The sequence below is a fragment of the Serratia sp. CY29653 genome (genome assembly GCF_052169255.1).
Lineage (GTDB): Bacteria > Pseudomonadota > Gammaproteobacteria > Enterobacterales > Enterobacteriaceae > Serratia > Serratia sarumanii.
In genome coordinates, this window is record NZ_JBJNLC010000007.1 from 1 (window position 1) to 56,946 (window position 56,946).

The 56,946-nt window shown below is 61.6% G+C and carries 47 protein-coding genes and 2 tRNA genes (1 of these 49 only partly in view); 28 read left to right on the forward strand and 21 right to left on the reverse strand.

Features of this window, described 5'->3' with window-relative positions; genetic code table 11:
- Positions 1-38 precede the first annotated feature (38 nt).
- Positions 39-115, forward strand: a tRNA-Asp gene (locus ACJ8HN_RS22160).
- Between the two features lie 51 nt (positions 116-166).
- Positions 167-242, forward strand: a tRNA-Trp gene (locus ACJ8HN_RS22165).
- A gap of 261 nt (positions 243-503) precedes the next feature.
- Here ACJ8HN_RS22165 and hdfR read toward each other — a convergent pair.
- Positions 504-1,331, reverse strand: coding sequence for an HTH-type transcriptional regulator HdfR (gene hdfR / locus ACJ8HN_RS22170; RefSeq protein WP_033636417.1), 828 nt, complete (start codon positions 1,329-1,331; stop codon positions 504-506).
- Positions 1,332-1,450: 119 nt separating this feature from the next.
- Here hdfR and ACJ8HN_RS22175 point away from each other — a divergent pair, with 119 nt between their 5' ends.
- Complete coding sequence (locus ACJ8HN_RS22175; protein WP_004929946.1) at positions 1,451-1,789, forward strand: DUF413 domain-containing protein; 339 nt, start codon at positions 1,451-1,453, stop codon at positions 1,787-1,789.
- A gap of 27 nt (positions 1,790-1,816) precedes the next feature.
- On the opposite strand, the gene ACJ8HN_RS22180 is transcribed toward ACJ8HN_RS22175, so the two are convergent.
- Positions 1,817-3,340 carry a YifB family Mg chelatase-like AAA ATPase gene (locus ACJ8HN_RS22180; RefSeq protein ID WP_442523963.1) on the reverse strand — a complete coding sequence of 508 codons (1,524 nt, stop codon included), beginning with the start codon at positions 3,338-3,340 and terminating at the stop codon, positions 1,817-1,819.
- A 341-nt stretch (positions 3,341-3,681) separates the two neighbouring features.
- On the opposite strand from ACJ8HN_RS22180, the gene ACJ8HN_RS22185 reads away from it, so the two are divergent.
- From ACJ8HN_RS22185 to ACJ8HN_RS22230, 10 genes are all read left to right on the forward strand, one after another.
- Positions 3,682-4,914: an MFS transporter gene (locus ACJ8HN_RS22185; protein WP_033636415.1), complete on the forward strand. Its 1,233-nt coding sequence runs from the start codon at positions 3,682-3,684 to the stop codon at positions 4,912-4,914.
- Between the two features lie 133 nt (positions 4,915-5,047).
- Positions 5,048-5,146 (forward strand): ilv operon leader peptide, encoded by a 99-nt coding sequence (gene ilvL / locus ACJ8HN_RS22190; RefSeq protein WP_013814970.1) that lies wholly within the window; start codon positions 5,048-5,050, stop codon positions 5,144-5,146.
- A gap of 142 nt (positions 5,147-5,288) precedes the next feature.
- Positions 5,289-6,935, forward strand: coding sequence for an acetolactate synthase 2 catalytic subunit (gene ilvG, locus ACJ8HN_RS22195; protein WP_442523964.1), 1,647 nt, complete (start codon positions 5,289-5,291; stop codon positions 6,933-6,935).
- Positions 6,932-7,189, forward strand: a complete 258-nt coding sequence (ilvM, locus tag ACJ8HN_RS22200) for an acetolactate synthase 2 small subunit (RefSeq protein ID WP_004929955.1) — start codon at positions 6,932-6,934, stop codon at positions 7,187-7,189. The genes ilvG and ilvM overlap by 4 nt, the downstream gene beginning before the upstream one ends.
- 23 nt (positions 7,190-7,212) lie before the next feature.
- Positions 7,213-8,139 (forward strand): branched-chain amino acid transaminase, encoded by a 927-nt coding sequence (locus ACJ8HN_RS22205; protein WP_442523965.1) that lies wholly within the window; start codon positions 7,213-7,215, stop codon positions 8,137-8,139.
- Between the two features lie 76 nt (positions 8,140-8,215).
- Positions 8,216-10,066, forward strand: a complete 1,851-nt coding sequence (gene ilvD, locus ACJ8HN_RS22210; protein ID WP_033649965.1) for a dihydroxy-acid dehydratase — start codon at positions 8,216-8,218, stop codon at positions 10,064-10,066.
- 5 nt (positions 10,067-10,071) lie between these two features.
- Positions 10,072-11,616: a threonine ammonia-lyase, biosynthetic gene (gene ilvA / locus ACJ8HN_RS22215; RefSeq protein WP_033649966.1), complete on the forward strand. Its 1,545-nt coding sequence runs from the start codon at positions 10,072-10,074 to the stop codon at positions 11,614-11,616.
- 112 nt (positions 11,617-11,728) lie between these two features.
- Complete coding sequence (locus ACJ8HN_RS22220) at positions 11,729-12,724, forward strand: hypothetical protein (RefSeq protein WP_033654501.1); 996 nt, start codon at positions 11,729-11,731, stop codon at positions 12,722-12,724.
- Entirely contained in the window at positions 12,724-13,302 is a 579-nt protein-coding gene (locus tag ACJ8HN_RS22225; protein ID WP_047570079.1) for a hypothetical protein, read from the forward strand. Before ACJ8HN_RS22220 ends, ACJ8HN_RS22225 begins: the two co-directional genes overlap by 1 nt.
- Positions 13,303-13,323: 21 nt before the next feature.
- A complete protein-coding gene (locus ACJ8HN_RS22230) occupies positions 13,324-14,025 on the forward strand; it encodes a DUF2461 domain-containing protein (protein WP_038874696.1) in 702 nt (233 codons plus the stop codon).
- An 8-nt stretch (positions 14,026-14,033) separates the two neighbouring features.
- Here the strand turns inward: ACJ8HN_RS22230 and ilvY are convergent, their stop codons facing one another.
- Positions 14,034-14,924: an HTH-type transcriptional activator IlvY gene (gene ilvY, locus ACJ8HN_RS22235; protein ID WP_033636409.1), complete on the reverse strand. Its 891-nt coding sequence runs from the start codon at positions 14,922-14,924 to the stop codon at positions 14,034-14,036.
- A 168-nt stretch (positions 14,925-15,092) separates the two neighbouring features.
- Between ilvY and ilvC the strand changes: the two genes are divergently transcribed.
- Positions 15,093-16,568: a ketol-acid reductoisomerase gene (ilvC, locus tag ACJ8HN_RS22240; RefSeq protein WP_004929973.1), complete on the forward strand. Its 1,476-nt coding sequence runs from the start codon at positions 15,093-15,095 to the stop codon at positions 16,566-16,568.
- A 53-nt stretch (positions 16,569-16,621) separates the two neighbouring features.
- Here the strand turns inward: ilvC and ACJ8HN_RS22245 are convergent, their stop codons facing one another.
- The 3 genes from ACJ8HN_RS22245 to ACJ8HN_RS22255 all read right to left on the reverse strand — a co-directional run bounded on the left by ACJ8HN_RS22245 (position 16,622) and on the right by ACJ8HN_RS22255 (position 18,492).
- Positions 16,622-17,317 (reverse strand): LuxR family transcriptional regulator, encoded by a 696-nt coding sequence (locus ACJ8HN_RS22245; RefSeq protein ID WP_442523967.1) that lies wholly within the window; start codon positions 17,315-17,317, stop codon positions 16,622-16,624.
- Positions 17,314-17,493 carry a hypothetical protein gene (locus tag ACJ8HN_RS22250; protein ID WP_033649970.1) on the reverse strand — a complete coding sequence of 60 codons (180 nt, stop codon included), beginning with the start codon at positions 17,491-17,493 and terminating at the stop codon, positions 17,314-17,316. Before ACJ8HN_RS22250 ends, ACJ8HN_RS22245 begins: the two co-directional genes overlap by 4 nt.
- 66 nt (positions 17,494-17,559) lie before the next feature.
- The gene (locus ACJ8HN_RS22255; protein WP_442523968.1) at positions 17,560-18,492 is read right to left on the reverse strand and encodes a sugar kinase; all 933 of its coding nucleotides are present in this window, start codon (positions 18,490-18,492) and stop codon (positions 17,560-17,562) included.
- Between the two features lie 240 nt (positions 18,493-18,732).
- Here ACJ8HN_RS22255 and pdeH point away from each other — a divergent pair, with 240 nt between their 5' ends.
- Positions 18,733-19,524 carry a cyclic-guanylate-specific phosphodiesterase gene (gene pdeH / locus ACJ8HN_RS22260; protein WP_041037122.1) on the forward strand — a complete coding sequence of 264 codons (792 nt, stop codon included), beginning with the start codon at positions 18,733-18,735 and terminating at the stop codon, positions 19,522-19,524.
- A 90-nt stretch (positions 19,525-19,614) separates the two neighbouring features.
- A complete protein-coding gene (locus ACJ8HN_RS22265) occupies positions 19,615-21,654 on the forward strand; it encodes an AsmA family protein (protein ID WP_442523969.1) in 2,040 nt (679 codons plus the stop codon).
- On the opposite strand, the gene ACJ8HN_RS22270 is transcribed toward ACJ8HN_RS22265, so the two are convergent.
- The 3 genes from ACJ8HN_RS22270 to yhjD all read right to left on the reverse strand — a co-directional run bounded on the left by ACJ8HN_RS22270 (position 21,655) and on the right by yhjD (position 25,192).
- Complete coding sequence (locus ACJ8HN_RS22270; RefSeq protein ID WP_060706898.1) at positions 21,655-22,422, reverse strand: CDP-diacylglycerol diphosphatase; 768 nt, start codon at positions 22,420-22,422, stop codon at positions 21,655-21,657.
- 100 nt (positions 22,423-22,522) lie between these two features.
- Entirely contained in the window at positions 22,523-23,845 is a 1,323-nt protein-coding gene (locus tag ACJ8HN_RS22275; protein ID WP_103773161.1) for an MFS transporter, read from the reverse strand.
- Positions 23,846-24,172: 327 nt separating this feature from the next.
- Positions 24,173-25,192: an inner membrane protein YhjD gene (gene yhjD / locus ACJ8HN_RS22280; protein WP_060427059.1), complete on the reverse strand. Its 1,020-nt coding sequence runs from the start codon at positions 25,190-25,192 to the stop codon at positions 24,173-24,175.
- 341 nt (positions 25,193-25,533) lie between these two features.
- On the opposite strand from yhjD, the gene ACJ8HN_RS22285 reads away from it, so the two are divergent.
- Positions 25,534-26,400, forward strand: a complete 867-nt coding sequence (locus ACJ8HN_RS22285; RefSeq protein WP_033636400.1) for a crotonase/enoyl-CoA hydratase family protein — start codon at positions 25,534-25,536, stop codon at positions 26,398-26,400.
- 16 nt (positions 26,401-26,416) lie between these two features.
- Here the strand turns inward: ACJ8HN_RS22285 and pdeR are convergent, their stop codons facing one another.
- Positions 26,417-28,411, reverse strand: a complete 1,995-nt coding sequence (pdeR, locus tag ACJ8HN_RS22290) for a cyclic di-GMP phosphodiesterase (protein ID WP_442523970.1) — start codon at positions 28,409-28,411, stop codon at positions 26,417-26,419.
- A gap of 535 nt (positions 28,412-28,946) precedes the next feature.
- On the opposite strand from pdeR, the gene spy reads away from it, so the two are divergent.
- Complete coding sequence (spy, locus tag ACJ8HN_RS22295) at positions 28,947-29,435, forward strand: ATP-independent periplasmic protein-refolding chaperone Spy (protein ID WP_033636398.1); 489 nt, start codon at positions 28,947-28,949, stop codon at positions 29,433-29,435.
- Between the two features lie 94 nt (positions 29,436-29,529).
- On the opposite strand, the gene ACJ8HN_RS22300 is transcribed toward spy, so the two are convergent.
- The gene (locus tag ACJ8HN_RS22300; protein WP_049212973.1) at positions 29,530-30,747 is read right to left on the reverse strand and encodes a Tm-1-like ATP-binding domain-containing protein; all 1,218 of its coding nucleotides are present in this window, start codon (positions 30,745-30,747) and stop codon (positions 29,530-29,532) included.
- Positions 30,748-31,010: 263 nt separating this feature from the next.
- Here ACJ8HN_RS22300 and ACJ8HN_RS22305 point away from each other — a divergent pair, with 263 nt between their 5' ends.
- The 4 genes from ACJ8HN_RS22305 (at position 31,011) to ACJ8HN_RS22320 (ending at position 39,687) form a co-directional block, all read left to right on the forward strand.
- Entirely contained in the window at positions 31,011-31,649 is a 639-nt protein-coding gene (locus ACJ8HN_RS22305; RefSeq protein WP_033636396.1) for a TetR/AcrR family transcriptional regulator, read from the forward strand.
- Between the two features lie 478 nt (positions 31,650-32,127).
- Positions 32,128-35,151 (forward strand): autotransporter outer membrane beta-barrel domain-containing protein, encoded by a 3,024-nt coding sequence (locus ACJ8HN_RS22310; RefSeq protein WP_442523971.1) that lies wholly within the window; start codon positions 32,128-32,130, stop codon positions 35,149-35,151.
- Positions 35,152-35,353: 202 nt separating this feature from the next.
- Entirely contained in the window at positions 35,354-38,380 is a 3,027-nt protein-coding gene (locus ACJ8HN_RS22315) for an autotransporter outer membrane beta-barrel domain-containing protein (RefSeq protein ID WP_442524017.1), read from the forward strand.
- Positions 38,381-38,835: 455 nt separating this feature from the next.
- Complete coding sequence (locus tag ACJ8HN_RS22320) at positions 38,836-39,687, forward strand: helix-turn-helix domain-containing protein (protein WP_033636393.1); 852 nt, start codon at positions 38,836-38,838, stop codon at positions 39,685-39,687.
- Here the strand turns inward: ACJ8HN_RS22320 and ACJ8HN_RS22325 are convergent.
- The 3 genes from ACJ8HN_RS22325 to ACJ8HN_RS22335 form a co-directional block, all read right to left on the reverse strand.
- A complete protein-coding gene (locus tag ACJ8HN_RS22325; protein ID WP_033636392.1) occupies positions 39,677-41,461 on the reverse strand; it encodes an ATP-binding response regulator in 1,785 nt (594 codons plus the stop codon). The genes ACJ8HN_RS22320 and ACJ8HN_RS22325 overlap by 11 nt on opposite strands.
- Positions 41,458-41,952: a molybdopterin-dependent oxidoreductase gene (locus tag ACJ8HN_RS22330; protein ID WP_033636391.1), complete on the reverse strand. Its 495-nt coding sequence runs from the start codon at positions 41,950-41,952 to the stop codon at positions 41,458-41,460. The genes ACJ8HN_RS22325 and ACJ8HN_RS22330 overlap by 4 nt, the downstream gene beginning before the upstream one ends.
- A 161-nt stretch (positions 41,953-42,113) precedes the next feature.
- Positions 42,114-43,463, reverse strand: coding sequence for an aminotransferase-like domain-containing protein (locus tag ACJ8HN_RS22335; RefSeq protein WP_049195607.1), 1,350 nt, complete (start codon positions 43,461-43,463; stop codon positions 42,114-42,116).
- Positions 43,464-43,600: 137 nt separating this feature from the next.
- On the opposite strand from ACJ8HN_RS22335, the gene ACJ8HN_RS22340 reads away from it, so the two are divergent.
- The 3 genes from ACJ8HN_RS22340 to ACJ8HN_RS22350 all read left to right on the forward strand — a co-directional run bounded on the left by ACJ8HN_RS22340 (position 43,601) and on the right by ACJ8HN_RS22350 (position 45,754).
- A complete protein-coding gene (locus ACJ8HN_RS22340) occupies positions 43,601-44,230 on the forward strand; it encodes a LysE family translocator (RefSeq protein WP_033636389.1) in 630 nt (209 codons plus the stop codon).
- Between the two features lie 36 nt (positions 44,231-44,266).
- A complete protein-coding gene (locus tag ACJ8HN_RS22345; RefSeq protein ID WP_033654484.1) occupies positions 44,267-45,118 on the forward strand; it encodes a PhzF family phenazine biosynthesis protein in 852 nt (283 codons plus the stop codon).
- Positions 45,119-45,187: 69 nt separating this feature from the next.
- Positions 45,188-45,754, forward strand: coding sequence for a DinB family protein (locus tag ACJ8HN_RS22350; RefSeq protein ID WP_072269791.1), 567 nt, complete (start codon positions 45,188-45,190; stop codon positions 45,752-45,754).
- Between the two features lie 77 nt (positions 45,755-45,831).
- On the opposite strand, the gene gorA is transcribed toward ACJ8HN_RS22350, so the two are convergent.
- Positions 45,832-47,184 carry a glutathione-disulfide reductase gene (gene gorA, locus ACJ8HN_RS22355; RefSeq protein WP_442523972.1) on the reverse strand — a complete coding sequence of 451 codons (1,353 nt, stop codon included), beginning with the start codon at positions 47,182-47,184 and terminating at the stop codon, positions 45,832-45,834.
- Positions 47,185-47,314: 130 nt separating this feature from the next.
- Positions 47,315-48,157, reverse strand: coding sequence for a 23S rRNA (adenine(2030)-N(6))-methyltransferase RlmJ (locus ACJ8HN_RS22360; protein ID WP_004931012.1), 843 nt, complete (start codon positions 48,155-48,157; stop codon positions 47,315-47,317).
- 214 nt (positions 48,158-48,371) lie between these two features.
- On the opposite strand from ACJ8HN_RS22360, the gene ACJ8HN_RS22365 reads away from it, so the two are divergent.
- The 3 genes from ACJ8HN_RS22365 to rsmJ all read left to right on the forward strand — a co-directional run bounded on the left by ACJ8HN_RS22365 (position 48,372) and on the right by rsmJ (position 51,748).
- Entirely contained in the window at positions 48,372-48,833 is a 462-nt protein-coding gene (locus ACJ8HN_RS22365) for an HIT family protein (RefSeq protein WP_033654482.1), read from the forward strand.
- A gap of 117 nt (positions 48,834-48,950) precedes the next feature.
- On the forward strand, positions 48,951-50,993 hold the full coding sequence (gene prlC, locus ACJ8HN_RS22370) for an oligopeptidase A (protein WP_033649387.1): 2,043 nt from the start codon (positions 48,951-48,953) through the stop codon (positions 50,991-50,993).
- Between the two features lie 8 nt (positions 50,994-51,001).
- On the forward strand, positions 51,002-51,748 hold the full coding sequence (gene rsmJ, locus ACJ8HN_RS22375; RefSeq protein WP_033654480.1) for a 16S rRNA (guanine(1516)-N(2))-methyltransferase RsmJ: 747 nt from the start codon (positions 51,002-51,004) through the stop codon (positions 51,746-51,748).
- Positions 51,749-51,776: 28 nt separating this feature from the next.
- Here rsmJ and ACJ8HN_RS22380 read toward each other — a convergent pair whose 3' ends face one another.
- The 5 genes in view from ACJ8HN_RS22380 to ACJ8HN_RS22400 are tightly spaced (at most 10 nt apart) and all read right to left on the reverse strand, a layout consistent with a single transcriptional unit that may run on beyond the window.
- On the reverse strand, positions 51,777-52,376 hold the full coding sequence (locus ACJ8HN_RS22380; RefSeq protein WP_033636383.1) for a KpsF/GutQ family sugar-phosphate isomerase: 600 nt from the start codon (positions 52,374-52,376) through the stop codon (positions 51,777-51,779).
- On the reverse strand, positions 52,376-54,013 hold the full coding sequence (locus ACJ8HN_RS22385; RefSeq protein ID WP_442523973.1) for an FGGY-family carbohydrate kinase: 1,638 nt from the start codon (positions 54,011-54,013) through the stop codon (positions 52,376-52,378). Before ACJ8HN_RS22385 ends, ACJ8HN_RS22380 begins: the two co-directional genes overlap by 1 nt.
- 10 nt (positions 54,014-54,023) lie before the next feature.
- Positions 54,024-54,977, reverse strand: coding sequence for an ABC transporter permease (locus ACJ8HN_RS22390; protein ID WP_033649382.1), 954 nt, complete (start codon positions 54,975-54,977; stop codon positions 54,024-54,026).
- Position 54,978: 1 nt separating this feature from the next.
- Positions 54,979-55,968: an ABC transporter permease gene (locus ACJ8HN_RS22395; RefSeq protein WP_015379367.1), complete on the reverse strand. Its 990-nt coding sequence runs from the start codon at positions 55,966-55,968 to the stop codon at positions 54,979-54,981.
- Positions 55,961-56,946: the 3' portion of a sugar ABC transporter ATP-binding protein gene (locus tag ACJ8HN_RS22400; protein ID WP_442523974.1), read on the reverse strand. The gene runs 514 nt beyond the window's last position; 986 of the gene's 1,500 nt are visible here — the last part of the coding sequence; the start codon falls outside the window, past its right edge; it ends in the stop codon at positions 55,961-55,963. The genes ACJ8HN_RS22395 and ACJ8HN_RS22400 overlap by 8 nt, the downstream gene beginning before the upstream one ends.

Here is a 56,946-nt window from a genome sequence, read left to right on the forward strand (position 1 = left end):
ATTGCCGGCATCGAAAGATGCAACGTAAAAGAATCGGTGGAGCGGTAGTTCAGTTGGTTAGAATACCTGCCTGTCACGCAGGGGGTCGCGGGTTCGAGCCCCGTCCGTTCCGCCACTTATTTAATTATGCCTGCTTTATTAGCAGGCATAATGTTAAGCGAGATTTAGGGGCGTAGCTCAGTTGGTAGAGCACCGGTCTCCAAAACCGGGTGTCGCGAGTTCGAGTCTCTCCGCCCCTGCCATATTAAGAACCCTTTGCGAAAGCAAAGGGTTTTTTTTTGCCTATCATTTTTCTTCCTTACCGCTTTGGAATAGAGCGCTTTTGACGCTATATGCCGATGTTTGCCCGATCCTGGTTGCTTCATGTTCCTCCGAACTCTATCCTGCCGGCCTCCTGATTCTTATCTCGTTTTGCATTATCTTCTCTCAGAAGGCGATGAGCGCGTTTTGGTGTGATAGACAGGCATGACCACGATGACGGCGTTTAAGACCGCCATAACGCTTTAGGCTGCGGTATTTAAAGGTATTTTAAGTAATTGCCGAATCAAAGGCTGTTGATCGCTGTTTTGCAACCAGACGGCATACAGTGGGCGGATAATCGGCGGGATCTCGGTGGCGGCCACCAACTGTGGATACTCTTTTTCCCACTGGCTGGGCAGGAAAGCACATCCACCCGTGGTTTCCAACAGCTGACGCGTCAGGTGAGCGGAGGTAGTGGTGAGCACCGGCACGTTATCACCTTCCAGCATGCGGCTTTCCTGTTGGTGGAAGTCGGCTCCCCATTCCAGCTTGATGTAGGGCATGGGGGCCTGTTTGTCACGATGCGCGGATGAGAACAGGCGTAATGAGAAATTGCTCAGTTGCTGGCTGGCCAATTCATCCATCTTAGGCGGTTCAGTGGTGATCAGTAAATCGAGCTGCCTTTCATGCAGTTGTTTTACCAAAGAGTGCCTTAATGCCACCCTGGCTTCTAGCTGCAGCGCTTCGCGTTGTTGATAGAGCGCCTGTAGCCAAGGGGTCAGATAGGCTTCCCACAGCGAAGCGGTAGCGCCGATCGACAACTCGGTGTGTTGCAGCGAACGCACGACCTCCTTTTTCGCCAGCTGCCAGGTGTTCATCAGGCTCTCGGCATAGGGCAGAAGCCGCTCGCCGGCAGGCGTCAGGCGGATATTATTGCGATGACGGGTAAATAAATTGGCGCCCAGCTGGTTTTCTAACTGACGGATGCGGAAACTGACCGCGGACTGCGTTAAGTACAAAGATTCTGCGGCTCTGCCAAAGTGACGCGTTCTACTGACCTCCAAAAAGGTTTTCAGTAATTCGGTATCCACACCTATCTCCAAAAAAATTTGTCGTTAAGATTTAAATGTTTTGTTTTACACGCTGTCAAGCCTATCTAATACTCCGCGCCATAAACAGCACGGCCATAAGAGAATTAGGAGCGTGTCAGATGGCGGATAGCTTCACCACGACCAATCGTTTTTTTGATAATAAACATTACCCTCGCGGGTTCTCCCGTCACGGCGATTTCACCATTAAAGAGGCGCAATTGCTAGAGCGCTTCGGCTACGCGTTTAACGAGCTGGACTCGGGCAAACGCCAGCCGGCCACTGAAGAAGAACAACTGTTCGTCGCAGTGTGCCGCGGTGAGCGCGAAGCGGCTACCGAGCAGGAAAAAGTATGGGCTAAATATCTGGCGCGCACACGTCGCCCGAAGAAATTCCATACTCTGTCCGGCGGTAAACCGCAGGCTGACGCAGTAGAAGATTACAGCGACAGCGAAGACTAAAGACGATGGGGCCTGCGGGCCCCATTTTCATTCCAGACTACGATGCAGTTGTAACAGCAGGCGGTCCATGCTGCGATAGCCCAGCGCTTCGCTGAGGTGGCGCCTGTCGAGCTCAGCATCTCCCGCCAAATCCGCCAGCGTGCGCGCCACTTTCAAGATGCGCTGCCAGGCGCGAACCGATAACCCCAGCGCGTTTAATGTCGCCTCCAAAAACTCGGCGTCTGCCGCCTGCAGAACGCAATCCCGTTCCACTTCGCGGTTGCTCAGCAGCGCGTTGACTTTACCGGCGCGTTCAAGTTGCCGGGCGCGTGCCAGCAGCACTCTTTTCCGCACTTGTTCGCTGCTTTCTCCGTGTGTTTTCCGATGACTGAGTGTTCCCGGCGGCAACAGCGGCACTTCGATAGACAGATCGAAACGGTCGAGAAAAGGCCCTGACAGCCGGGCCAGATAGCGCAACACCTGCTGCGGTGAGGCGCGATTGTGCAGCCCCTGATAGTGCCCCGTCGGGCTGGGGTTCATTGCCGCGATCAGCTGCACTCTGGCGGGGAAACAGACCTTGGCGTTGGCGCGTGAAATCACGATCTCGCCGGATTCCAACGGCTCACGCAGCGCATCCAGTACCTTACGCTCGAATTCCGGCAGTTCATCCAGAAACAGCACGCCGTTATGCGCCATCGAGATCTCGCCCGGTCGCGGCAGTGAGCCGCCGCCGACCAATGCCGCCATCGAGGCGCTGTGGTGCGGTGCGCGAAACGGCCTCTGGCGCCATGGTAGGGCAGCGGGAATGTGATGCTGCAAGCTGGCGACCGCCAGACTTTCCAGCGCCTCAGGCTCCGTGAGCGGTGGCAGTAGGCCCGTGAGGCGGCTGGCCAGCATGGTTTTACCGGTGCCCGGCGGCCCAATCAGCAATAGGTTATGCCCGCCGGCGGCGGCGATCTCCAGTGCCCGCTTGGCCTGTTCCTGGCCGATGATGTCGCGCAGATCGGCGTTGTTGCAGGCGGTATCCGCAGCGGGAGGCGTGGTCGCCACCGGCAGTTCTCCCTGGCCGAGCAGAAAGGCGCAGACTTCCAACAGGTGCCGGGCGGTATGGGAGTGCGACTGCGCGATCAGGCCGACTTCAGCGGCGTTGTCCATCGAGAGGATCAGTTGTCGCCCGGCGTCAGCCGCCGCCAGTGCCGCCGGGATCGCGCCTCTGACCGCCCGCAGTGCACCGGACAGCGCGAGCTCGCCAAGAAACTCGTAGCGTGCCAACGGTGCGAGGGGCAGTTGCTCGGAGGCGGCGAGGATCGCCAGCGCTATCGGCAGATCGTAACGCCCGCCTTCTTTCGGCAGATCGGCGGGCGCCAAATTGACGGTGATGCGCCGGGCGGGAAAGGTGAAACCGTTGTTGATCAGGGCGCTGCGCACCCGATCGCGCGCCTCTTTCACCGTGGTTTCCGGCAGACCGACCAGCGTCAGGCCGGGCAGGCCATTGCTGATATGCACCTCCACCGTCACGGAAGGGGCCTGAACGCCGATGATGGCGCGGCTATAGATTACCGCCAATGACATATCGCTCTCCTTGCTGATGGCGACATGATGCGCGATTCATCCTGGTGGCGCGCGGCGTTATTGGTGTTTTTTCGATGGTTTTCTCAGCTTAATCACCGATTTTTATCTCATTGAATGAGATTGTGCGATCCGCCTCGCAGCCTGCGGCAATACCCATTAACAATTCGCTGAAGGCTGCAACACATTAGCGGCCCAGACGCATTGCAACCATAGGCTTGATGGGTGTATTTAACAATTGATTAAAAGAAAAATCACTTATTTAACAAACCCCGACCGCCGCCGCATTCTGCCCGGCAGCCGCTAAACCTCCTGACTTCGTACTCTACGGTAGGGATAACACTATGTTTGGTTGGACCCCGCTGCAACGCAACGCGGCAATCGCCAGCTTTTCAAGCTGGACGCTCGACGCTTTCGATTTTTTCGTGCTGGTATTCTTACTCAGTGACATCGCGCAATCCTTTCACGTCGGTCTGGAACAGGTGACGTTGGCGATTCTGCTCACGCTGGCGGTGCGCCCGATTGGCGCGCTGATCTTCGGGCGTGCGGCGGAAAAATATGGCCGCAAGCCGATCCTGATGCTGAATATCGTCTTCTTCTCGGTGTTTGAGCTGCTCTCCGCCGCCGCGCCCTCGCTGACGGTCTTCTTACTGTTGCGGGTGTTGTACGGCGTTGCGATGGGCGGCATCTGGGGCGTGGCGTCGTCGTTGGCGATGGAAACCATACCGGACCGCTCGCGCGGCCTGATGTCGGGCATTTTCCAGGCCGGCTATCCGTTCGGTTATCTGCTGGCGGCGGTGGTGTACGGCCTGCTGTTCGAAACGGTCGGCTGGCGCGGCATGTTTGTCATCGGTGCGGCGCCGATCCTGCTGCTGCCGTTTATTTATTATTGCGTGCAGGAGTCGCCGGTGTGGCTGGCGGCGCGTGAACGCAAGGAAAGCTCTGCCTTGCTGCCGGTGTTGAAGAGCCACTGGAAGCTGTGCTGCTATCTGGTGCTGCTGATGGCGGCGTTCAATTTCTTCTCCCACGGCACGCAGGATCTGTATCCGGTGTTTCTGAAAGTTCAGCATGGTTTCGATCCAAAAACCGTCAGTATCATCGCCATTAGCTACAATATCGCGTCAATTATCGGCGGCGTTTTCTTCGGTTCGTTGTCGGAAAAGATCGGCCGCAAAAAAGCGATCATCATCGCCGCGCTGCTGGCGCTGCCGGTGATCCCGCTGTGGGCATTTTCCAGCGGTTCGCTGATGTTGGGGATCGGCGCTTTCCTGATGCAGTTCATGGTGCAGGGCGCCTGGGGCGTGGTGCCGACCTACCTGACTGAGCTGGTGCCGGCCAACACCCGCGCGGTGCTGCCGGGGTTCGTGTACCAGCTGGGTAACCTGATCGCTTCGGTCAACGCCACGCTGCAGGCGACCATCGCCGAACATCATGGGCATAATTACGGCCTGGCGATGGCGATCGTCGCCGGTACGGTGGCGCTGGCGATCGCCCTGTTGGTGTTCTTCGGCAAGGATACGCGCGGTAAGGCGATAACAGACGCGGTGAAAAATCCGGGCGTGCGCGCCAACGTGTGAAATCCGGGCGATTCGCGTGAGGTATGACCAGATTGCGCCGAATAATAACGCAAAAAAAGTGTTGTCATGCCGCGCGCGACTATGGTACCTCTGTAAGCATTAGTTCTGAATGAGCACAGTGAACAAACCCATTATGAAAGCCTTTGCCCAAGTGATTAGCCTAGTCGTGATTAGCGTGGTGGTGATTATTATCCCACCGTGCGGGGCTGCACTTGGACGAAGAAAGGCTTAGCAAACAAGCCGGAATCGCAAGAGAACCCCCGCACCGTCAGGTCCGGGGGTTTTTTATTGGCAAGAGAAAAGTGGAGCAAGGGGCAGAGCATGAAAAACAGAACAAAATCCTGCGATTGTCGAAGTAAGGCGGGGAAATAACTATGAATGGCGCTCAGTGGGTAGTTCAAGCGTTGCGTGCGCAGGGGGTGGATACCGTATTCGGCTATCCGGGCGGGGCAATCATGCCGGTGTACGATGCGCTGTACGACGGCGGCGTGGAACACCTGCTGTGCCGACATGAACAGGGCGCCGCGATGGCCGCCATCGGCTACGCCCGCGCCACCGGCAAAGTCGGCGTTTGCATCGCCACTTCCGGCCCTGGCGCCACCAACCTGATCACCGGCCTGGCTGATGCGCTGCTCGATTCCGTTCCCGTTGTCGCCATCACCGGTCAGGTGGGTTCCGCACTGATCGGCACCGATGCCTTTCAGGAGATCGATGTTCTCGGCCTATCTCTGGCCTGCACCAAACACAGCTTCTTGGTGGAATCGCTGGACGCGCTGCCGGGCATTATGGCGGAAGCCTTCGCCATCGCCGCCGGTGGCCGCCCTGGCCCGGTGCTGATCGATATCCCGAAAGACATCCAGCTGGCGCAGGGCGACTTGCACCCGCATCTGATACCGGTCGATGAAGCGCCGGCATTCCCGGCGGCGGCGTTGGCAGAGGCGGCCGAGCTGCTGGCGCAGGCGCACAAACCGATGCTGTACGTCGGCGGCGGCGTGGGCATGGCGCAGGCGGTGCCGGCGCTGCGCGAGTTCATCGCCGTGACCCGCATGCCGAACGTCGCCACCCTGAAGGGGCTGGGCGCGCCGGATGCGCAAGATCCGCTGTACCTCGGCATGTTGGGCATGCACGGCACCAAGGCCGCCAACCTGGCGGTGCAGGAGTGCGATCTGCTGATTGCCGTCGGCGCGCGTTTCGATGACCGCGTGACCGGCAAACTGAACGCCTTCGCGCCGCACGCCACAGTGATCCACATGGATATCGACCCGGCGGAAATGAGCAAGCTGCGCCAGGCGCATGTGGCCCTGCAGGGCGATCTGAAAGCGTTGCTGCCGGCGTTGCAGCGCCCGCTGAACATCGCCCCCTGGCAGCAGCAGGTGACGGCGCTGAAAGCCGACCACGCCTGCCGCTACGATCACCCCGGCCAGCCGATCTACGCGCCGTTGTTCTTGCGCCAGCTGTCCGCCCGCAAGCCGGCCAACAGCGTAGTGACCACCGACGTGGGCCAGCACCAGATGTGGAGCGCGCAGCACATGACGTTCGAACGCCCGGAGAATTTCATCACCTCCAGCGGCCTCGGCACCATGGGGTTCGGCGTACCGGCGGCAGTAGGGGCCCAGATCGCGCGCCCGCAAGATACGGTGATCTGCGTCTCGGGCGACGGCTCCTTCATGATGAACGTGCAGGAACTGGGCACCATCAAGCGCAAACAGCTGCCGCTGAAGATCGTACTGCTGGACAACCAGCGCCTCGGAATGGTGCGTCAATGGCAGCAGCTGTTCTTCGACGGCCGCTACAGTGAAACCAACCTGTCCGATAACCCCGACTTCCTGATGCTGGCCGCCGCCTTTAGCATTCCCGGCCAGCGCATCAGCCGCAAGGATCAGGTGGAGGGCGCGCTCGAGGCGCTGTTCAACACCGAAGGCCCTTATCTGCTGCAGGTCTCTATCGACGAACTCGAAAACGTCTGGCCGCTGGTACCGCCGGGCGCCGGCAACGAAACCATGTTGGAGGAAATATCATGATGCAGCATCAACTCTCGATCCAGGCGCGTTTTCGCCCCGAAATGTTAGAGCGCGTATTGCGGGTCGTGCGTCATCGCGGCTTTCAGGTTTGTGCTATGAATATGGTTTCCCCGGCCAATGCCGACAGCATCAATATCGAATTGACCGTTGCCAGCCCGCGTCCGGTTGCCCTGTTGTCATCTCAATTAAGCAAACTGATGGACGTCTCCTGCGTCGAGATCCAGCAGCCAACATCACAACAAATACGCGCCTGAGGCGCCGAGAAGGATAAATAACAATGACAAAGAAAGCCGATTACATTTGGTTCAATGGTGAAATGATTCCCTGGGCCGAGGCCAAAGTGCACGTGATGTCGCACGCGCTGCATTACGGCACGTCGGTATTTGAGGGGGTGCGCTGCTACGACTCGCACTTGGGGCCGGTAGTGTTCCGTCATCGCGAGCATATGCAGCGCCTGCACGATTCGGCGAAAATCTACCGCATGCCGGTTTCGCAAAGCGTTGACGAACTGATGGAAGCCTGCCGCGCTACGCTGCGCAAGAACAACCTGGTCAGCGCGTACATTCGCCCGCTGGTGTTCGTCGGCGATGTCGGCATGGGCGTCAACCCGCCGGCCGGTTACAAAACGGACGTGATTATCGCGACGTTTCCTTGGGGCGCTTATCTGGGTGAAGAAGCGCTGGATCAAGGCATCGATGCGATGGTCTCCTCCTGGCACCGCGTCGCACCAAATACGATCCCTACTGCGGCCAAGGCCGGCGGCAATTATCTTTCCTCCCTGCTGGTGGGCAGCGAAGCGCGTCGCCACGGCTATCAGGAAGGCATCGCGCTCGACGTGCACGGCTACATTTCCGAAGGGGCGGGCGAGAACCTGTTTGAAGTGAAAGACGGCGTGATTTACACCCCGCCGTTCACCTCTTCGGCGCTGCCGGGCATCACCCGCGACGCGATCATCAAGCTGGCGAAAGACATGGGCTTCGAAGTGCGCGAGCAGGTGCTGTCGCGCGAATCGCTGTACCTGGCCGACGAAGTGTTCATGTCCGGCACCGCGGCGGAAATCACGCCGGTGCGCAGCGTGGACGGCATTCAGGTCGGCATCGGCAAATGCGGCCCGGTGACCAAACAGATCCAACAGGCGTTCTTCGGCCTGTTCAGCGGCAAGACAGAAGACAAATACGGCTGGCTGGATCCGATCAATCCGTAACGACAAGACAGACAGATAAGAATATCCAGGCGGTTCGTTCGCCGCCTGTCATAAATACATTTGGAGTGAAAAGAGCATGCCTAAGTACCGTTCCGCCACCACCACCCACGGCCGCAACATGGCGGGTGCCCGCGCATTGTGGCGCGCGACCGGGATGACCGACGCCGATTTCGGCAAGCCGATCATCGCCGTGGTCAACTCCTTTACCCAGTTCGTGCCGGGCCACGTGCATCTGCGCGATCTGGGCAAACTGGTCGCCGAACAGATCGAAGCCTCCGGCGGCGTGGCCAAAGAGTTCAACACCATCGCGGTGGATGACGGCATCGCCATGGGCCACGGCGGCATGCTCTATTCCCTGCCGTCGCGCGAACTGATCGCCGACTCGGTCGAATACATGGTGAACGCCCACTGCGCCGACGCGATGGTGTGCATCTCCAACTGCGACAAGATCACCCCGGGCATGCTGATGGCGGCGTTGCGCCTGAATATCCCGGTGATCTTCGTCTCCGGCGGCCCGATGGAAGCCGGCAAGACCAAACTCTCCAATCAGATCATCAAGCTGGATCTGGTGGACGCGATGATCCAGGGCGCGAACCCGAACGTCAGCGACGCCGACAGCGAGCAGATCGAGCGTTCCGCCTGCCCGACCTGCGGTTCCTGCTCCGGCATGTTCACCGCTAACTCGATGAACTGCCTGACCGAAGCGCTGGGCCTGTCGCAGCCGGGCAACGGCTCGCTGTTGGCGACTCACGCCGATCGCAAAGCGCTGTTCCTCAACGCCGGCAAGCGCATCGTCGAGTTGACCAAACGCTATTACGAGCAGGACGACGAAAGCGCGCTGCCGCGCAATATCGCCAACAAGGCGGCGTTTGAAAACGCCATGACGCTGGATATCGCCATGGGCGGCTCGACCAACACTGTGCTGCACCTGCTGGCTTCGGCGCAGGAAGGCGAGGTGGACTTCACCATGGAAGACATCGACCGCCTGTCGCGCAAAGTGCCGCACCTGTGCAAGGTGGCGCCGAGCACGCAGAAATATCATATGGAAGACGTGCACCGCGCCGGCGGCGTAATCGGCATCCTCGGCGAGCTGGATCGCGCCGGTTTGCTGAACCGCGAGGTGAACAACGTGCTGGGGCTGACCCTGCCGCAGACGCTGGAAGCCTACGACGTGATGCTGACCCGCGACGAAAGCGTCAAGAAAATGTACTCCGCCGGGCCGGCCGGTATCCGCACCACGCAGGCATTCTCTCAGGACTGCCGCTGGGATTCGCTGGACACCGACCGCAAGGAAGGCTGCATCCGCACCCGTGAGCACGCCTACAGTCAGGACGGCGGGTTGGCGGTGCTGTACGGCAACCTGGCGGAAAATGGCTGTATCGTCAAAACCGCCGGCGTAGACAAGGAAATCCTCACCTTCCGCGGCCCGGCCAAAGTGTATGAAAGCCAGGATGATGCGGTAGAAGCTATCCTCGGCGGCAAAGTGGTGGCGGGCGACGTGGTCGTTATCCGTTACGAAGGGCCGAAAGGCGGGCCGGGCATGCAGGAAATGCTTTACCCAACCACGTATCTGAAATCGATGGGGCTGGGCAAGGCGTGTGCGCTGATCACCGACGGGCGTTTCTCCGGCGGCACCTCCGGGCTGTCCATCGGCCACGCCTCGCCGGAGGCGGCCAACGGCGGCCTGATCGCCCTGGTGCAGGACGGCGACATGATCGCGATCGACATTCCGCATCGCGGCATCCAGCTGGACGTCAGCGAGCAGGAGCTGGCGGCGCGGCATGAGGCGGAACTGGCGCGCGGCGACGCGGCCTGGACGCCGAAAAACCGTGAACGTCAGGTGTCCTTCGCGCTGCGCGCTTACGCCTCGTTGGCCACCAGCGCCGACAAAGGCGCAGTGCGCGACAAGAGCAAACTGGGGGGATAAGCAGTATGGCGGTCTCTCAACCCCTACCCAGCGCCCCCTGCGGCGCGGAATATCTGCGAGCGGTACTGCGCTCGCCGGTCTACGAGGTGGCGCAGGTCACCCCGTTGCAGGCCATGAGCAAAATCTCTTCGCGCCTCGGCAACACCATTTTGGTGAAGCGCGAAGATCGCCAGCCGGTGCACAGCTTCAAGCTGCGCGGGGCCTATGCGATGATCGCCGGGCTGGACGAAGAACAGAAGGCGCGCGGTGTCGTAACGGCTTCGGCCGGCAACCACGCGCAGGGCGTCGCCTTCTCCGGTAAACGGCTGGGGCTCAAAACGCTGATCGTGATGCCGGTGTCCACCGCGGACATCAAGGTGGATGCGGTGCGCGGTTTCGGCGGCGAAGTGTTGCTGCACGGTGCCAATTTCGACGAGGCCAAGGCGAAGGCGATCGAGCTTTCCCAACAGCAGGGCATGACCTTCGTGCCGCCGTTCGATCATCCGACGGTGATCGCCGGGCAGGGCACGCTGGCGATGGAGCTGCTGCAGCAAGACGCGCATCTGGATCGGGTCTTCGTGCCGGTCGGCGGCGGCGGCCTGGCCGCCGGGGTGGCGGTGCTGATCAAGCAGCTGATGCCGCAGATCAAAGTGATTGGCGTCGAAGCGGAAGACTCCGCCTGCCTGCGCGCGGCGCTGGATGCCGGCCATCCGGTGGATCTGGCGCGCGTCGGGCTGTTCGCTGAAGGCGTGGCGGTGAAGCGCATCGGAGACGAAACCTTCCGCCTATGCCGTGAGTATCTGGACGACGTGATCACCGTGGACAGCGACGCCATCTGCGCGGCGGTCAAAGATCTGTTCGAGGACGTGCGCGCCATTGCCGAACCTTCCGGCGCGCTGGCGCTGGCGGGGCTGAAAAAGTACGTGCAGCAGCACAACATTCAGGGCGAGCGTCTGGCGCACGTGCTGTCCGGCGCCAACCTCAACTTCCACGGGCTGCGCTACGTTTCCGAACGTTGCGAACTGGGCGAACAACGCGAAGCGCTGTTGGCGGTAACCATTCCGGAACAGCAGGGCAGCTTCCTCAAGTTTTGCCAACTGCTGGGCGGCCGCTCGGTGACCGAATTCAACTACCGCTACGCCGATGCCGATAACGCCTGCATTTTCGTCGGCGTGCGTCTGACGCGCGGCCACGCAGAACGGCGGGAGATCATCGACGAACTCAACGCCGACGGTTATCAGGTGGTGGATCTGTCGGACGACGAGATGGCCAAGCTGCACGTGCGCTACATGGTGGGCGGGCGTCCGTCGAAGCCGCTGCGCGAACGGCTGTACAGCTTTGAGTTTCCGGAGTCGCCGGGCGCGCTGCTGAAGTTCCTGCAGACGCTGGGCACGCACTGGAACATTTCGCTGTTCCACTATCGCAGCCACGGCACCGACTTCGGCCGGGTGCTGGCGGCCTTCGAGTTGGCGCAAAGCGAGCCGGAATTCGAGCGGCACCTGCAGGCGTTGGGCTACGATTGCCACGACGAAACCGACAACCCGGCGTTCCGCTTCTTTTTGCAGGGGTGAGTCGGATTGATAAGCAACCGTGACGCGTTAGTCAGTTTATGGGTTGCATGGTTGTGATTTTGTCGTGCATTTTTATACTGCCAAGACTTCTGACGTATAGGGATGCACGACAATGAAAACCGCTTTTTCTACGCCGTTCGGTTCCCCCGAAGACGATTTGACCAACGCCGAGTTTGCCCGCCTGTTGGGCAATACCGGCGTACAAGAATTCTATCGCGATATTAATCTGCAAGCCTTGCAGGACTCGCTGGACTGCAGCCTCGCCTTTCATGGCGTGGGCATTATTTTTTCCGACGGGCAGAACTCATTTTTAGTCCGCCCGACGCAGCACACCGGTTACTCAAACGCTTCGCAGGTTACCCACGTGGTCATCAGCAAAACGGTGGCTCATACTTCACGCGTTGCCGCGACCAATACGCTGTCGGAAGCGTTGAGCAAACCCAGCGTCAGCAAAGAGTTGGCCTCGGCCGCGCTGTCGTGCGGAACGCTGCTGGTATCGGTATTTTTACTGGCGTCGGGCAGCGTCGCCGTGCCGTTTACCGGCGGCACCAGCTCGGCGGTGGCTTATCTGGGCTATGCCGGCATGGCCGCCAGCGCGTTGCAGTGCGGCAATGGGCTGTACCGCGTCAACAAGCTTTATGACGGGAAAGGCGATGAACTGGCTCAGCTCGACTCAGAACAGTGGTATATCGCTACCAGTACCGTGCTCGATGTGATCTCGCTGGCCAGTGCCGGGGCTGCCCTGAAGGAAGCGACGATGACCTACCGCGCCATGCGCCGCATTTCGGCGCGCAAGGCGACGGAATGGCTGAAAAGCATGCCCCGTAGCGAAAGGAAGCGGCTGACCGAAAACATCATTCGGGCGGAAAATCCGGGAATTTCCAATAACGTCTTGAAAGAGATGGTGAAGAACGGCTTATACCCGAAGCGCTACCCGACGGAAGCGATCCAAAACGGGCTGCGCCAGCAATTGCATTCGGCGCTCAATAACTCATTGACGTTCGTGGGCAGCGGCATCAGCGGCACCCTGTCTGCGCCGGTGAATGTGAAAACCACCGGGCAGTATTTTGTGGGCATTATGCAGAAATTGCCGCAGATGGTGAGGTAATGGCGGACTGGATGATTAAACGCCTGATCGCGCAGGGCCGGGAGATGGAACGCCAAATCGCGGCGCGCGATGGCGCGCTTTTCGCCGGTGTGGATGCGCAGCTCGAGCAGCATTTCCTGACGCCGGGCCAGCGGCTGTCGCCGCCGGGCGTCGGCAATGTCATGTTGCTGATGGTTTGCCTGACGCTGGGGCTGGCGGGCGTGATGGGCCTGGCCACGGACGTGGCGGCCGCCTGGAGCGGCAAGACTTCCGCCGCCGTTCTCATGGGCAGCGGCGCGATCGTGGCGGTGTGGATGACGTTGATCCTGTTCCAACTGGTGCAGGGTAAAAACAGCGGGGTGGTATTGCTGCAATATTACCTTGGCATGCTCGGCCTGTTTTGCCTTGGCGCCGCGGCGGCGTGGGCGGCGGGGATGACCGGCATCGCCACTGTCGCCATGCTGCTGGGGGGCGTGGTTGGCGGTGCGCTATTCAGCAACCGGGCGGCGTTCTCTCTCTATGTCGCCTATTTTCGCACGCGTCGGCGCGTGTTGATCAAACGCCGTTGGCAGAGGGAAGATCTGCGCAACACCCGATAAACCGTCAGAACGGAAAAACTTATGACGCAACCCTTCTCCGGCTTTAGCCAGCAGGGTCTGAATTTCCTGCAGCAGGTGCGGATCGAGAACGATAAGGCGTGGTTCGACGGCAACCGCGACATCTACGATCGCGAGCTGCTGGCGCCGTTTCGCGCGCTGGTGGAGCAGCTGGCTCCCGGCATGCTGGCGATCGACCCGCAGTTCGAGACTCGCCCGGCGATCGGCAAAACGCTGTCGCGCATTCATCGCGATACGCGCTTTTCACATGACAAATCGCGCTACCGCAGCCGCATGTGGCTGACGTTCAAACGCCCGAGTAAAGACTGGAAAGACGCGCCGGTTTACTTTTTCGAACTGGGGCCGGACATGCTGCGCTATGGGCTCGGCTACTACAGCGCCAACAAGCCGACCATGGATCTGTTCCGCCATACGCTGAGGCAGCGGCCGCAGCCTTTCCTTGAGGTGGCCGCCTGCTGTCGGCCGCCGTTCGAGCTGGTGGGTGAGAGCTACAAGCGCCCGCTGGTGAAGGAACAGGCGGCGGAGATCGCCACCTGGTACAACCGCAAGTCGTTTGCGGTGATGGTGACCGACAGCGAAGTGGAAAAGCTGTTCAGTGCCGATCTGGTGCCGCTGCTGGCCGGGGCATTTTTGCAGCTTGAGCCGCTCTACCACTGGCTGATGCAGGTAGAGACGATGAAGCAGATCGATCCGGCGGATCTGTAAACCCCGCGTCAGCGGGGATGCAGCAAGCGCCAAAAGGCGTCGATCAGCGGATCGCTGAGGCGCTTTTTCTGGACGCAGACCCCCAGCTCGAACGGTTCGACCATCGAGATGTTATCCAGCTGCGAGATGCGGTTGCGTACCGGCTCCGGGCTGTTGTCCACTACCACGCTCGGGATCAGCGCGATGCCGCAGCCCAGAGCGACCATCGACACGATGGCTTCGTGGCCGCCGACGGTGGCGTAAATCAGCGGATTGCTGATGCGGTGGCGGCGGAACCACAGCTCGATGCGTTTTCGCGAAGGGCCGTGCTCCGGCAGGATGAACGGGATCTCGGCCCAGTCGGGCCTGTCGGCGAACGCCTGGCTGCGCACCGCGCAGGGCAGCGCCGGCGCGATCAGCACCAGCGGGATTTCGCCGATTTTGGTGAACGCCACGCTGGCGGGCAGCGTTTCCGGCCGGCCGGCGATGCCGAGATCGGCCTCGTTGGATTGCACCTTGTCGACCGCGTCGGCGGCGTCGCCGGTGGTCAGCTTAATCTCCACCAGCGGGTGCTGCGCGCGGAAGCGATCGAGGATCGGCGGCAGGTGGCTGTACGCCGCGGTCACCGAGCAGAACAGCCGCAGTTCGCCGCTGAGCGAAGGGCCGTGCTGGCCGAGCGAGTGCTTCAGCTGCTGATATTGCAGCAGCGTTTGCTGGGCGAATTCTTTCAGCTGTTCGCCGGCGTCGGTCAGCTGCACGGTGCGGTTATCGCGCAGGAACAGCGGCTGCCCGAGGATCTCTTCCAGCCGCTGGATCTGGCGGGAGAGCGTCGACGGGCTGACGTGCATCGCCTTGGCGGTGCGCCCGAAGTGATGGCTTTCGGCCAGATGCAGGAACAGCTTTAAATCACGTAAATCCATATCGATACGCTCGCAGTGAGTGTGTTGCATAAATTGCAATGTCACGTTCTTAATATATCAATTTAAGCAACGCATTTCCTGTTATACATTGAGTTTAACGAATCTCCGCACAGACAGGGCGGGGAATGAAAATAACAATGCAAGACAACATCAAACCGGAGTACCACCATGGCTAACTATTTCAACACATTGAACCTGCGTCAGCAGTTGGCGCAATTGGGTAAATGCCGCTTTATGGCGCGCGACGAATTTGCTGACGAAGCCGGCTACCTGAAAGGTAAAAAAGTGGTGATTGTCGGCTGTGGCGCCCAGGGGCTGAACCAGGGTCTGAACATGCGCGATTCCGGCCTGGACGTCGCCTATGCCCTGCGCAAAGAAGCGATCGACGAGAAGCGCGCTTCCTGGCGCAAGGCGACCGAAAACGGCTTCAAGGTCGGCACCTATGAAGACCTGATCCCGCAGGCGGATCTGGTGGTCAACCTGACGCCCGACAAGCAGCACTCTTCCGTGGTGCGCGCGGTGCAGCCGCTGATGAAAGACGGCGCGGCGCTGGGTTATTCCCACGGCTTCAACATCGTTGAAGTGGGTGAGCAGGTGCGTAAAGACATCACCGTGGTGATGGTCGCGCCGAAATGCCCGGGCACCGAAGTGCGCGAAGAGTACAAGCGCGGCTTCGGCGTGCCGACTCTGATTGCGGTTCACCCGGAAAACGATCCGAAAGGCGAAGGCATGGCGATCGCCAAGGCCTGGGCGGCGGCGACCGGTGGCCACCGCGCCGGCGTGCTGGAGTCCTCCTTCGTCGCCGAAGTGAAATCCGACCTGATGGGCGAGCAGACCATTCTGTGCGGCATGCTGCAGGCGGGTTCGCTGCTGTGCTTCGACAAGCTGGTTGCTGAGGGCGCCGATCCGGCTTACGCCGAGAAACTGATTCAGTTCGGCTGGGAAACCATCACCGAAGCGCTGAAGCAGGGCGGCATCACCCTGATGATGGATCGCCTGTCCAACCCGGCCAAGCTGCGTGCCTATGCGCTGTCCGAACAGCTGAAAACCATCATGGCGCCGCTGTTCCAGAAGCACATGGACGACATCATCTCAGGCGCTTTCTCCAGCGGCATGATGGCCGACTGGGCGGAAGACGACGTGAAATTGCTGACCTGGCGCGAAGAGACCGGCAAAACCGCGTTCGAGAATGCGCCGCAGTTTGAAGGCAAAATCAGCGAGCAAGAGTACTTCGATCACGGCGTGCTGATGGTGGCGATGGTGAAAGCGGGCGTTGAGCTGGCGTTCGAAACCATGGTCGATGCCGGCATCATCGAAGAGTCGGCTTACTACGAGTCGCTGCACGAGCTGCCGCTGATCGCCAACACCATTGCGCGTAAGCGTCTGTATGAAATGAACGTGGTTATCTCCGATACCGCAGAGTACGGCAACTACCTGTTCGCCAACGCGGCGGTGCCGTTGCTGAAGGACTTCATGACCACCCTGCAGGCGGGCGATTTGGGCAAAGCCGTGGCGGGTACGGCGGTGGACAACGCGCAGCTGCGTGACGTGAATGAAGCGGTACGCAGCCACCCTATCGAAACCGTCGGCCGCAAACTGCGTGGCTACATGACCGACATGAAACGCATCGCCGTTGCGGGCTGATTTCCCGCAAGGCAAAGCACACAGAGCCGGCAGCGATGCCGGCTTTTTTATGCCTACGGTGGCGTGATCAATTGCCGTTCGAGGCAGCGCCGGATCGCGTGTTTGGCGTTGGCGACTCCCAGCTTACGCACCGCATTGCCGATGTGAAACTTCACCGTGCCGGTTTTTATCCCCAGGATCAGCGCGATCTCATGGTAGGTTTTGCCCTGGCTGGCCCAGTAGAGGATTTCCCCTTCGCGCGGCGAGAGCCGGTCTGTCCGGCTTGCCTCGGCGCTGGCCAAGGCCAGAGCGTGCTGGTGGGTATCGACCAATACCATCTGCAGGCTGGACCTCTCGTCTTCCATCAGCTGCCGCAGTTCGGCGTCATCGGCTGTCGTGGCGCTGATCGACAAGATCGCCAGGTTGTTGTCGTGATCGTGCAAAACAAAGCTGCAGCCGTGCACGATGTCGTACTCCCGCGCCTGGCTGAAGATCTTCCGGTAATGCCGATCCTCGGTGGTGACGGGGGTGTCGTGCCACATAAAGGGCGCGCAGCGACTATGGGCGGCGCGCACGACGGGATCGATGCGCTGATAGCGATTGGCGCTGTAGATGTCCAGCCATTCTTGCGGGTAGCTCGAGACCAGCAGATGGCGATCGGGAAGGTGTTTGTTGAAGGTCAAATAAGCGTATTTGAATTGCCTGAAGGCGTGCAGTCGGCCGTCAAGATGCAGTCTTGCGGCGACGGCGTTGGCGAATGTGACGGTCATTGGTAACCTCCCTGTCGTTCGCGGCTCAGCCCGACCTGCACCAAAGTCCAGCTAGTCAGTGCGGCGGATTGAAATTTATACTCGGCTAATAAATTCAAAAAGGCAGCAATGCCAAGACCCGAGCTTAGCAGCTCTGGGCGGAAATAAGCCAACGCCAGGGAAATTCTTTCAATCATCCTCTCATCAATGCTTCTGGGATCTATTGTGCGGGCGGCGAGGCTACCTCGCCGCCGCCTTATTGGCTATGCGGGCATCGCCGCTGCGGGAATGATGGCGCCGCGGTGTTGGATCACCGTTGCGGCGAGCAGGTGGCCGCGCTGCGCCGCCTGTTGGGCGCTGCCGCCGTTCAGGCGTTCCGCCAGATAACCGGCGCTGAAAGAGTCGCCCGCCGCGGTGGTATCCACCACGCGCTCCGGCGGCAGCGCGATCGCCGGCACCTCAAGCCGCTCTCCCTCCACGCTGAACACCAGACAGGCATCCGCGCCGCGTTTGATAGCGATCTCACCGACGCCGAGCGCCTGCGTGCGCGCCACCACCTGTTCAACCGGCTGCGCTCCCCACAGCGACTCTTCGTCATCCAGCGTCAGGAAGGCGATGTCGGTGCAGGCCAGCACCTCACGGTAGGCCTGCTGCGTTTCCTCACGGCTGTGCCACAGGCGCGGGCGATAGTTATTGTCGAAGATAACCTGGCCGCCGTTGGCGCGGCAGCTGCGCAACAGCGCCAGCAGCTTCGTGCGGTCGGCAGGCGCGAGGATCGCCAGGCTAATGCCGCTGAGGTACAGGTAATCGAACTGCGCCAGCCGGGCGCACAGTGCGTCGGCCTGGGGGCCCGCCAGCCAATACCGGGCGGCGGCGTCGTTGCGCCAGTAGTAGAAGGTGCGTTCGCCGGCGGCGTCGGTTTCGATCACGTACAGGCCCGGCAGTTTGTTTTCCAACCGCTGAATCAGCCCGGTCTCGATCTTCTCCTGCCGCCAGGCCTGCAGCATCTCGTCGCTGAAGCTGTCGGTGCCGAGCGCGGTGACGTAATGCACCTGCAGCGTCTGTTCCGGCATTTGGCGGGCGAGGTAGACGGCGGTGTTGAGGGTATCGCCGCCAAAGCCGCGCGTCAGCTGCGCGCCCTGCTGCGACAGTTCGATCATGCATTCGCCGATCACGGCGAGATTTCGGATAGTCATCGTCAATAAGCCCTGGCTAAAGAAGAAGCAACAACCGCCAGTCTCCACGCAAGGCGGTGAGGGAGTCAATAAATTAAAACGGTGTTTTGATTTTTTATGATCGCGATCGGCCCATGCCAAAACAGGGTGAAGAAGAAACCGTGCGGCAATTCGTGCTTAAAGTTTTGCGCGGCGCGGCCGATAAGCTGGGTAAAGAAACAGCGGCAGCGCTCTCACTTCCCCGCCACGGCGATAGTACCGATGATAACCAACCTGATCTCGGGTCTGCTGGCGCCCTGTTTTGCCCTCTATGCCTGCGCCAAATCGCGGCGCTACTGGCGGCAATGCCGGCGCTTGTATACCTTCCAGCCGATTTATCGCACCAGCGGCGCGCTGCTGGCGGTGGAACTGCTGACGGCGGTATATCACCCGAATGAGCCGGACAAACGGCAATCCCCGGAACAGTATTTTGCCTCGCTCGGCGTCGCCCAGCGTTTGCGGGTGATCCAGGAACAGCTGGCGCTGTTGCAGCGCTGGCAGGCATTGTTCATTCGCCACGCGGTGATGGTGTCGGTCAATATCGACGGCATGGCGCTGCAAGCGTTGCAGCGCCATAGCGAGCTGCAGCGGCAGATCGCCGAGATGCCCTATCTGCGCTTCGAGCTGGTGGAGCACGCCGAAACGGCGTCAAACCGCCCGTTGCACCAGATGGTCGGCGGCGAACGGCTGTGGCTGGACGATTTCGGCAGCGGGCTGGCCAACTTCTCCGCCGTCGGCGCCTGGCGCTATCAATACATCAAGGTAGCGCGCGAATTGTTCACCTTGCTTAAACAGTCTGAAGAGGGCGTGCAGCTGCTCGGCACCCTGATCAAGATGATGAACCAGCACAGCGACGGGGTGATCGTCGAAGGCGTGGAAACCGAGCAGGAGTGGCGGCTGGTGCAGCGTTCCGGCGCGTTGGCCGCGCAGGGTTACTATCTTTCCCGCCCGGCATGCTTTGAAACTTTACACAGCGTACCGACGCTGTTCGCCGCGCCCGGCGCGCCGGCGTGAACTCCGGCCTATCCTCAGCTAATCTTAAACGGGGCTGCTCATTCCTTTTCCTTTCATTCGGCAGCCCGGTTTATGTGCTGAGGGAGCCCTATGACAAGAACAGGAAAGGTTTTCAGCTGGCTGGGCGGCATTGTGCTGCTGGCGGTCGCCGCGCTGGCGATCTTCATCGCTACCTTCGACTGGAATCGACTCAAGCCCACCATCAACGACAAAGTGTCGGCCGAACTGCGGCGGCCGTTCGCCATCCGCGGCGATCTGGGCGTCGACTGGTCGCGTAACCGGGATGAGGGCGGCTGGCGCGCCTGGGTGCCCTGGCCGCATATTCACGCCGAAGACGTGTGGCTGGGTAACCCGAAAAACATGCCCGGCGACAGCATGGTGACGCTGCAGCGCGTCGACGCCAGCATCGCACCGCTGGCGTTGCTGAAGAAAGAACTGCTGATCCCGCGCATTTGGCTCAAGCAGCCGAATGCGTCGTTGCAACGCCTGGCCAACGGCGACAACAACTGGACGTTTGACCTGGCCGCTGGCCAGGATCCGCAGCAACCGCCTTCCGACTGGTCGTTCACCGTTCACGACATCGTGTTCGACAAGGGGCAGATCGCCTTTAAAGACGCCACGCTGAAGGCGGACTTCCGCGCCGTCATCGATCCGCTCGGCAAACCGCTGCCGTTCAGTGAAGTGACCGGCAAACAGAGCAGCGGCAAGGCCGCCACTCCTGACTACGTCTTCGGTTGGCAGGTCAAGGGCAAATACAACGGCGAGCCGCTGAGCGGCAGCGGCAAGATTGGCGGCATGCTGTCGCTGCAGAGCGCCGATCTGCCGTTCCCGCTGCAGGCCGACGTGCGCTCCGGCAGTACCCGGGTGGCGGTGGCGGGCACCTTGACCGATCCGCTTAACCTCGGCGGGCTGGACGTGCAGCTGAAATTTTCCGGCGAAAGCCTGGGTAATCTCTATGGCTTGACCGGCGTGCTGCTGCCGAACACGCCGCCGTATGCGACCGATGGCCATCTGATTGCCCGCCTGCATCAGCCGGGCGGCGCCGTGTTCGAATATCAGAAATTCGACGGCAAAATCGGTGACAGCGACATTCACGGCGATTTGAAATACGTTGCCGGTAAGCCGCGGCCGACGCTGAGCGGCGCGGTGAGCTCCCGGCAGCTGAGGTTGGCGGATCTGGCACCGCTGATCGGCGCGGACTCCAACGCCGCCAAAGCCGGGCGCGGCGAGAAGAGCCGCCAGCCGGCGGATAAAGTGCTGCCGGTCGAACAGTTCGATACGCAAAGCTGGCGCAAGATGGATGCGGACGTGAAGTTTGCCGCCGCACGCATTGAACGCGGCAGCGATTTGCCGCTGAGCGATTTGGCCACGCATCTGAAGCTGAACAATGGCGAACTGCGCCTGGATCCGCTGCGCTTCGGCATGGCGGGCGGCAGCCTGAACGCCGTGGTGCGCCTCGACGGCGGCAAAAAGCCGATGCGCGGCCAGGTGGATATGCACGCGCGCAGACTCCAGCTCAAACAGCTGTTGCCGAACGTGGCGGCGATGAAGCGCAGCCTCGGGCAGATGAACGGCGACGCCAGGCTGACGGGCAGCGGCAATTCGGTAGCCGAGCTGCTGGCGACCAGCAACGGCGACCTGCGCCTGTTGATCAATAACGGGGTGATCAGCCGCAGCCTGATGGAGATCCTCGGTCTGAACGTCGGCAACTATCTGGTGGCGCAGCTGTTCGGTGACGATGTGGTGGGCATCAACTGCGCGGCGGCGGATGTCGGCATCCGTAACGGCGTCGCCGCGCCACGGCTGTTCGTGTTCGACACCGAGAACGCGGTGATCAACATCACCGGCAACACCAACCTCGCCACCGAACGGCTGGATTTGTCCATCGATCCGGAAAGCAAGGGGATGCGCGTGCTGACCCTGCGCTCGCCGCTGTACGTGAAAGGCACCTTTAAGCACCCCGACGCCGGCGTCAAAGCCGGGCCGCTGATCGCGCGCGGCGCGGCGGCGGTGGCGTTGGGCGCGGTGCTGACGCCGGCGGCGGCGCTGCTGGCGCTGGTTTCACCCAGTGAAGGCGGCGAGGAGAACCAGTGCGGGCAGATCCTGCGGGAGATGAAAGGCAAAAAATAGTCAGGCGTGCGGCGGCGGCGTGAGCAGCCGGCAGTCGTGATCCTGGATCTCTTCCGCCGAGGCCAGGGTAAACGGCAGCAGGCTGCGCTCGGTCGCCAGCAGCAGGAAATCGCCGTCCGGCAGCGCGGTCATCGCCAGGCCGAAGCTGCCCATGCGCCCTTCGGCGCGCGGCAGGCCGGAAGCCAACAGGCGGAAGGCGCCCTGTTGTTCCAGTTCGGCGGGGGTCACCCGCCGCCCCAGATAGTCATGCCCCAACAGGCCGCCGGGCAGCGGTTGCCATTGATCGATAAAATCGGGGCCGATCTGCGCCAGCCGCTGTTTTACCGCCGGCAGCAGGCAGGAGATATGAATGTGCAGCTGGTTTTGCGTGCGGCCATATTCCGAGTTGATCGCCAGTGAAATATCGCCATCGTCGATCGGTTTGCCATAGCGTTCCGCCATCACGTGGCGCGCGCGCCAGGCCTGGGCGAAGAAATTCGGCGTAGTGGCGTCCAGCACCGCCGGGCTTTCTATCCCGGTGATTTTGGCGCTGGGCATCAGCAGGTATTGCAGCGGCCCGTTGCGATCTTTAAACACCACGAAGCCGGCCGGCACATCTACCTGCGTGCAGGGCGCCGGGTTGTCATGCGCTTGCTGATTGGGCAGACATTGCTGGCTGACGATGCGCCACAGCGCATCGGGATGATCAGGCTTCAACCCGTAATAGAGCGCGATGGCGAGAGCCGCCAGCAGCGCAACGCAGACAAATACCCCACGACGCAGAGACATCGGCCGATCCTGTTACCGAGAGAAACATCCAGCATAGCCCGGTTTTATGACAGTAAACGAACAACGCGTGCGGCCCCCGCAGTGAGGGGGCCGCAGGGGATCACAGCGACCGGTGGCGGGTTTCTTTCATCAACAGCAGGGCCAGCAGCGTCAACCCGGCCATCGCCGCCAGATACATGCCGACGTAGAACAGCCCGTAGTGGGCCGCCAGCCAGGTGGCGATATAAGGCGCCACGGACGCGCCGAGGATCGACGCGACGTTGTAGGAGAACGATGCGCCGGTATAGCGCACTTCGGTCGGGAACAGCTCCGGCAGCAGCGCGCCCATCGGGCCAAAGGTCAGCCCCATGATGCTCAGGCCGCACAGCAGGAAGCCCATCACCAGCGCCTGATTGCCGGAACCCAGCAGGGGCGGGAACAGGAACGCGAAGCCGATCATCAGCAGGGTAATGGCGATCATGGTCTTGCGGCGGCCGAACGCATCCGCCAGCAGGCCGGCGATCGGCACCATCACGCCGAAGCCGATCACCGCCACCATCAGCATCCACAGGAAGCTGTTGCGGGAGTAGCCGAGGCCCAGCGGCTGCGGCGTGGTGCCGTAGGTCATCGAATACACCGTCATCAGATAAAACAGCGTGTAGGTCGCCAGCATGATGAAGGTGCCGAGGATAGTGGCTTTCAGATGCTTGCTCAGCAGCGTGCCGAGCGGCACTTTCACCTGTTTGCCGGCCTTGGCCACTTTGGCAAACACCGGCGTTTCATGCAGCGATACCCGAACGTACAGGCCGATCAGCACCAGCGCCGCGGAGAGGATGAACGGCACGCGCCAGCCCCATTCCATAAACTGCTGGTCGCTCAGCAGCCAGGAGAGCAGCAGGAAGGTGCCGTTGGCGAAGAAGAAGCCGATCGGCGCGCCCAACTGGGGGAAGGAGCCGTACAGCGCGCGCTTTTTGGCCGGCGCGTTCTCCGTCGCCAGCAGGGCGGCGCCGCCCCATTCGCCGCCCAGCCCCAGGCCCTGCCCAAAGCGCGCCAGCGCCAGCAGGATAGGGGCGAAGATGCCGATGGTTTCATAGCTTGGCAGCAGGCCGATCAGCACGGTGGAAATCCCCATGGTCAGCAGCGAGGCGACCAGCGTGACCTTGCGCCCTACCCGATCGCCGAAGTGGCCGAACAGCGCAGAGCCGATAGGGCGCGCGACAAAGGCGACGGCGAAGGTGGCCAGCGACTGCAGCGTCGCGGTGGTCGGGTCGCCCTGCGGGAAGAAGATGTGCGGGAACACGATCACCGCGGCGGTGGCGTAGATGTAGAAGTCGAAGAACTCGATGGCGGTGCCGACCAGCGAGGCGACGATGACTTTCCCGCGGGAGTTCACCGGTGTGGACGCCTCGTCGGCGTCGAGTGGGGGTGCGATGGTGGCTTGCATAATATTTCTTATCGTTAGAGGGGGTAAAAATCCATCTTAGTGACAGCATGCGGCCTTTTCAACGCGGGAGCTTTGGGCAACGCCGCTCCTAACCGGTTAAAAAGACTAATGTTTTACCGGGCTTCTTTTCTGCAGCGTTAAACGTTGAGAAATGGAGTTCGCGCAGAGGGAATGGCTGTAAAAACGGCAAAGAAAAGTGACTGGGCAGTTTGTTATGCTGGTTTACGGATGGCGCACCGTGCGATTCAGATGTATTGACTGGTTTTTTGGCTGTTAACCAGATGAACCTGCCGGTGTGTGCGATAACACCGGCACGATTGCATGGCTTCAGCGCGCTGGCGGCTCGCGTTCCGGCAACGCTTTGTCGCCTTTGTAGTCGGCGGTGGCGATCCAGGCGGCGCAAAACAGCGTCAAACGAGCGAAGAAGTAGAAGAACGCCATCAGCCCGATCACCGATCCGAAGGCCGCGCCGGAAGGCGACTTCGCCACCTGCGGCAGCGTCATGGTCATCACGAACTTGATCACTTCAAAGCCGATGGCGGCGAGCAAGGTGCCGCGCAGCAGCGCTTTTTTCTTCGGTTTGTGGCGCGGCAGCATCCAGAAAATCCACAGGAACAGCAGATAGTTGGCGAAGATCGAGATCGACAGCGCGATCGTCGTCAGCGCCGGCCGCAGCCATTCGATGCCGTCCAGCCCCAGCGCGTTGACGATTGCCGCCTGCGCCGACCCGGCGACCGAGGTCAGCGACAGCGTGATAATCAGCGCGACCACCAGGCCGGTCAGCGAGATGAAGTCGCGGGTGTATTTGAAGTAGATTTTCTCCTGATCCTGCGGATTGCGCTCCCAGACATCGCGCGACTGCGCGCGGATCGCCTCGCGCAGATTGCCCATCCAGCTGATGCCGGAATAGAGCGCCAGCGCCAGGCCGGTCAACCCCACGGTGGTGCGCTGCTGAATGGCGGTATTGACGGTGTTCTTCAGCGTGCTGGCCAGCGTCGGATCGCTGATGCTGCCGACGATCCGGTTGATCAAGCGGGCCAGCAGATCCGGATTGGAGGCCAGCACGAAGCCGGCGGCGGCAAACGACACCATCAGGATCGGGATCAGCGAGAGGAACGAAAAATAGGTGATGGCGGCGCCGAACTGGCTACCCAGCCGATCGTTAAAGCGTTCGGCCGCGCGCAGCAGGTGCGCCACGCTCGGCCAGGCTTTGATGCGTTCAATCAGACGTGAAAAACCACCGATGCGGCGGTCGAGGGTCTCATGGCCGGTCTTGATGGCGATAAGCGGCTTCGGCGGCGTGTCTTGTGCGGGCTGGCGGCGTTCCTGGTCTGGTCCTATAGGCATTACTTCACGATTTCCTTAACGTTAAACGGCATGTTTCAGCATTGATTATAGCCAAAGCCCCGCGGCGTTTTGATCGCCGGGGCGGCAAACGGTCATTTTCCGAGCTTAGCGCGTTAGCGCCCGGCATGAAATGCCGACGATGGCGCGATAGGTAAAATTCCTATGAAAACCCCGTGGCGCCTCAGTTTTTTTCACTTTCCTACCTCCAATTTTTATCTGTTTCGTCGGCGAGAAAGCGTTTACTCATGATGTGGCGTTGCGCTTTGCCGCTCGCCGCTCCGCTGCAGCCGTAGGGGCTGGAACGGTCTCATCCGTCATCAACAGAAAAACTGGAAGGTCTTATGAAATTGCTTAATCACCCCACCTGCCGCCCGTTTACCGAAGCGGGCAATCTGTCGCAGCTGTCCGCCTACTATGAAGAGGGGCGGCACATCATGTGGATGCTGCTGCGCGCCGCGCCGCGCCCCTGCTTCAACCAGGCGCTGATCGAAGACATCATGACGCTGGCGCAGGCGGCGAAGGAATCTTCGCTGCGGTTCGATTTCTGGGTCACCGGCTCGCTGGTGCCGAACATGTTCAACGTCGGCGGCGATCTGCAGTTCTTCGCCGACGCGATCAAAAACCGCAAGCGCGAGGCGATGATGGCCTACGCGCGCGCCTGCATCGACTGCGTGCATGCGGCGGCTCGCGGTTTCGACACCGGCGCGGTCAGCATTGCGATGGTCGAAGGCAGCGCGCTGGGGGGCGGCTTTGAAGCGGCGTTGGCGCACCATTTCGTGCTGGCGCAGAACAATGCGCGCATGGGGTTTCCGGAGATCGCGTTCAATCTGTTTCCCGGTATGGGCGGTTACTCGCTGGTGGCGCGCAAGGCGGGCATGCGCTTGGCCGAGGAGCTGATTTGGGGCGGCGAGTCGCACACCGCAGAGTGGTTCGAGAGCCGCGGGCTGGTGGATCAGCTGTTCCAGCCCGGCGACGCCTACATGGCGACGCGCACCTTTATCGATACCATTCGGCCGAAGCTCAACGGCATGCGCGCCATGCTGCGGGCGCGTCAGCGCGTGTTGCAGCTGACGCGCTCCGAGCTGATGGACATTACCGAAGATTGGGTGCACTCGGCCTTTACCATTGAGGAAAAAGACCGCGCCTACATCGAGCGGCTGGTGATGTTGCAGGATCGCCATACCCTGAACCTGCGTCGTGCCGGCTAACCTTAACGCGCCCGCCTCATGCGGAGGGTGAGCGCGGGCGATAGGACTGCAGCCAATGCTCCAGCTGTTCCGGGAGCATTGGCCGCGCAAACAGAAAGCCCTGTTTTTCGTCCACGCCGACCTCGTCGAGGAAGTGGTTTTCGCTCTCGGTCTCCACCCCTTCGGCGATCACCCGGAAGGCCAACGCCTCCGCCGCCGCGACGATCGCGCGCACCAGCGATTGCGATACCGGGTTGAAATTCACCCCGCGCACGAAGCTTTTATCCAGCTTGATGGCGTCCAGAGGAATGCGCGCCAGCTGCGCCAGCGACGAATAGCCGGTGCCGAAGTCGTCGAGATGCACCTGCGCACCCAGTTCGCGCAGCCGGGTGATCAACGCGCGCGCGCGGTTCTCGTCTTCAATCAGGCTGCTTTCGGTCAACTCGAAGTCCAGCAGACAGGGGGCCATGCGGTGACGGCGCAGCACCCCGAGCAGGTCGTTGACGATGCTGTCATCGGCCAGCTGACGGGCAGAGAGGTTGACCGCCACCCGCAGATTCAAGCCCTGTTCTTGCCACTGTGCCGCCTGCCCGGCGGCGGTCTGCAGCACCCATTGGCCGAGCGGGCCGATCAGGCCGGACTCCTCGGCGTAGGAAATGAACTGCAGCGGCGGGATCAGGCCGCGCTCCGGCGAATCCCAGCGCACCAGCGCTTCCACGCTGTGCACTTCACCGCTGCGCGCGTCGATTTTCGGCTGGTAATACAGCACCAGCTGATTTTGCTCCAGCCCTTTGCGCAGGTTGGTGTCCAGCCACATGTATTCGGCGACACGTTTATTCATCTCCGGCGAGAAGACGGTATAGGTACGTTTGCCGTGCTCCTTGGCGACGTACATGGCGGTATCGGCGCTGCGGATCAGGCTGTCGAGATCGTTGCCGTGCTCCGGGCACAGCGCGATGCCGATCGAACAGCCGGTATACACCTCAATCAGGCCGATGCGGAAAGGGGTTTTCAACCTGTCGATAATGCGCTGCGCCAGCGTTTGCAGGCGCTCGCGATCGGCTTGCGGTGCCAGCACCAGGAATTCGTCGCCGCCGAGGCGGGCGAGCACCTGGTCCGGGCCCAGGCAGCCGAGGATCGCCAGCGCGACCTCGACCAGCAGCCGATCGCCGAACATATGGCCGTAGGCGTCGTTGACCTTTTTGAAGTTGTCGAGATCGAGATACACCAGGCCGAAACTCTCTTCGCCGCGCGTGGCGATGGCGTGATTGATCTTGTCCTGGATGGCGTTACGGTTCGGCAGGCCGGTGATGAGATCGGTGTTGGCCAGCACCCGCAGCCGCTCCTGCGCCCGGCGTTCTTCGGTGATGTCGGTACCGGAGCAGATCAGAAAGACTTCGTTTTTGCCGCTGCCGCTGTGCACGAACTTATTGCGGAACAGGAACAGCCGTTCGCCCTTGACCGTCTTTACCCAGCGTTCCACCTCATAGGACGAACCGTTGCGGAAGAAGCCGGCGATGTTGCGCCGCGAAGCGGCGGCTTCTTCCGGGCTCATAAACAGCTGGAAAACGTTTTTGCCGATCACCTCGTGTTCGTGCAGCCCGGTATACTCCTCGCTCAGCCGGTTGAAACGCTGAATGCGGCCGTGTTGATCGACGATCACGATCACCGAGTTGGCTTCGAACACCACCTGCTCGGCGAAGGAGAGGCCGTGCACCAGGTCGCGCGCCACAGATTGGGTGTCGCTGAAGGCGGAAGCGGTGCCCGCCCATTCGAGGTTGTTGACGCGGCGCCCGACCAGATGCAGATGCAGCGGTGCACCGGCTAGCGTAATGGTCAGCTCCAGGCTGGCGGTGACGCCGGTCAGGCGACGGATTTTCGCCGCTTCCATGGCGCTGAGCGCCACCGCGACGTGGGCTTTGCCTTTAACGGCGGACAGCTCCAGGGCATTGCTGTCAAACGCCAGCCGCCAGTGGGGGCTTTGGGTGCCGAAGTGGGCGTTAAGAAGCTCAGGGCCTTGGTCTGCGGGCATGATGATTCCTCAAAAGAGCACGGGCGGCCGGTCAGCACAGCTCCGGGCAGCCTGTTGGCCCGAAAGCGATCGCCGTACGCATCTGTGCATCATATAACAGGTTTTCACAGGCGGGGCGGGTGATGGAAACTATTATATAAGCAATGATTAGTTTTGCGGTGTAAACGTCGCCCGGCGGCCGGTTGTCTTAAAGTGTAGGAGAACATCGGATCCTGTGATGCTGGTACTGACTTCCCCCGTTATCGGAAAACGGTTGATGTAAGGTTGCCGTGCAGGCGAGTAAATTATAACGGTAAGGGGAAAGCGGAAAAATAACTCCACCGGGGGGATTGTTGCCGGGAAATTAAAATTTCCATCAAATAAACGCCATCTTCATAGTTTTCTCATAATTGGTGAATAAATCCGAGACGGGTTTTAAAAAGTTTACACACCCTCGCATTACTTGAAATTTATCAGCCTATTATTATCTCCGACGACGAATGAGCCTGTTAACGTACAGCGCTCCTGATGAAGAAAAACTTTTAAGGAAATGATTATGCGTAAATTGACGGCTTTATTTATTGCTTCCACGCTGGCCCTGGGTTCTGCTTCCGCGGCGTTCGCTGCGGACACCACTGCCCCGGCGGCGGATGCGGCGCCGATGAAAATGATGCATCACAAGGGTGAAGGCAAAGGCGGCCCGTTCGCCGGGCTGAACCTGACCGAGCAGCAGCGCCAGCAGATGCGCGATATCATGAAAGAGTCGCACCAGAAGCGCGGGCCGGGCATGAAAGAGGAGCGCCAGGCGCTGCACAATCTGGTCGCTTCCGACAGCTTTGACGAAGCGAAGGCGAAGGCGCAAATTGACGCGATCGGCAAAGCGCAATCCGAACGCATGCTGGAGCGCGCCAAAGCGGAAAATAAAATGTATAACCTGCTGACCCCTGAGCAGAAAAAACAATACAATGAGAATTATCAGAAACGTGAGCAAAAGATGATGGACCATATGAATAAAATGAAGGCGCAGATGTCCTCCGATCAGTAATATCCGCTCGCGGTGAATAATAAAGGGCCAGACTATTTGTCTGGCCCTTTTTCTATTTGGCGTTATCACTGGCAGGCTATGCAGTGAGTGATAATCATTCTCCGCCGACCATGTGCCGGAACTGCTCGGCAACGGCCTGAGCAAAGCGCGGGTCGTTAATATGATAAGGCGTTTTTATCAACCGGCGTTTGTCGGTGGCGCGCACCGTTTCTTCCAGCGCTTGCGTAAAGGCGGCCAGCGCCGCCGGATCCCAGAACGGTTGCCCGGGCGCGTCCAAAGCCGATACGCCGCCCGCCGGGATAACGAAACGCACTTCGCCCGCGCAGGCGTTGATTTTTTCGCCCATCCAACGCCCCATTAACGCATTCTCCCGCGCGCTGGTGCGCACCAGCGTCACTTGCGGGTTGTGAGGGTGGCGCAGACGGTTGGCATAGCGAGCCGGCACCGTGTTCGGCGCGCCGAAGTTGATCATGTCGATCGCGCCGCAGGAGAGCACGCACGGGATGCCGGTACGCGCGATGGCACCGAAACGATCGGTATTGCAGGGCAGCACGCCGCCAAACAGGTGATCGGCCACTTCGGTGGTGGTCAAATCGATGGCGCCGTGCAGTTGGCGGCTATCGATCAGTTTTTCCAACGCTCTGCCGCCGCTGCCGGTCGCATGAAACGTCAGACAATCCCATAGCGATCCCAACTCGGCAATCAACGCCTGAACGCAGGGCGTGGTGACGCCAAACATTGTCAGGCCGATCGCCGGCTTGTCGTCGTGAGAGTCGACGGCGGCGAAGCGGACTGCACCGGCTATCTGGCGCGCCGCGTTGCCCAGCACCCGTCGCGAGATGCGATTCAGGCCGGCGAGATCGGTGACCGAATACAGCATGCTGATATCGCTGGCGCCGACATAGGCGGAAACGTCACCCGCCGCCATGCTCGAGACCATCACTTTCGGCAGACCGATCGGCAGTTGCTGCATGGCCGGCGTGATGATGGCGGTGCCGCCGGAGCCGCCCAGGCCAAGCAGGGCGGCGATATCGCGGCGCGTCAGGATAAAGCGTTCGAAAGCGGTCGCCATGGCGGCGATCGCCTGGCCGCGGCTGGCGCAGAAGACCGCGCCGGCGCCCGCCGGATGGTGGCGAGCGACCTCTTCTGGGCCGATATCGGCCGGGGAGTCAAACGGCAAGCTACGGGTGGAGAGATCGACGGTTCGCGTGGGTAAATCCAGGCTGGCAATCAGCCGCCGCACATACTCCAACTCTTGTCCTTTCGTATCTGCTGTGGTAGCAATATAGACAAAATTTGAAGTATCTTTCATGGGTTTTTCGAGGTGCTTCTAATTTTTATTTTAAAAATTAATGTATTATATTTTTTTAGGTGCCCTGGTGTTGGCATTTAAATTAAATTGATTAATGTATTTATATAATGAGACGGCAGTATCATTTTTGCAAGGGCAGCTCAGTGCAAAATGGGACTTCTGTCTCATTTTTGAGCTTTTTGCGCGGCCGAGCCTTTGTCGTCAACCTGTCGGCAGTGGCGTATCTCCAGCCGCGCAAGCATGTACAGATGTATGAGGTTTAAGTGCCGATAAATGCTTTTCCCACCCCGTTCGATCCTTCACTGACGTCCACCCGGGCAAAAACCTACCGTTTGTTGCTGGCCAGCGCGATGGCGCTGTATGACGAAGGCGCGTTTCCTTCGATCACCGAACTGGCGGCGTATGCGCAGGTATCGCGTGCAACCGCCTACCGCTACTTTCCGACCCAGAGTGCGCTGATTAGCGCCGTGGTGGCGGAAAGCCTGGGGCCTATTCTGGAATGGCGCCCGCAAGACGATGATGCCCTGAAGCGCATCCAGCAGTTGCTGACCTTCGCCTATCCTCAGATGGAACGGCACGAGGGGGCGCTGCGCGCGGCGTTGCAGCTCTCTTTGCAGCAGTGGGCGCACGCGACGCCGGGCGAAAAATTCGTGCGCGGCAACCGCAAGCGTCTGTTGGCGCTGGCGGTAGAACCGCTGCAGGGCAAACTGCCGCCGGACTCTCTGCAGAGAGTGATTCATGCTTTCTCGCTGATTTACGGCTCGGAGGTGTTCCTGGTGCTGAAAGATATCTGGGGGCTGGAGCTTGAGAGCATTCAGGACGTCACGCAATGGATGGCCAAAGCCATCCTTCGTCAGGCGGAAGAGGACGCGACGAACCGCAAAAAAACATCAGCAGGATAATCCAATTTTTGCCGATGGCTGACTGAAAAACCAGCATAATTCACTGAGTGAATATTGGCAAAATTTATAATTAAAAGTGATAAAAGACGCCTGTTAAGCACTTTTCAGGCGGCCACACCCTTCATTTACCCCTGAATTATATTTTTATTTATCAGTTAATTAATATTTATTCCCTCACGTGCTATCGCCGCTCCGATACCGCCAAGCGTCATTGTCATTTCTTATCGTCGCTGGCCTGATTCACCCCTGAAACTTTCTCCCCTCCCGCCGAACTGCCGGATGACACATTAAGCGCACTTGAGATTGTTGTGCTTTATTTATTTGGTATTACCAAACTGTTACACAAAAAATCTTATAAAACATTTGCAAACAACAACGGACGGTATCTGGGATGGAGAAGAAACTTAGAGGAGTCAAATCCGCTCGGGCGGCCTTCGGCTGGCCTGAAATCGGAGTTCATCGCGCACAATGGAGCGCGATGCTGATCTGCCTGACGGCGATCGGCGGCGCGCAGGCCTCCAGCTATATAGAAAACGGCAAAGCGGGCGATCCGGCCAGCTGGCGCAGCAGTGAGTTCAACGCGGAATGGGGGCTGGGGGCGATCCACGCCGACCAGGCCTACGCCGCCGGTTATACCGGAAAAGGCATCAAACTTGGCATTTTCGATCAGCCGGTCTACGCCAAGCACCCGGAGTTTGCCGGTGAGAATAAGGTGATCAATCTGGTTACCGAAGGCATCCGCGAATACACCGATCCCTATATCCCGGTGAAAAAAGGCGACACTTTCCGCTATGACGGTACGCCGAGCGTGGATTCCGATGGCACGCTCGGTTCGCACGGCACCCACGTGGGCGGCATCGCCGCCGGCAGCCGCGACGGCGGCGCCATGCACGGTGTGGCGTTCAACGCGCAGATCATCAGCGCCGAAAACGGCGATCCCGGCCCGGAGGATGGCATCATCCTCGGTAACGACGGCGCGGTGTATAAGGCCGGTTGGGATGCGTTGGTGGCCAGCGGCGCGCGCATCATCAATAACAGCTGGGGCATCGGTATCACCGAAAAGTTTGATAAAGGCGGTTATGACCCGGCTTATCCACACTTCACGGTAAACGACGCGCAAAAGCAGTTCGATCAGATCAAGGTTATCCTGGGCACCAAGCCCGGCGGCGCCTATCAGGGCGCGATCGATGCGGCGCGCAGCGGCGTGGTCACCATCTTCGCCGCCGGCAACGACGGCAACCTCAACAACCCGGACGCCATGGCCGGCCTGGCCTATTTCGTGCCGGACATCGCGCCGAACTGGCTGTCGGTCGCCAGCCTGCAGGATCCCACCAATAGCGGCGATTACAGCATCAGCACCTTCTCTTCACGCTGCGGCTACACCGCCAGTTTGTGCGTCTCGGCACCGGGTACCCGGGTATACAGCTCGGTGATCGAAGGTACCAGCGTGGAGAATCTGACGACCGGCTATGCCAAATACAGCGGCACCTCGATGGCGGCGCCGCACGTGGCCGGCAGCGTCGCGGTGCTGATGGAGCGTTTCCCGTATCTGAATGGCGCGCAGGTGGCGGAAGTGCTGAAAACCACCGCCACCGACATGGGCGCGCCGGGCATCGACGCGCTCTACGGCTGGGGGATGATCAACCTGGGCAAAGCCATCAACGGCCCTGGCATGTTGGCGACCGTCGAGGATATTCCCGAAGAATTCCGCATTCCGGATCCGACGGGCGTGGCTTACGGCCCGACCCAGTTCGTGGTGGATCTGCCGGGCGTCGGCGCGGTGCTGGACAAGGGCAAACCGACCGAGCGCGTCTGCAGCGATGTGCTGTGCGGCTTGGACTTCTGGAGTAACGACATCTCCGGCCACGGCGGCCTGACCAAGCAGGGCATCGGCACGCTGGTGCTGACCGGTAACAATACTTATTCCGGCCCGACGCTGGTCAATCAGGGGCGGTTGGCAGTCAACGGCTCGGTCACTTCGGCCGTCAGCGTGCAGAGCGGCGGTATTGTCGGCGGCAGCGGCACGGTGGGTTCGCTGACTGCCCGCCGCGGCGGCACCGTGGCGCCGGGCAACTCGATCGGCACCTTGAACGTGGCCGGCAACGTCAGCTTCGAGCCGGGTTCGCGCTACGCGGTGGAAGTGGGGCCGAACGGCCAGAGCGATCGGATCCAGAGCAGCGGATCGGCGACGATCGGCGGCGGCGAGGTGGCGGTGACGCTGGAGAACAGCCCCAACCTGCTGACGCAAAGCGAGGTGCGCAGCCTGCTGGGCCAGCAGTACACCATCCTGAGCGCGCAGCAGGGGGTGAGCGGGCAGTTTGACACGGTGGCGCCGAACTACCTGTTCCTCGGCACCGGGCTGAGCTACCAGCCGACCGGGGTGACACTGAGCGTCGGGCGCAACGGCACCAGCTTCGCCAGCGTGGCGCAGACGGCGAACGAGCGGGCGGTGGCGGCGGCGGCGGATGCGCTGGCGGCGGGCAACCCGGTGTACGAGAGCCTGCTCGGCAGCGGCACGGCGGGCGAAGCGCGGCAGGCGTTCCGTCAGCTGTCGGGGCAAATCCATGCGGACATCGCCTCGGCGCTGGTGAACGACAGCCGCTACCTGCGTGAGGCGCTGAACGGGCGTCTGCGTCAGGCGGAAGGGCTGGCGAGCTCGTCGGCCATCAAGGCGGATGAGGGCGGTGCCTGGGCGCAGCTGCTGGGGGCGTGGGACCACGCGTCGGGCGACGCCAATGCTACCGGCTATCAGGCCTCGACCTACGGGGTGCTGGTGGGGCTGGACTCGGCGGCGGCGGACGACTGGCGGCTGGGGGTGGCGACCGGCTACACCCGCACCTCGCTGCACGGCGGGTACGGGTCGAAGGCGGACAGCGACAACTACCACCTGGCGGCGTACGGCGACAAGCAGTTCGGGGCGCTGGCGCTGCGCGGCGGGGCGGGCTACACCTGGCACCGCATCGACACCAAGCGGTCGGTGAACTACGGGATGCAGTCGGACCGCGACACGGCGAAGTACAGCGCGCGCACCGAGCAGCTGTTCGCGGAAACGGGCTACAGCGTGCAGGGTGAGTGGCTGAACCTGGAGCCGTTCGTGAATCTGGCGTACGTGAACTTCGAGAACAACGGCATCGCGGAAAGCGGCGGCGCGGCGGCATTGCGCGGCGACAAGCAGCACACGGACGCGACGGTGTCGACGCTGGGCCTGCGCGCGGACACCGCCTGGCAGGTGACCCCGGGCACGACGGTGGCGCTGCGCAGCGAGCTGGGATGGCAACACCAGTACGGCAGTCTGGAGCGTGGCACCGGGCTGCGGTTCAACGGCGGCAACGCGCCGTTCGTGGTGGACAGCGTGCCGGTCTCGCGCGACGGCATGGTGCTGAAGGCGGGGGCGGAAGTGGCGGTGAACGAGAACGCCACGCTGTCGCTGGGCTACGGCGGGCTGCTGTCGCAGAACCACCAGGACAACAGCGTCAACGCCGGCTTCACCTGGCGCTTCTAAGCACAAACACCATCGATTCAATCCTTGTACCGGAACCGTCTGCGGACGGTTCCTTTTTCACATCCTGCTAATGAAAGCCCGGCGCACCTGGGGCGTCGGCCAATAACAAGCAAAAGGTAAGGAAATGACAACAACAATGGGTTTTGATAGCAAAGGAAATGCTCGCCGCTCGCCGTGGCGGCTGAACGCGCTGGTCTGCTGCATGGCGCTGGCGGGGTATGCGCAGGCGGCGCCGCACGAGGTGAACGGCCAAGCCGGCGATCCGGCCAGCTGGCGCAACGCCGAGTTCAACGCCAACTGGGGGCTGGGGGCGATCCACGCCGATGAGGCCTACGCCGCCGGCTATACCGGCAAAGGGCAGAAGGTGGGCATTTTCGATACCCCGGTCAACCGCCATCCCGAGTTCGCCGGCGACGGCAAACTGATCAACGTGGTCACCGAAGGCTATCGCGCCTACACCGATCCGCACCGGCCGGGCATTAACGCCGGCGACCGCTTTTACTTCGACGGCACCTTCCACTTCTACAGCGGCTCACAGGGCATGCTGAGCAATCATGGGGTGCACGTTGCGGGCATCAGCGCCGCCAACCGCGACGGCGTCGGCATGCACGGCGTGGCTTTCGATTCGCAGGTGATCAGCGTCGATAACGACAACGACGGCCCGGCCTATGGTGAATTCCTCGGCCTGGACGGCGCCGTCACCAATGCCGGCTGGCAGGCGATGATCAACAACGGCGTGCGGGTGATCAACAACAGCTGGGGCGTCAGTATTCCCGACTTTCTGTCCGACGGCGGCCGCGATCCTAACGCGCTGCACTTTGAGCTGAAGGATGCGCAGGAACAATTCGATCAGGTCAAACCGCTGCTCGGCAGCCTGGCCGGCGCAGGCTATCAGGGCGCCATCGACGCCGCGCGCAAAAATATTCTGGTGCTGTTCGCCGCCGGTAACGACGGCAACTACAACCAGCCGGATGTGATCAGCGGGCTGGCCTACTTCGTGCCGGACATCGCGCCAAACTGGCTGTCGGTCGCCAGCGTGGCGCAGGATGCGGCTTCGGCCAACAGCGTGCCTTACACCATCAGCAGCTTCTCTTCCCGTTGCGGCTATACCGCCAGCTTCTGCGTCTCGTCGCCGGGCAGCAAAATCTACAGCACCGTGGCCAACGGTTCCGATCCGGCCAACCTGGTGTCGGACTACGGCAATAAAAACGGCACCTCGATGGCGACGCCGCACGTCACCGGCGCGGTGGCGGTGTTGCTGCAGCGTTTCCCGTACATGAGTTCGGCGCAGATTGCCGACGTGCTGAAAACTACCGCCACCGACATGGGCGCGCCGGGCATCGACGCGCTCTACGGCTGGGGGATGATCAACCTGGGCAAAGCCATTAACGGCCCGGGCATGTTCTATACCGTCGAGGATATTCCGGCGGAGTTCCGCATCCCGGATCCGACGGGCGTGGCCTACGGCCCGACCCAGTTTGTCGCCAATATTCCGGGCCTGGGCGCCGAGGTGGATGCCGGCACGCTGCACGCCAGAAAGTGTGACGACATCAGCTGCGAACTGGAAGTCTACTCCAACAACATCTCTGGCCACGGCGGCCTGACCAAAGAAGGGATGGGCACGCTGGTCATGACCGGCGCCAACACCTATGCCGGCCCGACGCTGGTCAATCAGGGGCGGTTGGCTGTCAACGGCTCGGTCACTTCGGCCGTCAGCGTGCAGAGCGGCGGCATCGTCGGCGGCAGCGGCACGGTCGGTTCGCTGACCGCCCGTGATGGCGGCACCGTGGCGCCGGGCAACTCGATCGGTACCCTTAACGTGGCCGGCAACGTCAGCTTCGAGCCGGGTTCGCGCTACGCGGTGGAAGTGGGGCCGAACGGCCAGAGCGATCGGATCCAGAGCAGCGGATCGGCGACGATCGGCGGCGGTGAGGTGGCGGTGACGCTGGAGAACAGCCCCAACCTGCTGACGCAAGGCGAGGTGCGCAGCCTGCTGGGCCAGCAGTACACCATCCTGAGCGCGCAGCAGGGGGTGAGCGGGCAGTTTGACGCGGTGGCGCCGAACTACCTGTTCCTCGGCACCGGGCTGAGCTACCAGCCGACCGGGGTGACGCTGAGCGTCGGGCGCAACGGCACCAGCTTCGCCAGCGTGGCGCAGACGGCGAACGAGCGGGCGGTGGCGGCGGCGGCGGATGCGCTGGCGGCGGGCAACCCGGTGTACGAGAGCCTGCTCGGCAGCGGCACGGCGGGCGAAGCGCGGCAGGCGTTCCGTCAGCTGTCGGGGCAAATCCATGCGGACATCGCCTCGGCGCTGGTGAACGACAGCCGCTACCTGCGTGAGGCGCTGAACGGGCGCCTGCGTCAGGCGGAAGGGCTGGCGAGCTCGTCGGCCATCAAGGCGGACGAGGGCGGTGCCTGGGCGCAGCTGCTGGGGGCGTGGGACCACGCGTCGGGCGACGCCAACGCCACGGGTTATCAGGCCTCGACCTACGGGGTGCTGGTGGGGCTGGACTCGGCGGCGGCGGACGACTGGCGGCTGGGGATGGCGACCGGCTACACCCGCACCTCGCTGCACGGCGGGTACGGGTCGAAGGCGGACAGCGACAACTACCACCTGGCGGCGTACGGCGACAAGCAGTTCGGGGCGCTGGCGCTGCGCGGCGGGGCGGGCTACACCTGGCACCGCATCGACACCAAGCGGTCGGTGAACTACGGGATGCAGTCGGACCGCGACACGGCGAAGTACAGTGCGCGCACCGAGCAGCTGTTCGCGGAAGCGGGCTACAGCGTGCGGGGTGAGTGGCTGAACCTGGAGCCGTTCGTGAACCTGGCGTACGTGAACTTCGAGAACAACGGCATCGCAGAAAGCGGCGGCGCGGCGGCATTGCGCGGCGACAAGCAGCACACGGACGCGACGGTGTCGACGCTGGGTCTGCGCGCGGACACCGAATGGCAGGTGAGCGCGGGCACGACGGTGGCGCTGCGCAGTGAGCTGGGGTGGCAACACCAGTACGGCGGGCTGGAGCGTGGCACCGGGCTGCGGTTCAACGGCGGCAACGCGCCGTTCGTGGTGGACAGCGTGCCGGTCTCGCGCGACGGCATGGTGCTGAAGGCGGGGGCGGAAGTGGCGGTGAACGAAAACGCCACGCTGTCGCTGGGCTACGGCGGGCTGCTGTCGCAGAACCATCAGGACAACAGCGTCAACGCCGGTTTTACCTGGCGCTTCTGACGTTCAGCGATCATCGCAATGACCACGGAGCCGGCATGCCGGCTCCGTTTTTATTTGCGGCTGCGGGGTGAGTCCGTATGATGGCGCGGCGCCAGGGCAATAAAAAACCGGGACCCTGACGGATCCCGGCTTAAAAGTGGGTAAAACAGATTAGCGCTAAAGGCTCAAGCCCCGTTTGATTTGCGCAGTCCGAGCGATGTGCTCATCGTCTCAGTAGCGGCAACGGAACAAATTTTCCCTGGTGTTACTATGGTTATTATTAAAAAACGTGCTGGTGTTATTTTTTATAGTGTATTGCTGTATGTCTCTTTTGATACCATGTTTGACGATGCAACATGGTATGTCAAGCAACGTTTTTAACGCATAATTGCATGAGATGCCAGTTTTAGATGTGGCTTTTTCAGCGGAAATAATCAAAACGACTGATAAATCAGTAAAAAAAATCGAAGGAACAAATGGATAACAATCACCAAAAATTCGATTCACAGTCGATTGCCAATCGGGTCAGGGAGCTGTTTTTACATTACGGGATTGGAAAACGTCAGCATGCCCGCGAGCTCAGCCGCATCTTGGATCTGAGTTTTTCACATGCGCACCGCAAACTGAAAGGGCAAAGCCCCTGGACGCTGGAACAGATCAACAGCGTCGCGGCCGCGTTGGGAGAAACGCCGGCGGCGATCGCCGATTTGAGCGCCGAACACGAGACCACCGAGCCAAACATGGCGCGCGATGCCATCTTTTTCGTGGCGGGGGTGGCGATGCCTTGCGTCGGGCACATTGGCGATGAGCTTCCTGCCGGGCGGCCGGCGGAATTTGTGGCGCTGCGCGTGGAAGGGCAGTGGCGTATCTATCGCGCCGATGAGGCACCGGCAGGCCCGCGTTACGGCGTCGATCTGATCGAAATCCGGCCCGGCTTCGGCGACGACGAGCGGCTGAGCATCGCGGTATTGGACGATTCGCATCAGGCGGCCGATGAGCTGGCCAAGTATCTCGGCGGCTGCGGCTTCAACGCGGTGGCGTTTTACGACGTCGACAGTTTCTGTCAGGCATTGCAGCAAAGTCTGTTCGACGGCTACGTGGTGGACTGGCTGATCGGTGAGGAAACGGCGGATCGCTGTATCGCCACCATCCGCGCCTCCGATAACCCGGACGCGCCGGTACTGGTGCTGACCGGCGAACTGGGCACCGACCGACGCGAGTCGGAAATCGCTCAGGCGATGCGCGAGTACGACGTGCTCGGCCCTTATGAAAAGCCGGTGCGGCTCCATGTGATCGAAGCCGCACTGCAACGCTGTTTTAATCTTTAGCGGGGAACACCTCGGCCAGTGCGTTTGACAGCGCATCCAGCCGAACCGGCTTCATCAGGTAGTTATCGAACAGGGCGCGCTGATCCGCCGTCAGCTGCTCCGGCGTGTAGGCGCTGATGCCGATGATCGGCACATGGCGGTTGGGGCCGCGGCGGTTGCGCAACTGCCTGGCCAGGGCGGCGCCGTCGATGCCCGGCATCTGCAGATCCAGCAACAGCGCGTCGTAAGGGCGTCTGAGCAGCTTCTGCAGCGCGCGCTCCGGCGAGTCGCACAGTTCGTGCTGGTAGCCCAGCTTGTCCAATAGCGCCGCAAAGGCGTCACCCACCGACTTGTTGTCATCCACCACCAGCACCTGCTGTGGCTTTTGCTGCAGAGAGGCATTGGCGGCGGCGGGCGCGTCGGCGCGTTCGTCTTCACTGATCTGCACCGGAATGCTGACGATAAAGGTGCTGCCCTTCTTGATTTCGCTGTACACCGTGATGGTGCCGTCGAGCAATGTCACCAGGCCGTGCACGATCGCCAGCCCCATCCCGACGCCGGCATACTGCTTGGTATGCGACTGATCCAACTGGGTAAAGGGCTTGAAGATCTGATCGAGCTGGTCTTTTTCGATACCGATGCCGGTGTCGGTCACTTCGATAATCAACGAACTGCCGCCCGGCTGGCGGCGCAGGCAACTGTGCAGCGTAATGCTGCCGCTTTCGGTGTACTTGTAGGCGTTGGTCAGCAGGTTGACGATAATCTGCCGGATGCGCAGCGGATCGGAGTGCACCAGCAGGTGGCTGCATTCCACTTCACAGCTCAGTTTGACCTGCTCTTTTCGGGTCAGGGTGGCGATTTCGTTGGCGGTCTCCGCGATCAGCTTCTGCGCGTCGAACGGCACGATGCGCAATTCCATCATGCCGCTGTCGAGGTGCGCGTAGTCGGTCAGATCTTTCATCTGGCTTTCGATTTGCTGCGCGGCGGTCTCCAGCCGCTGAAAGGTGTCCGCGTGCTCAGCCGACACCCGGGTATTCACCAGCACGTCGATGGCCGACATCACGCTCTGCAATGAGGTGCGCAGCTCGTGGCCGATGGCGCCGAGGAAGGCGTTTTTGGTGCGCGTCGCTTTCTCCGCCTCGATGGCCTTGGCCTGCTGGCGAATGGTCAGCCGCTGCTGACGGAACACGATCAGGGTGATGGCGATCAGTGCGATCACCGAGAACATGACGATCACCAGCCCATAGAAAATAATGTGCCGTTTCTCGATGTAATCCTCATAGGCGGCGGTACGCTGCTTCACCTCGGCGTGGTCGGTCAGGTTGGCCATTTCGATGGCGTAAGGCTTGATGGCCCTCATGGCCGCGGAAACCTGGCCGAAGTCGATTTTCCGACTGCTCAGCAGCTTATCGATGCGATCCATCTGCAGGCGCATCTGTTTGACCACTTCCGGATAGCCCGGCTCGGCGTACAGCGGCTGGGTCGATTCGGAGACGGTTTCCAGCACGTAAAAACGCGAATAGAGGATTTCGAACCGCAGCCGCAGGTTGTCGTTGTCCACCTGCGCGGCGTGGCTTTGCTGCTCGACCAGCGTGTCGAACTCCGCCAGCTTGATGGAGAACTTGGCGATTGACCAGGAGTAGTTCTCCTGCGTGCCGGCGATGGCATACAGCCCTTTCTTCGACAGGGTGGCGCTGTAGTAATAGAGCGTGACGGTCGAAGCCACTAAAAACAGCGCGGCGAAAATGGCCGGGATCGCCAGCCTGCTGCCGTTCTTAAAGGTCGTCAGCTTCATTTGATCACGATCCTGTCCACTTGCCAGATAAAGCGCGAGTTGTACAACGGCGAGTTCAGTTCAGGCCCGGCGGCGTCGCGCGGGTAAACCAGGAACAGCGGTCCGAAGTTTCTGAGCTTCAGCATTTCCCCGTCCATCTTGTAGGCCAGGATCATGTTGTACTTTTTGACGTCGGACAGCGGCACGTCGATGTAATAGTCGTTCAGCGCATAGAAGGTCAGCGTTTCGCCCTTGGCGCCGACGCGCTCCAGGATATCGGCCACCGAAATCCCTTCAAATTTTCTCTGCGGCGTCCAGGAAGTGGAGGTGGTGATGCTGCGCACCGGCATCGCCAACAGCTGCTTATCGGTGAACAGATAGCTTTTGTTGACCGGGTCGGTCACGTTGTCGATCTTGCCCGCCACTTCGAGGGTAAAGCTGAGCGCGCTGCTCTGGGCGATAATCAGGGCCACGCAGGCCATCGCAAGGGTTTTGCATAGTTTGAACAGCATCGGTGTTCTCCAGAGGCGCGGGGAGGTTGTATCAGTCCCGCTAATTTATCAGGCAGAATAATGGCAGAAAAAGCAGGCGGGCGCGAAAGGAATAGTAAACCGCACAAAAAGAACAGGCCTGAACCGGTCGTCCCGTGCGCGTAACCTTTCCCTTCCGTTTGTCAGCCGTTCCGATGTGCTTTCAACAGCTGCGCCAGCTGTGTCAGGCCTGCCGTTAGCTCGTCCAGCGAAGAGGAACCCAGGCACAGGCGAATGCCCGTTGCCCGTTCGTCGCGGTCCACCATCACGGCGTCCGGCGGCGTCACTTTTACGTTGGCCAATGCGGCGGCGGCGGCCACAGACTCGGCGGTTTCGCGCGGCATCGGCAGCCAGACATGATAAGCGTCGGGATGCGATACGCATTCGCCGGCGTCGAATATCGAGGTGGCCAGATGCACTCTGCGCTGAGCCTCATGGCGCAACGCTTGCGGTATCGCCTCGACCGCGCCGCTGGACAGCCACTCCCCCACCACTGCGCAAGACAGTGGCGAAGGCGCGAAGGGAATATCTTGCAAGGCTTCTTCCGCCGCGTTTTGCATGCCGGGCGGCAGAGTCAGCATACCGATCCGCAACCCCGGGCCGAGCGTTTTCGACAAGCCATTGACATGGAACACCCGCTCGGGTGCCAATGTCGCGAGCGCAGGCGTTGCTGAATGCCCCAAGGCATACACGCCATCCTCGATGATCCAGACATTCGCCTGCCGGCATATCTCGACGATAGCCTGCCTGCGCTCGGCGCTCATGGTGGCCGTTGTCGGGTTATGCAGCGTCGGTGTCAGATAGACCGCAGTATGGCCGCAGGAGACACGCTCGAGCGCGCGAGACAGCGCTTGCGGCACCATGCCTTGCGCATCGATATCGATACCGATCAAGCAATGGCCTTTGCGCCGGGCCAGCGCGATCGCGCCGGGATAGCTGATTCTCTCCGTCAGTATCGTCCCGCGTGGCCCGCAGGCCAGGTCAAAAGCCAGTGAAATCGCCTGACGGGCATTGCTGGTCAGCGCCAGATTCGACGGTTCGATCGTGACGCCGACGTTTTCGAGCCAGCGGGCCAACAAACGTCGGTGCTCCAGATGCCCGGTCGGAGGGGAATAGAGGTTCAGATGATCCGCATCCATTTTCCGCGCAATGCTGGCCAGCGTGCGCGCCAGCAAACGATCGGTCAGCACCGCCGGCGGCACATTGGACGAAAGATCGATTTCGCGTTTTTCACGGGCGTGGCGAATCGCCACGAACATCCCGCGGCCTTTCACGCTGCGCACCAACCCGCGTCGTTCCAGGATGGCATAGGCTTTGGTCACCGTGCCCAGACCGATCTCTAATTGCCAGGCGAGCGTACGGTGAGCCGGCAGACGATCGCCACCCTGCAGTTTACCCTCGATAATGTCGTCGCCTAACGCCAACACCAGCCGCTCGACGGTGGTGACTTCCGCATTGGCCAGGCGAGGTTGCCAGGGCGATTGAAGCCGCATGGTGATGCTCCGAAAAATGAATAGTGTCACGTGACACTATTTAAATAGGTGAAAAGTGTAACACATACTATGTTGGTGAAGAGTCCCTGAGTTTTCAACAACGTCTCGGCCGCAAGGCGGGTCAGCGGAGTTTTTCCATGAATGTCAGTCAGCTTGCGTTGGTTTATGGCGCATATCTTCTCGCAACCGCCAGTCCGGGCCCCAGCAACATGGCGATCATGGGCGTGGCGATGCGTGACGGCCGCTCACCCGCACTGGCGCTGGCTGCCGGGGTGGTGACCGGATCGCTGTGCTGGGCACTGTTGGCCGCGACCGGCCTTTCCGCCGTGCTGGCCACGTATGCGCAGGCGCTGTGGGCCATCAAAATCGTCGGCGGCGTGTATATGCTGTATCTGGCGCTGCGCGCCGGCCAATCCGCATTACGGGCGTCTCCCGTCTCGACAGGGATAGCGGCAGGGGATGGCGGGCGATCTTATCGGAAGTTGTATCGGCAGGGCGTGCTGATGCATCTCGGTAATCCCAAGGCCATCATGTCCTGGATGGCGATCATGTCGCTGGGTTTGCGACAAGGGGCGCCTGAAGGCGTTTTACCGGCGATTATCGGCGGTTGTGCGTTGCTCGGCGTGACGATTTTCGGGGGGTATGCCCTGCTGTTCTCAACGGCGCCGATGATCGCGTTTTATACCCGGGTGAGGCGCTGGATTGAAGGAATGCTTGCGCTGCTGTTCGCTTGCGTGGGCCTGGAGCTGTTGATATCGCGGGGGTAATCATGCACGCCCGGCGTTAACCTGAGGAGAGAGGCGATGGTTTTTGGCATGCAGATGGTGGATGTCTTTGGCGCCGGGCCACTCGCCGGCAATCCGTTGGCGGTGATCGCGGGCGCCGGAGCGTTGTCGACGGAGGACATGCAGCGCTTGACGCGTTGGTTCAACCTGTCGGAGACGGCCTTTTTACTGCCGCCGACGCACCCGCAGGCGGATTACCGGGTGCGAATATTCACGCTGGATCGTGAAATGCCGTTTGCCGGGCACCCGACGTTGGGCAGCTGCCATGCCTGGCTCGCTATGGGAGGGGCACCCAGCAACGAGACGGAGATCATCCAGGAGTGCGGAGCAGGATTGGTGAGCATTCGTCGCGAGGGAGGGCGGTTGTGTTTTGCCGCGCCACCGTTGATTCGTTCCGGGGCGCCGTCAGGAGAGACGTTGGCCGACGCGTTGCGGTTTTTGGGGATCGCGTCTGATGAGGTGCTCGATGCCGCCTGGATCGATAATGGCCCGGGGTGGCTGGGGATCCGGCTGGCCAGCGCCGAGCGGGTACTTTCCCTGACGCCGGCGAGAAGCTGGCCGCGCAGAGTGGACATTGGCGTCGTCGGCCCACATGCCGAGGGTGACGCAGCCTTCGAAGTGCGCGCTTTTTTGAGCGATCATCTTGGCGCTATCGTCGAAGATCCGGTCACCGGCAGTCTCAATGCCTCCCTGGCCCAGTGGTTGTTCGCAAGCGGCGTGGTCAGCGGCGGATATATTGCCGCTCAGGGCCGCTGTCGTGGGCGCAACGGGCACGTGCATATCACCCGCGACGAGGGTGGCCGGATTTGGGTGGGCGGCAATACGCGCATTCAGGTCGAAGGGCGGTTGCAAGGGATTGGCACGGCGTAGAACGCGTCGCCGCACTGTGTGCGGCTGAACGGAATATCGATTTTCATCCGATGATAAGGAGTGAACAGTATGTTTGCGATGCCACAAAACGATACCCCCGTCGAAGCTGATATCACTCAGCCGACGACGGTCATCGATACGTTGAAAATGCTGGTACGTTACAAAGCGTGGGCGAATGCGCTGACCTTTGACACCGTAATGTCTTTGCCGGCCGGTGAAGCCTTGCGGCCGCGGCCGACCCGTTTTGGCAATATGGTGCATACCTTGAATCATGTCTATGTGGTGGACGATATCTTCAGGCACCACCTGCAAGGTCGAAAACATGGCTACCTCGCGCGCAACACCGAGCAAACGCCCGCGCTTGACGCTCTGCGGTGTGCGGTGGAGGAAATGGACCACTGGTATATCGAACAGGTGGATAACTGGTCGCCCGAGGCGCTGGCGCAGGTGGTGCAGTTCGAATTCGTCGGCGGGGGGGAAGGTCGCATGACGCGCCAGGAAATCGTGCTGCATGTCGTCAACCACGCGACCTATCATCGCGGTTTTGTCGGCGATATGCTCTATCAGGTGCCCTTCGCTTCGCCGGCGAACGATTTGCCGGTGTTTCTTCGCGATCACTACCGCCGGGCGCCGTGAGGCGAGCGAGATAAATAAAAAAGCCAGACGCTTTCGCGCCTGGCCTGTTATGCGCCGGAACTCGGCGAGGCTGCGCCTCAGCGCATGGTAACGAACTCTTCCGCCGCGGTCGGGTGTATCGCCACGGTGTTGTCGAAGTCCTTCTTGGTGGCGCCCATCTTCACCGCCACGGCGAAGCCCTGCAGGATTTCATCCATGCCGAAGCCGATGCCGTGCAGGCCGACGATTTTCTCTTCTTTACCCGCGCACACCAGCTTCATGCGGCACGGCTGGCGGTGCTGCGTCACGGCGCTGTACATGGCGGTGAAGGAGGATTTGTACACCTTCACGTTGTCCGCGCCGAACTTCTCGATAGCTTCCGGCTCGGTCAGGCCGATAGTGCCGATCGGCGGGTGGCTGAACACCACGGTGGCGATGTTGCTGTAATCCAGGTGCTCATCCGGCTTGTTGTTGAACAGGCGCTCGGACAGGCGGCGGCCGGCGGCCACGGCGACCGGGGTCAGCTCTACCGCGCCGGTGTTGTCGCCCACCGCGTAGATGCCTTTGACATTGGTGTTCTGGAACTTATCGACGTCAATATAGCCTTTCTCATTGGTTTTCACCCCGGTAACGCCGAGGTTCAGGTTGTCGGTCGCCGGTTCGCGGCCGATGGCCCAAATCAGGCAGTCGACGGTGAATGCCTTGCCGTTTTCCAGCTGCAGCGTCAGGCTGCCGTCGGCGTTCTTGACGATCGCTTTCGGCACCGATTCGGTATGCAGGCTCGGCCCTTCGGTGTTCATCACTTCCACCAGGGTTTCGACGATCATCGGATCGAAGCTGCGCAGCGGCGCGTGCTTGCGCACGAACAGGTGCGTTTCCGCGCCCAGCGCGTTCAGCACGCCGGCGATCTCCACGGCGATATAGCCGGCGCCGACTACGGCGACGCGCTTCGGCATGGCGTCCAGCTCAAAGAAGCCGTCGGAGTCGATGCCGTATTCCGCACCCGGAATAACCGGGTGGCTCGGGCGGCCGCCGGTGGCGATCAGGATGTGGTCGGCGGTGATGAGCTCGCCGTTCACTTCCACGGTGTGCGCATCCACGAAGCGCGCGAAGCCTTTGATCACGTCGACCTTGTTCTTGCCCAGCACGTTGTCGTAGGAGTTGTGGATGCGGTCGATATAGGCGGTGCGGTTGGCGACCAGCTTCTTCCAGTCGAAGGCGTTGACGGTGGTGTCGAAGCCGTAGTCCGGGCCGTACTGATGGATGGCCTCGGCGATCTGCGCCGCGTGCCACATGACTTTTTTCGGTACACAACCCACGTTTACACAGGTGCCGCCCAGCTCTTTGGCTTCAATCAGCGCACACTTTTGGCCGTACATGGCTGCCCGGTTGATCGATGCGATACCGCCGCTGCCGCCGCCAATTGCTAGATAATCGTAATGTTTCGTCATCTGGGATTTCCATGAGTTGTGAATTTGAAGAGGGTAAGAGTTTAACGCCTGACCGGGGTTTGTCGCAAAGATTGCGTCGATGGCTGCGATAGGTGGACGCAGGGCGCGGCGAACCGCGCCCTGCCGGGGATTATTCCGGTACCACCCAGTTCACCAGATGGTGGCCGATGCCCGACGGCACCAGCACCTTGTGCAGCCACGGCAGCACGTTTTTCATCTGCTGTTCCAGTTTCCACGGCGGGTTGATGACGATCATGCCGGAGGCGGTCATGCCGCGCTGATCGCTGTCGGGTTTCACCGCCAGTTCGATCTGCAGAATGCGGCGAATGCCGGTGGCTTCCAGATCGCGCAGCATGCGTTTGATCTGCTGGCGCATCACCACCGGGTACCACAGCGCGTAGGTGCCGGTGGCGAAACGCTTGTAGCCTTCCTGAATGCCTTTGACCACGTCCTGGTAATCGGTCTTCATTTCATACGGCGGGTCCATCAGGATCAGGCCGCGGCGCGACAGGGGTGGCAGCTGGGATTTCAGCTGCTGATAGCCGTCGGCGCGCTGCACTTTGGCGCGCTCGTCTTTCTGGAACTCGCTGCGCAGCAGCGGGTAGTCGCTCGGGTGCAGCTCGGTCAGGTGAATTTTGTCCTGCGGGCGCAGCAGCTGGCGGGCGATCAGCGGCGAACCGGGGTAGTAGCGCAGCGTGCCGGAACGGTTGAAGTTGTGCACCACGCTCATGTAGGCCGCCAGCTCTTCCGGCAGATCGTCGCGCTGCCACAGCAGGCCGATGCCTTCCAGGTATTCGCCGGTGCGCTCGGCGTGTTCGCCGCTGAGCTGATAACGGCCCGCGCCCGAGTGGGTATCCAGATACAGGAACGGCTTCTCTTTTTCCTTCAGCGACTCGATGATCAGGCTCTGAACGGTGTGCTTGAGCACGTCGGCGTGGTTGCCGGCGTGGAAACTGTGGCGATAACTTAACATGACGGGTGGCGGTTCCTTGTGCTCCGCAGGCGGAGCATTCAATGCAATAAGGCTTATAATCTGCACAGTATAAACTGTCTGGCCGGGAAAAACCGGACTCCGTTGCCGCAGACGTTCACAGAAAGGGACAGGACGATGAGCAAACGGGCGTTCTGGCGGCCGGTGTTCGAAGCGTTCGAATGGGTTGAAACGCTGTGAATCACAAGGAGAAAGGATTAGCTGCATTTTTTGCGACATCGTGGCGGGCAAGGCGCCGTGCCATAAAATCTGGGAAGACGACGACCATCTGGCGTTCCTGTCCATCTTCCCCAACACCGACGGCTTCAGCGTGGTGATCCCCAAGGCACACCACCCGAGCTACGCCTTTGACCTGCCGGACGAGGTATTGAGCGCGTTGATGCTGGCGACCAAGCGGGTGGCGAAGCAGCTGGATCGCGCGTTCGACGACGTCGGCCGCTGCGGCATGGTGTTCGAAGGTTACGGCGTCGACCACGTGCACGCCAAACTGATCCCGCTGCACGGCACCGCGTCGCTGGAGCAGTGGCGGCCGATCGAATCGACCTCGCCGAAGTTTTTCGCGCGTTACGAGGGCTATATCTCCTCCCACGACGCCGCGCGCGCCGACGACGAGCAGCTGGCGGCGCTGGCCGCCCGCATCCGCCAAAGCGCCGTTTAAGGCACCAACGATCAACGCCGGGCATTGATTTTCCTGTTGTCTGGCTCCATGTTAGAGATTCATACGCATTTTAAGGCTCGCCCCACGGCGGGCCCCAACGCTAATCAGGACTGCCCTATGACAAATCCGTTGCTGACCCCGTTTTCCCTGCCGCCGTTCTCGGCGATCCGCCCTGAAGATATCGTGCCTGCGGTGCAATCCGCGCTGGCGGACTGCCGTGCCGCGGTAGAGCGCGTGGTCGCGCAGCCGGGGCCGTTCACCTGGGACAATCTGTGTCAGCCGCTGGCGGAGTCGGACGATCGGCTGTCGCGCATCTGGTCGCCGATCGGGCACCTGAACTCGGTGAAAAACAGCCCGGAGCTGCGCGCCGCCTATGAGCAAGCGCTGCCGCTGCTGTCCGAATACGGCACCTGGGTCGGCCAGCACGAAGGGCTGTATCAGGCCTACCGCAGCCTGAAAGAGGGCGCGGCGTTCGAGGCGCTGAGCGTGCCGCAGCGCAAGGCGGTGGACAACGCGCTGCGCGATTTCGAACTGTCGGGCATCGGCCTGTCGGCGGATAAACAGCAGCGCTACGGCGAGATCGTCGCGCGCCTGTCCGAACTGGGTTCCACCTACAGCAACAACGTGCTCGACGCCACCATGGGCTGGAGCAAACTGATTACCGACGAAGCCGAGCTGAGCGGCCTGCCGGAGAGCGCCCTGGCGCAGGCACAGGCGATGGCGCAGGCCAAAGAGCAGGACGGTTGGCTGCTGACGCTGGACATGCCGAGCTACCTGCCGGTGTTGACCTACGCCGACAACCGCGCGCTGCGCGAAGAAATGTACCGCGCCTTCGCCACCCGCGCCTCCGATCAGGGGCCGAACGCCGGCAAATGGGACAACAGCGAAGTGATGGCGGAAACGCTGGCGCTGCGCCATGAGCTGGCTCAGTTGCTGGGCTTCGATACCTACGCCGACAAGTCGCTGGCGACCAAAATGGCGGAGAGCCCGGAGCAGGTGATCGGCTTCCTGAGCGATCTGGCCAAGCGCGCCCGCCCGCAGGCCGAGCAAGAGCTGGCGCAGCTGCGCGCCTTCGCCAAACAGCACTATGGCGTGGACGAGCTCGAAGCCTGGGACATCACCTATTACGGCGAAAAACAGAAGCAGCACCTGTTCTCCATCAGCGACGAGCAACTGCGCCCGTACTTCCCGGAACAGCGGGTGGTGGAAGGGCTGTTCGAAGTGGTGAAACGCATCTACGGCATCACCGCCAAAGAGCGTAAAGACGTGGAGACCTGGCATCCGGACGTGCGCTTCTTCGATCTGTTCGCCGCCGACGGCGAGCTGCGTGGCAGCTTCTACCTCGATCTGTACGCCCGCGAAAACAAACGCGGCGGCGCCTGGATGGACGACTGCGTCGGCAGCCTGCGCAAGGCCGACGGCACGCTGCAAAAGCCGGTCGCTTACCTGACCTGCAATTTCAACCGCCCGCTGGGCGACCAGCCGGCGCTGTTCACCCATAACGAAGTGACCACGCTGTTCCACGAGTTCGGCCACGGTCTGCACCACATGCTGACGCAGATCGATACCGCCGGCGTCTCCGGCATCAACGGGGTGCCGTGGGATGCGGTCGAGCTGCCGAGCCAGTTTATGGAAAACTGGTGCTGGGAGCCGGAAGCGCTGGCGTTTATCTCCGGCCATTACCAGAGCGGCGAGCCGCTGCCGAAGGCCATGCTCGACAAGCTGCTGGCGGCCAAGAATTACCAGGCGGCGCTGTTCATCCTGCGCCAGCTGGAGTTCGGCCTGTTCGATTTCCGCATGCACTTCGAATACAGCCCGGAAAAAGGGGCGCAGATCCTGCCGACGCTGGCGGAAGTGAAGAAAATGGTGGCGGTGGTGCCTTCGCCAAGCTGGGGCCGCTTCCCGCACGCCTTCAGCCACATCTTCGCCGGCGGCTATGCGGCGGGTTACTACAGCTACCTGTGGGCGGAAGTGCTGTCGGCCGACGCCTACTCGCGCTTCGAAGAAGAAGGGATTTTCAACGCCGAAACCGGCAAATCCTTCCTCGACAACATCCTGTCGCGCGGCGGTTCGGAAGAGCCGATGGCGCTGTTCAAACGCTTCCGTGGCCGCGAGCCGCAGCTGGATGCTATGCTGCGCCATTACGGCATTAAAGGATAACCCGACACGTGAGCGTGTGTTTATTGTGTGAAGCAGGCGCCGATCCCGGCGCCTTGTCTGTTTTGGCGCAGCGCTGGCGGCTGACGTCCGACGACGACGCGCCGATGGCGCTGGTACTGACCCCGCAGCGGCTGGAGCTGCGCAAGCGCGACGAGCCGAAGCTCGGCGGAATCTACGTCGATTTCGTCACCGGCACCATGGCGCACCGGCGCCGCTTCGGCGGCGGCCGCGGCGAGGCGGTGGCCAAAGCGGTCGGCATCAAGGGCAGCTATCTGCCGGACGTGGTGGACGCTACCGCCGGGCTGGGGCGCGACGCCTTCGTGCTGGCGGCGCTGGGCTGTCGGGTGCGGATGCTGGAGCGCAATCCGGTGGTGGCGGCGTTGCTGGACGACGGCCTGCAGCGCGGCTATCAGGATGCGGAAATCGGCCCGTGGCTGCGCGAGCGCCTGACGCTGCTGCACGCCTCCAGCCTGACGGCGCTGGCGGATCTCAGCCCGCGCCCCGAAGTGGTGTATCTCGATCCGATGTTCCCGCACAAGCAAAAAAGCGCGCTGGTGAAGAAAGAGATGCGGGTGTTTCAATCGCTGGTGGGCAGCGACGATGACGCCGACGGCCTGCTGGAGCCGGCGCGCCGTTTGGCGACCAAGCGCGTGGTGGTGAAGCGCCCGGACTACGCGCCGCCGCTGGCCGACGTGCCGGCGCACGCCGCCACGCTGACCAAAAGCCACCGTTTCGATATCTACATGCCGCTGTAATGTCTGCCGGGCCCGCCGTGTCGGGCCCTCAGTTTTCCTCCCGCAAGCTTTTCCCCACGCCGCCGCCCGGATGCACTGCCAGCAAGGCGTCCTTGTCGTAACCGCTGCGCGCCATCAGGCAGGCGCAGGCGGCGTCGAAGATCGCCAGCACCAGCACAATTGAGGTGGTGGCCAGCATGTTCAGCGGATCTATCTCCTTTTGCACCCCGGTGGCGATCGTCAGCAGCGCCGCCTGCGCGATGGCGGAATGCGGGTTTTCCGTCACCGCGATCAGCGTCACGCCCTTGGCCTGCAGCGTCGGCAGCAGGCGGGTCAGCTCGTCGGAATTGCCGCCGCGCGAGATCAGGATCAGCAGATCGTCGGCGCGCAGAAAACCCAGATCGCCGTGCGCCGCGCCGGTGGCGTCGAGGTAGACCGCCGGCCGTTCCACGCAGGCCAGCATGTGGGCTATCTTGCGCGCCGCAATCCCCGAGGTGCCGACGCCGGTGACGGCGATTTTACCGCGGCAGTCGGCCAGCAGCGTCAACAGCCGCTGCCAGGTGCGCGCGTCGAGGCGCTCGCCCAGCTGCGCCAGCTCCTGACTGTAGGTTTGCCAACCCTGCACCGCCTGCCGCCATTCCTGCTGCATCACGCCTCCTCCTGCATCAACCGGCGGTATTTCATGTGGTCGTTGTACAGCTCGTGGAATACCCGGTATTTGCGGTCGTAGTAGCTTTTTATCTGGTTGGTCTGCGGCGTGACCGTCTTGCCGATGCGGCTCATGGCGTTCATCGCCTCCGGCAGGGTGTCGAACACGCCCGCCGCCACGGTGCCCATCATCGCGCCGCCGAGCAGCATCGCTTCGCTCTCCTCCGGCAGCAGCATGGCGCAGCCGGTGGCGTTGGCGTGCTCCTGCACGAAGATCGGGTTCTTGGTGCCGCCGCCGCTGGCCATAATGGTGTCGATGCTGTAGCCGCTGTGGTTCATGGTTTCGATGATGTGGCGGGTGCCGAGCGCGATGGCCTGAATGGTGGCCAGGTAGTGCAGCGCCATGTCCTCCGGCGTGCGCGACAGCTTCAGCCCGGTCAGGATGCCGGTCAGCGTCGGGTTGGCGCGCGGCGAGCGGTTGCCGTGGAAGTACGGCAGCATATGAATGTCCTGCGTCAGGAAGGCGATATTCTCCGGCTCGCCGGCCATGCGGCGCAGAATGGCGTTCAACACCTCATAGATGGTCTGCCCCTGAGTTTTCGCCTGCGTCAGTAGCTCCGGGTAGCACGGGTGCGACTGGATGACGTGGTCGATCAGCGCGCCGGTGGCGGACTGGCCGCCTTCGTTCAGCCAGTATTCCGGCAGGATCGCCGAGTAATACGGCCCCCAGACACCGCCGATAAAGCGCGCGGTGCGCGACATCGCCATATGGCCGGTGGAGGTGCCGCCGATCAGCGCGACGCGGCGGTTGAAGTCGGCCACCTCGCCGGAGACGCCGGTGGCGCCCAGCGTGCCGAGGGTGCCGGCGTGGGCGTCGATGATCGACACGCTCACCGCCGTGCCGGCGATCAGCCCCATCTCGCCGGCGGCGCGCTGGGTCAGGCCGTGGCCCAGCGGCTCGCCCATCATTTTGACGTCGCTGCCGATCTTGGCCGCGTCATGTTCCAGCACGTCTTCCAGCCCGATCTGCTGGAAGTAGCTCTTGTCCCAGCGCTGTTCGTGGCCGAGATAGGTCCACTTGCACACCGTCGAACACAGCGAGCGGGTGGCGTCCTGGGTGGCGCGCCAGGTGAGGAAGTCCGGCAGATCGAACAGGTAGCCGGCGTTGGCCCAGGTGGTGGGCATGTGCTGTTTCAGCCACAGCAGTTTCGGCGTCTGCATCTCCGGCGAGATAATGCCGCCGACGAAGTCCAGCACCCGGTGTTTGGTGGCGTTGATGCGCTCGGCCTGGGCGATCGCCCGGTGATCCATCCACACGATAATGTTCTGTTCGGTACGGCCGGAGGGGCTGACGGTCAGCGGCTTGCCCTCTTTATCCAGCACCACCAGCGAACAGGTGGCGTCGAAGCCCAACCCCTTGACCTGGATCGGGTTGATGTCGGCCTGGTTGACCGCGTCGCGCACCGCATTGCACACCGCCTGCCAGATGTTATCCGACGACTGCTCGACGAAATCCGCCTTCGGCCGGTACAGATCGATGGCCCGGCTGGCCTGGCCGACCATGCGGCCATTGAGATCGAATACGCCCGCGCGCGCGCTTCCGGTGCCCACATCTACGCCAATAAAATAGCTCGCCATTATTTTCTCCTCAGGCTTTTCGATTCTGTAACGCGATAAACAGGATCAGCACGCCGCCCCACAGGGCCATGGTCAGGTAGCTGCTAACCCCCAGCAAATTGAGGCCGCTTTCCAACATTTGCAGCACGATCAGCGCCAGCACCAACCCCAGAATACGGCCGAAACCGCCGTCCGGGTTAATGCCGCCCAGCACCGAGGCCAGAATGGTCACCAGCAGATAAGATTCGCCGTAGCCGGCCTTGGCCGAGTTGAACTTGGCCATCATCAGCAGGGCGGCGCCCCAGCCGAGCAGCGCCGACAGGATATACACCGCTACCTGCACCCGCGCGGTGTTCACGCCGCTGAAGCGGGTGGCCTGCTCGTTGGAGCCGATCAGGTACAGGCTGCGGCCCAGCGTGGTGTGCTCCAGCAGCAGCCACAGCCCGGCCGCCACCAGCAGGAACAGGATCAGCGCCACCGGCACGCCGAGCACGGCGCCGTTGCCGAGAAATTGAATCGCCGCCGGGAAGCCGGAGATCACCGCGCCGTTGGACAGCAGGATGTTCAGGCCGGTGATCAGGGTCATGGTGCCGAGCGAGGCGAGGATGGGCGAGACGCCGATCCAGGCCACCAGCGCGCCGTTGAGCGCGCCGATCGCCACCGCCACCAGCAGGCCGGCCACCAGCGCCAGCGCCAGGAACAGCGGCTGGTCAGGGTGGCTGACGATGATTGCCGCCATCACCAGCGAACAGGCGTTGGCGCCGGCGATAATCGACAGGTTGATGCCGCCGGTCAGCATGGTGATGCCCATGCCGAGCGCCAGCAGGCCGAGGATCGGCAGCTGCGAGGCGATCGACTGGAAGTTGCCGAGGCTGAAGAAGCGCGATCCGAGCAGCCCGGCGAACAGCAGCGCCACCGCGATGATGATCGCGCCCTGCAGGCGAATGATCCGATCGTTTGGGATCAACCGAGTTAACTGCGTCATGTCAGATCTCCTTGAGCAGCTTGCGTTTTTCGTTCCAGGCAGTGGTGCTGATGCTGATCAAAATGATCGCGCCGCTGAATACCTGGTGCCAATAGGCCGAGACGCTGAGCAGCGTCAGCCCGTTTTGCAGGAAGGCCAGCAGCACCACGCCGAGCAGGGTACCGGTCAACGAGCCGCGGCCGCCGCTCATGCTGGTGCCGCCCAACACCACCGCCGCCAATACCGTCAGCTCGAAGCCGAGCAGCGAGTTGGGGGCCACCGACTGGGTGATCTGCGCCTGCACCACCGCCGCGACGCCGGCCAGAATGCCCATGTAGCCGTAGACGCAAAAATGCAGCCGCAGCAGGTTCAACCCCAGGCGCGACGCCGCGTCGCGGTTGCCGCCCATAGCGTAGATCTGGCGCCCCAGCCGGGTGCGGTTCATCAGCACGCCGGTGACGACGATGGTCGCCAGCAGGCACAGCAGTGGCAACGTCAGGCCGTAGTCGTAACCGTCGGCGCCCTGGAACGAGAACCAGTTGATGCCGTTCATGAACCAGTCCGGGAAGCCGTACAGCCAGGTGCCGTTGGTGGCGTACACCAGCAGGCCGTAGAACAGGTTGAGGGTGGCGATGGTGATGATGATCGCCGGCACCTTCAGCCAGTACACCAGGAAACCGTTCACCAGCCCGAGCAGCAGGCCAACGCCAATCGCCAGGGCGAACGCCAGTGGGAAGCTGCCGCCGTGCTGGATCACCCAGCTGGCCATCACGTACTGAGCGATGGCGGTGACCGCCGGGAACGAAATGTCGATGCCGCCGGCGATCAGCACCACGAACAGCCCGCAGGCCAGGATGCCGAGAATGGCGTAGCTGGTGGCGACGTCGGTCAGGTTGCCGAGCGTCAGAAACTCGTCGGTGCCGGCGCTCAGGCCGATCGCCAGCAGCAGCACCAACAGGCCGAGATAAAACTCGTGCCGCCCGGCCAGGCGGGCCAATAATGACTTATCCATTCACCACCTCGGCGATCTGTTGCTCGGTACTCTGGTGCGGCGCAAACTCGGCGATCAGCTCGCCCTTGCGCATCACCATCACCCGATGGCTGTTGTAATAGGCTTCCGGGATCTCGTCGCAGATCATCAGCACCGCCATGCCCAGCTGCGCCAGATCGCGGGCGATCTGGTAGATCCCCTCTTTGTTGGCGATGTCCACGCCGACGGTGGGCGAGTCGAGGATCAGGATCTTCGGCTGGGTCGCCACCCACTTGGCGATGGCGATGCGCTGGGCGTTGCCGCCGGACAGGGTTTTTACCGGCAATGCGCTGTCGGACACCTTGATGTTCAGATTGCGGATCAGCCGGTTGACCAGCTCGGTCGCCTTGGCGTGATCCAGCAGCCCGAGCGAGGTATGCAGCCGATCGAAGACGGTGACGATGGTGTTGTCGTAGATCGATTGTTCCATGATCAATCCCTGCGTCAGACGATCCTCCGACACATAGCCGATGCCGCGGCGCACCGCTTCGCGGTTGTTGTGCAGCTGCACCGCCTGGCCCTCGATGCGGATCTCGCCGCTGTCCGGCCGCGTCATGCCGAACAGGCTGAGGCACAGTTCGGTGCGGCCGGCGCCGAGCAGGCCGACGATCGAGACGATCTCGCCGCCGCGCAGCGCCAGATTGACGTTGCGGTATTTCTCGCCGCGGCTGAGGTTGCGCACTTCGAGCAGCGGCGCCTGTTCGGCCGGCGGCAGCGGCGGCAGCGGGCTGTAGTGGAAGCGTTGGCCGGTCATCAGGAACGCCAGTTCGTGGCTGTCCAGTTCGCTGGCCGGCCAGGTGCCCACCAGCTTGCCGTCGCGCATCACGCTGATGCGATCGGCGACTTCCATCACTTCATCCAATCTGTGGCTGACGAATACCACGCAGATGCCGGCCGCCTTCAGCTCGTTGACCACCCGCAGCAGGCCGTCGACCTCCTGGCGGGTCAGCGAGGCGGTCG

What these genes read in the sequence shown, in the direction of transcription:
- pdeH (WP_041037122.1), top strand. Translation starts at nt 18,733, where the DNA reads ATGATAACCAACCTGATCTCGGGTCTGCTGGCGCCCTGTTTTGCCCTC.
- ACJ8HN_RS22395 (WP_015379367.1), bottom strand. Translation starts at nt 55,968, where the DNA reads ATGGATAAGTCATTATTGGCCCGCCTGGCCGGGCGGCACGAGTTTTAT.
- ACJ8HN_RS22385 (WP_442523973.1), bottom strand. Translation starts at nt 54,013, where the DNA reads ATGGCGAGCTATTTTATTGGCGTAGATGTGGGCACCGGAAGCGCGCGC.
- ilvY (WP_033636409.1), bottom strand. Translation starts at nt 14,924, where the DNA reads ATGGATTTACGTGATTTAAAGCTGTTCCTGCATCTGGCCGAAAGCCAT.
- ACJ8HN_RS22175 (WP_004929946.1), top strand. Translation starts at nt 1,451, where the DNA reads ATGGCGGATAGCTTCACCACGACCAATCGTTTTTTTGATAATAAACAT.
- yhjD (WP_060427059.1), bottom strand. Translation starts at nt 25,192, where the DNA reads ATGCCTATAGGACCAGACCAGGAACGCCGCCAGCCCGCACAAGACACG.
- ACJ8HN_RS22340 (WP_033636389.1), top strand. Translation starts at nt 43,601, where the DNA reads ATGAATGTCAGTCAGCTTGCGTTGGTTTATGGCGCATATCTTCTCGCA.
- prlC (WP_033649387.1), top strand. Translation starts at nt 48,951, where the DNA reads ATGACAAATCCGTTGCTGACCCCGTTTTCCCTGCCGCCGTTCTCGGCG.
- ilvL (WP_013814970.1), top strand. Translation starts at nt 5,048, where the DNA reads ATGAAAGCCTTTGCCCAAGTGATTAGCCTAGTCGTGATTAGCGTGGTG.
- ACJ8HN_RS22255 (WP_442523968.1), bottom strand. Translation starts at nt 18,492, where the DNA reads ATGACTATCCGAAATCTCGCCGTGATCGGCGAATGCATGATCGAACTG.
- ACJ8HN_RS22265 (WP_442523969.1), top strand. Translation starts at nt 19,615, where the DNA reads ATGACAAGAACAGGAAAGGTTTTCAGCTGGCTGGGCGGCATTGTGCTG.
- ACJ8HN_RS22325 (WP_033636392.1), bottom strand. Translation starts at nt 41,461, where the DNA reads ATGAAGCTGACGACCTTTAAGAACGGCAGCAGGCTGGCGATCCCGGCC.
- ACJ8HN_RS22350 (WP_072269791.1), top strand. Translation starts at nt 45,188, where the DNA reads ATGTTTGCGATGCCACAAAACGATACCCCCGTCGAAGCTGATATCACT.
- ACJ8HN_RS22230 (WP_038874696.1), top strand. Translation starts at nt 13,324, where the DNA reads ATGACGCAACCCTTCTCCGGCTTTAGCCAGCAGGGTCTGAATTTCCTG.
- ACJ8HN_RS22335 (WP_049195607.1), bottom strand. Translation starts at nt 43,463, where the DNA reads ATGCGGCTTCAATCGCCCTGGCAACCTCGCCTGGCCAATGCGGAAGTC.
- ilvD (WP_033649965.1), top strand. Translation starts at nt 8,216, where the DNA reads ATGCCTAAGTACCGTTCCGCCACCACCACCCACGGCCGCAACATGGCG.
- spy (WP_033636398.1), top strand. Translation starts at nt 28,947, where the DNA reads ATGCGTAAATTGACGGCTTTATTTATTGCTTCCACGCTGGCCCTGGGT.
- ACJ8HN_RS22345 (WP_033654484.1), top strand. Translation starts at nt 44,267, where the DNA reads ATGGTTTTTGGCATGCAGATGGTGGATGTCTTTGGCGCCGGGCCACTC.
- ACJ8HN_RS22315 (WP_442524017.1), top strand. Translation starts at nt 35,354, where the DNA reads ATGGCGCTGGCGGGGTATGCGCAGGCGGCGCCGCACGAGGTGAACGGC.
- ilvC (WP_004929973.1), top strand. Translation starts at nt 15,093, where the DNA reads ATGGCTAACTATTTCAACACATTGAACCTGCGTCAGCAGTTGGCGCAA.
- ilvG (WP_442523964.1), top strand. Translation starts at nt 5,289, where the DNA reads ATGAATGGCGCTCAGTGGGTAGTTCAAGCGTTGCGTGCGCAGGGGGTG.
- ACJ8HN_RS22310 (WP_442523971.1), top strand. Translation starts at nt 32,128, where the DNA reads ATGCTGATCTGCCTGACGGCGATCGGCGGCGCGCAGGCCTCCAGCTAT.
- ACJ8HN_RS22320 (WP_033636393.1), top strand. Translation starts at nt 38,836, where the DNA reads ATGGATAACAATCACCAAAAATTCGATTCACAGTCGATTGCCAATCGG.
- ACJ8HN_RS22180 (WP_442523963.1), bottom strand. Translation starts at nt 3,340, where the DNA reads ATGTCATTGGCGGTAATCTATAGCCGCGCCATCATCGGCGTTCAGGCC.
- ACJ8HN_RS22185 (WP_033636415.1), top strand. Translation starts at nt 3,682, where the DNA reads ATGTTTGGTTGGACCCCGCTGCAACGCAACGCGGCAATCGCCAGCTTT.
- ACJ8HN_RS22360 (WP_004931012.1), bottom strand. Translation starts at nt 48,157, where the DNA reads ATGTTAAGTTATCGCCACAGTTTCCACGCCGGCAACCACGCCGACGTG.
- ACJ8HN_RS22275 (WP_103773161.1), bottom strand. Translation starts at nt 23,845, where the DNA reads ATGCAAGCCACCATCGCACCCCCACTCGACGCCGACGAGGCGTCCACA.
- ACJ8HN_RS22250 (WP_033649970.1), bottom strand. Translation starts at nt 17,493, where the DNA reads ATGATTGAAAGAATTTCCCTGGCGTTGGCTTATTTCCGCCCAGAGCTG.
- ACJ8HN_RS22285 (WP_033636400.1), top strand. Translation starts at nt 25,534, where the DNA reads ATGAAATTGCTTAATCACCCCACCTGCCGCCCGTTTACCGAAGCGGGC.
- ilvA (WP_033649966.1), top strand. Translation starts at nt 10,072, where the DNA reads ATGGCGGTCTCTCAACCCCTACCCAGCGCCCCCTGCGGCGCGGAATAT.
- ACJ8HN_RS22380 (WP_033636383.1), bottom strand. Translation starts at nt 52,376, where the DNA reads ATGCAGCAGGAATGGCGGCAGGCGGTGCAGGGTTGGCAAACCTACAGT.
- ACJ8HN_RS22330 (WP_033636391.1), bottom strand. Translation starts at nt 41,952, where the DNA reads ATGCTGTTCAAACTATGCAAAACCCTTGCGATGGCCTGCGTGGCCCTG.
- ACJ8HN_RS22205 (WP_442523965.1), top strand. Translation starts at nt 7,213, where the DNA reads ATGACAAAGAAAGCCGATTACATTTGGTTCAATGGTGAAATGATTCCC.
- ilvM (WP_004929955.1), top strand. Translation starts at nt 6,932, where the DNA reads ATGATGCAGCATCAACTCTCGATCCAGGCGCGTTTTCGCCCCGAAATG.
- ACJ8HN_RS22225 (WP_047570079.1), top strand. Translation starts at nt 12,724, where the DNA reads ATGGCGGACTGGATGATTAAACGCCTGATCGCGCAGGGCCGGGAGATG.
- ACJ8HN_RS22245 (WP_442523967.1), bottom strand. Translation starts at nt 17,317, where the DNA reads ATGACCGTCACATTCGCCAACGCCGTCGCCGCAAGACTGCATCTTGAC.
- ACJ8HN_RS22300 (WP_049212973.1), bottom strand. Translation starts at nt 30,747, where the DNA reads ATGAAAGATACTTCAAATTTTGTCTATATTGCTACCACAGCAGATACG.
- ACJ8HN_RS22220 (WP_033654501.1), top strand. Translation starts at nt 11,729, where the DNA reads ATGAAAACCGCTTTTTCTACGCCGTTCGGTTCCCCCGAAGACGATTTG.
- pdeR (WP_442523970.1), bottom strand. Translation starts at nt 28,411, where the DNA reads ATGCCCGCAGACCAAGGCCCTGAGCTTCTTAACGCCCACTTCGGCACC.
- ACJ8HN_RS22270 (WP_060706898.1), bottom strand. Translation starts at nt 22,422, where the DNA reads ATGTCTCTGCGTCGTGGGGTATTTGTCTGCGTTGCGCTGCTGGCGGCT.
- ACJ8HN_RS22390 (WP_033649382.1), bottom strand. Translation starts at nt 54,977, where the DNA reads ATGACGCAGTTAACTCGGTTGATCCCAAACGATCGGATCATTCGCCTG.
- gorA (WP_442523972.1), bottom strand. Translation starts at nt 47,184, where the DNA reads ATGACGAAACATTACGATTATCTAGCAATTGGCGGCGGCAGCGGCGGT.